General features: G+C 56.0%; 41 protein-coding genes, 1 tRNA gene and 6 pseudogenes. 35 read left to right on the top strand and 13 right to left on the bottom strand.

The annotated features are described in order from the left end of the window. Positions 1-80: 80 nt before the first annotated feature. Positions 81-257, bottom strand: coding sequence for a hypothetical protein (locus AO064_RS30700; RefSeq protein WP_156521568.1), 177 nt, complete (start codon positions 255-257; stop codon positions 81-83). A 1,092-nt stretch (positions 258-1,349) separates the two neighbouring features. Between AO064_RS30700 and AO064_RS14610 the strand changes: the two genes are divergently transcribed. The 3 genes from AO064_RS14610 to AO064_RS31065 all read left to right on the top strand — a co-directional run bounded on the left by AO064_RS14610 (position 1,350) and on the right by AO064_RS31065 (position 5,672). Further along, on the top strand, positions 1,350-3,065 hold the full coding sequence (locus tag AO064_RS14610) for a hypothetical protein (protein ID WP_147469636.1): 1,716 nt from the start codon (positions 1,350-1,352) through the stop codon (positions 3,063-3,065). Continuing rightward, positions 3,062-4,774: a hypothetical protein gene (locus AO064_RS14605; RefSeq protein ID WP_064053778.1), complete on the top strand. Its 1,713-nt coding sequence runs from the start codon at positions 3,062-3,064 to the stop codon at positions 4,772-4,774. Before AO064_RS14610 ends, AO064_RS14605 begins: the two co-directional genes overlap by 4 nt. A 679-nt stretch (positions 4,775-5,453) precedes the next feature. Then, positions 5,454-5,672 carry a hypothetical protein gene (locus AO064_RS31065; RefSeq protein ID WP_208602908.1) on the top strand — a complete coding sequence of 73 codons (219 nt, stop codon included), beginning with the start codon at positions 5,454-5,456 and terminating at the stop codon, positions 5,670-5,672. Positions 5,673-6,158: 486 nt separating this feature from the next. Here AO064_RS31065 and AO064_RS14595 read toward each other — a convergent pair whose 3' ends face one another. Continuing rightward, positions 6,159-7,055: a phage exclusion protein Lit family protein gene (locus AO064_RS14595; RefSeq protein WP_064053777.1), complete on the bottom strand. Its 897-nt coding sequence runs from the start codon at positions 7,053-7,055 to the stop codon at positions 6,159-6,161. A gap of 559 nt (positions 7,056-7,614) precedes the next feature. Here AO064_RS14595 and AO064_RS30695 point away from each other — a divergent pair. Further along, a complete protein-coding gene (locus AO064_RS30695; protein WP_147469637.1) occupies positions 7,615-8,088 on the top strand; it encodes a hypothetical protein in 474 nt (157 codons plus the stop codon). A gap of 462 nt (positions 8,089-8,550) precedes the next feature. Here AO064_RS30695 and AO064_RS14590 read toward each other — a convergent pair whose 3' ends face one another. The 5 genes and pseudogenes from AO064_RS14590 to tnpA form a co-directional block, all read right to left on the bottom strand. Then, entirely contained in the window at positions 8,551-8,913 is a 363-nt protein-coding gene (locus AO064_RS14590) for a histone-like nucleoid-structuring protein, MvaT/MvaU family (protein ID WP_064053776.1), read from the bottom strand. A gap of 64 nt (positions 8,914-8,977) precedes the next feature. Continuing rightward, positions 8,978-9,166 (bottom strand): hypothetical protein, encoded by a 189-nt coding sequence (locus tag AO064_RS14585; protein WP_064053775.1) that lies wholly within the window; start codon positions 9,164-9,166, stop codon positions 8,978-8,980. Between the two features lie 80 nt (positions 9,167-9,246). Further along, a pseudogene (tnpC, locus tag AO064_RS30275) lies at positions 9,247-10,773 on the bottom strand (IS66 family transposase). Between the two features lie 49 nt (positions 10,774-10,822). After that, entirely contained in the window at positions 10,823-11,158 is a 336-nt protein-coding gene (tnpB, locus tag AO064_RS31285) for an IS66 family insertion sequence element accessory protein TnpB (protein ID WP_064053773.1), read from the bottom strand. After that, a complete protein-coding gene (tnpA, locus tag AO064_RS14565) occupies positions 11,155-11,472 on the bottom strand; it encodes an IS66-like element accessory protein TnpA (protein WP_064053772.1) in 318 nt (105 codons plus the stop codon). The genes tnpB and tnpA overlap by 4 nt, the downstream gene beginning before the upstream one ends. A gap of 99 nt (positions 11,473-11,571) precedes the next feature. Between tnpA and AO064_RS14560 the strand changes: the two are divergent. Continuing rightward, positions 11,572-12,788 (top strand): annotated as a pseudogene (locus AO064_RS14560) (transposase); the annotation flags it as partial. A gap of 956 nt (positions 12,789-13,744) precedes the next feature. Here AO064_RS14560 and AO064_RS30270 read toward each other — a convergent pair. Then, positions 13,745-13,957 (bottom strand): annotated as a pseudogene (locus tag AO064_RS30270) (site-specific integrase); the annotation flags it as partial. A gap of 195 nt (positions 13,958-14,152) precedes the next feature. Here AO064_RS30270 and AO064_RS14555 point away from each other — a divergent pair. Both AO064_RS14555 and AO064_RS14550 read left to right on the top strand, forming a co-directional pair. Next, a complete protein-coding gene (locus AO064_RS14555; protein WP_064053771.1) occupies positions 14,153-14,404 on the top strand; it encodes a hypothetical protein in 252 nt (83 codons plus the stop codon). A 655-nt stretch (positions 14,405-15,059) separates the two neighbouring features. Beyond that, a complete protein-coding gene (locus AO064_RS14550; protein WP_082893939.1) occupies positions 15,060-18,410 on the top strand; it encodes a VPA1262 family protein in 3,351 nt (1,116 codons plus the stop codon). Between the two features lie 157 nt (positions 18,411-18,567). On the opposite strand, the gene AO064_RS31500 is transcribed toward AO064_RS14550, so the two are convergent. The 3 genes and pseudogenes from AO064_RS31500 to AO064_RS14535 form a co-directional block, all read right to left on the bottom strand. Continuing rightward, positions 18,568-18,693 (bottom strand): hypothetical protein, encoded by a 126-nt coding sequence (locus tag AO064_RS31500; RefSeq protein WP_279615283.1) that lies wholly within the window; start codon positions 18,691-18,693, stop codon positions 18,568-18,570. A 152-nt stretch (positions 18,694-18,845) separates the two neighbouring features. Then, positions 18,846-19,688 (bottom strand): annotated as a pseudogene (locus tag AO064_RS14540) (chromosome segregation protein SMC). Between the two features lie 98 nt (positions 19,689-19,786). Next, a pseudogene (locus AO064_RS14535) lies at positions 19,787-20,133 on the bottom strand (DUF927 domain-containing protein); the annotation flags it as partial. Position 20,134: 1 nt separating this feature from the next. On the opposite strand from AO064_RS14535, the pseudogene AO064_RS14530 reads away from it, so the two are divergent. Then, positions 20,135-20,332 (top strand): annotated as a pseudogene (locus AO064_RS14530) (DUF3077 domain-containing protein); the annotation flags it as partial. Between the two features lie 152 nt (positions 20,333-20,484). On the opposite strand, the gene AO064_RS14525 reads toward AO064_RS14530, so the two are convergent. Beyond that, a tRNA-Leu gene (locus AO064_RS14525) sits at positions 20,485-20,569 on the bottom strand. A 108-nt stretch (positions 20,570-20,677) separates the two neighbouring features. Between AO064_RS14525 and queA the strand changes: the two genes are divergently transcribed. The 6 genes from queA to AO064_RS14495 all read left to right on the top strand — a co-directional run bounded on the left by queA (position 20,678) and on the right by AO064_RS14495 (position 26,752). Further along, positions 20,678-21,727: a tRNA preQ1(34) S-adenosylmethionine ribosyltransferase-isomerase QueA gene (queA, locus tag AO064_RS14520; RefSeq protein WP_064053768.1), complete on the top strand. Its 1,050-nt coding sequence runs from the start codon at positions 20,678-20,680 to the stop codon at positions 21,725-21,727. Between the two features lie 5 nt (positions 21,728-21,732). Next, positions 21,733-22,848 carry a tRNA guanosine(34) transglycosylase Tgt gene (gene tgt / locus AO064_RS14515; RefSeq protein WP_003175976.1) on the top strand — a complete coding sequence of 372 codons (1,116 nt, stop codon included), beginning with the start codon at positions 21,733-21,735 and terminating at the stop codon, positions 22,846-22,848. Positions 22,849-22,891: 43 nt separating this feature from the next. After that, positions 22,892-23,230 carry a preprotein translocase subunit YajC gene (gene yajC, locus AO064_RS14510; RefSeq protein ID WP_003175975.1) on the top strand — a complete coding sequence of 113 codons (339 nt, stop codon included), beginning with the start codon at positions 22,892-22,894 and terminating at the stop codon, positions 23,228-23,230. A 62-nt stretch (positions 23,231-23,292) separates the two neighbouring features. Next, a complete protein-coding gene (gene secD / locus AO064_RS14505; protein WP_043205853.1) occupies positions 23,293-25,161 on the top strand; it encodes a protein translocase subunit SecD in 1,869 nt (622 codons plus the stop codon). Positions 25,162-25,170: 9 nt separating this feature from the next. After that, positions 25,171-26,085 carry a protein translocase subunit SecF gene (gene secF, locus AO064_RS14500; RefSeq protein WP_064053767.1) on the top strand — a complete coding sequence of 305 codons (915 nt, stop codon included), beginning with the start codon at positions 25,171-25,173 and terminating at the stop codon, positions 26,083-26,085. A gap of 124 nt (positions 26,086-26,209) precedes the next feature. Beyond that, a complete protein-coding gene (locus AO064_RS14495) occupies positions 26,210-26,752 on the top strand; it encodes a glycine zipper 2TM domain-containing protein (protein WP_064053766.1) in 543 nt (180 codons plus the stop codon). Between the two features lie 161 nt (positions 26,753-26,913). On the opposite strand, the gene suhB is transcribed toward AO064_RS14495, so the two are convergent. Beyond that, complete coding sequence (suhB, locus tag AO064_RS14490; RefSeq protein ID WP_015885749.1) at positions 26,914-27,729, bottom strand: type III secretion system regulator SuhB; 816 nt, start codon at positions 27,727-27,729, stop codon at positions 26,914-26,916. Between the two features lie 145 nt (positions 27,730-27,874). On the opposite strand from suhB, the gene trmJ reads away from it, so the two are divergent. From trmJ to AO064_RS14385, 21 genes are all read left to right on the top strand, one after another. Continuing rightward, complete coding sequence (gene trmJ / locus AO064_RS14485; RefSeq protein WP_064053765.1) at positions 27,875-28,645, top strand: tRNA (cytosine(32)/uridine(32)-2'-O)-methyltransferase TrmJ; 771 nt, start codon at positions 27,875-27,877, stop codon at positions 28,643-28,645. A gap of 2 nt (positions 28,646-28,647) precedes the next feature. Further along, entirely contained in the window at positions 28,648-29,430 is a 783-nt protein-coding gene (gene cysE / locus AO064_RS14480) for a serine O-acetyltransferase (protein ID WP_064053764.1), read from the top strand. Positions 29,431-29,731: 301 nt separating this feature from the next. Then, positions 29,732-30,223, top strand: coding sequence for a Fe-S cluster assembly transcriptional regulator IscR (iscR, locus tag AO064_RS14475; protein WP_003194020.1), 492 nt, complete (start codon positions 29,732-29,734; stop codon positions 30,221-30,223). A gap of 50 nt (positions 30,224-30,273) precedes the next feature. Then, positions 30,274-31,488, top strand: coding sequence for an IscS subfamily cysteine desulfurase (locus tag AO064_RS14470; RefSeq protein WP_010207898.1), 1,215 nt, complete (start codon positions 30,274-30,276; stop codon positions 31,486-31,488). A 99-nt stretch (positions 31,489-31,587) separates the two neighbouring features. Beyond that, positions 31,588-31,974 carry a Fe-S cluster assembly scaffold IscU gene (gene iscU / locus AO064_RS14465; RefSeq protein WP_003175965.1) on the top strand — a complete coding sequence of 129 codons (387 nt, stop codon included), beginning with the start codon at positions 31,588-31,590 and terminating at the stop codon, positions 31,972-31,974. 28 nt (positions 31,975-32,002) lie between these two features. Continuing rightward, positions 32,003-32,326, top strand: coding sequence for an iron-sulfur cluster assembly protein IscA (gene iscA, locus AO064_RS14460; RefSeq protein WP_003209680.1), 324 nt, complete (start codon positions 32,003-32,005; stop codon positions 32,324-32,326). An 8-nt stretch (positions 32,327-32,334) separates the two neighbouring features. Continuing rightward, the gene (gene hscB / locus AO064_RS14455; protein WP_046035232.1) at positions 32,335-32,856 is read left to right on the top strand and encodes a co-chaperone HscB; all 522 of its coding nucleotides are present in this window, start codon (positions 32,335-32,337) and stop codon (positions 32,854-32,856) included. 53 nt (positions 32,857-32,909) lie between these two features. Beyond that, positions 32,910-34,772, top strand: coding sequence for a Fe-S protein assembly chaperone HscA (gene hscA, locus AO064_RS14450; protein ID WP_046035233.1), 1,863 nt, complete (start codon positions 32,910-32,912; stop codon positions 34,770-34,772). Between the two features lie 3 nt (positions 34,773-34,775). Beyond that, entirely contained in the window at positions 34,776-35,117 is a 342-nt protein-coding gene (fdx, locus tag AO064_RS14445) for an ISC system 2Fe-2S type ferredoxin (protein WP_015885743.1), read from the top strand. 14 nt (positions 35,118-35,131) lie between these two features. Beyond that, positions 35,132-35,332, top strand: a complete 201-nt coding sequence (iscX, locus tag AO064_RS14440; protein ID WP_043205852.1) for a Fe-S cluster assembly protein IscX — start codon at positions 35,132-35,134, stop codon at positions 35,330-35,332. 91 nt (positions 35,333-35,423) lie between these two features. After that, positions 35,424-35,849: a nucleoside-diphosphate kinase gene (gene ndk, locus AO064_RS14435; RefSeq protein WP_003175956.1), complete on the top strand. Its 426-nt coding sequence runs from the start codon at positions 35,424-35,426 to the stop codon at positions 35,847-35,849. 29 nt (positions 35,850-35,878) lie between these two features. Beyond that, positions 35,879-37,027: a dual-specificity RNA methyltransferase RlmN gene (gene rlmN, locus AO064_RS14430; protein WP_003238464.1), complete on the top strand. Its 1,149-nt coding sequence runs from the start codon at positions 35,879-35,881 to the stop codon at positions 37,025-37,027. 12 nt (positions 37,028-37,039) lie between these two features. Next, on the top strand, positions 37,040-37,798 hold the full coding sequence (gene pilW, locus AO064_RS14425) for a type IV pilus biogenesis/stability protein PilW (protein ID WP_064053763.1): 759 nt from the start codon (positions 37,040-37,042) through the stop codon (positions 37,796-37,798). Then, on the top strand, positions 37,798-38,784 hold the full coding sequence (locus AO064_RS14420; protein ID WP_064053762.1) for a RodZ domain-containing protein: 987 nt from the start codon (positions 37,798-37,800) through the stop codon (positions 38,782-38,784). Before pilW ends, AO064_RS14420 begins: the two co-directional genes overlap by 1 nt. Before the next feature lie 2 nt (positions 38,785-38,786). After that, positions 38,787-39,896, top strand: coding sequence for a flavodoxin-dependent (E)-4-hydroxy-3-methylbut-2-enyl-diphosphate synthase (gene ispG / locus AO064_RS14415; RefSeq protein WP_015885739.1), 1,110 nt, complete (start codon positions 38,787-38,789; stop codon positions 39,894-39,896). A 21-nt stretch (positions 39,897-39,917) separates the two neighbouring features. Continuing rightward, a complete protein-coding gene (hisS, locus tag AO064_RS14410; protein ID WP_064053761.1) occupies positions 39,918-41,207 on the top strand; it encodes a histidine--tRNA ligase in 1,290 nt (429 codons plus the stop codon). A gap of 41 nt (positions 41,208-41,248) precedes the next feature. Beyond that, entirely contained in the window at positions 41,249-41,890 is a 642-nt protein-coding gene (locus AO064_RS14405) for a YfgM family protein (protein WP_015885737.1), read from the top strand. Beyond that, a complete protein-coding gene (bamB, locus tag AO064_RS14400) occupies positions 41,883-43,034 on the top strand; it encodes an outer membrane protein assembly factor BamB (RefSeq protein WP_064053760.1) in 1,152 nt (383 codons plus the stop codon). Before AO064_RS14405 ends, bamB begins: the two co-directional genes overlap by 8 nt. Positions 43,035-43,168: 134 nt before the next feature. Next, positions 43,169-44,638 carry a ribosome biogenesis GTPase Der gene (gene der / locus AO064_RS14395; RefSeq protein ID WP_043205850.1) on the top strand — a complete coding sequence of 490 codons (1,470 nt, stop codon included), beginning with the start codon at positions 43,169-43,171 and terminating at the stop codon, positions 44,636-44,638. 114 nt (positions 44,639-44,752) lie between these two features. Continuing rightward, the gene (locus AO064_RS14390) at positions 44,753-45,901 is read left to right on the top strand and encodes a pyridoxal phosphate-dependent aminotransferase (protein WP_064053759.1); all 1,149 of its coding nucleotides are present in this window, start codon (positions 44,753-44,755) and stop codon (positions 45,899-45,901) included. Continuing rightward, positions 45,889-46,680, top strand: coding sequence for an amidohydrolase (locus AO064_RS14385; RefSeq protein WP_064053758.1), 792 nt, complete (start codon positions 45,889-45,891; stop codon positions 46,678-46,680). The genes AO064_RS14390 and AO064_RS14385 overlap by 13 nt, the downstream gene beginning before the upstream one ends. Positions 46,681-47,009 lie beyond the last annotated feature (329 nt).

The raw sequence follows: 47,009 nt of genomic DNA, 5'->3' as shown, positions 1-47,009 counted from the left end.
AGATTTACGCATATCCAAACACCTCAGATTTGAGCGCTATCATAGCGCCCGATTGAAGTGTCCAAAATCATTAGGCCAGTTCACAGCGCCGCGTAGTTGATTAGCTTGAACGCCAGATCGACGTTGGTTTCGAGCTTTTTAACGTTAGGTATTTGCTCGGATACTGCTGGGCTCTGTGTGCCTACGGGAGGAGCGGTGACGAGCGTGATGGGTGTGATCAGTTCGACACGGATTGATTTGTCTTTCTTCCAGAACATCGATGCTTCCCTGCAGATTTTGACGGGATGGCACCATACCCAGATCAGAGCATTCGTCGCTAGCCTGACTCGGTCTCCTGACTGAAAAAACGCCGGGGGCCCCTGACGAATTTGGAAAGACACGGGGTCGGAAACCCGCGGGACTTTGGTAGCGGAAGGTGCTCCAGCTTACTGAAATTCAAACGTTGAAATTGAAAGGATCTTGAAGAAAAAGAGGCATCGTTACCGGAACGGTAACGGTGATCTCTGAGCGGTCATTTCGTAGGGCAAATGCACAGGTGAACAGGCTGTTCACTAAGCTGGGAGTTCTCCCGTTAACAAGGTTCCGCTGGTTTCCGACCCCGTATCTCAAAGATAACCTCAGGGACCCCGGCACACTTCGGGACATGCACCTGACGTTCGCTGGTGGAATTGATGCTTTCGGGGAGCGGGGGTTATATATCCCTACAAATGTGGTGTAACTCATGTGACAGGTGTAACGATGCTTTCTAAATCACTGTATTTATTGAATGTTCTGTTGATACACCGCTTGGGGACACTAATTTTTAGGCGTGTAACTCAGCTAAGTGGTGTAACGCTTCTGGTGCGTGAAATAGGGACGGACGAGGTCATGCCTATTCACAGGAAGGCAGAGTGCTCGCCACTCCCTTTCTGCCCAATGGGTGCGATTAATCACCTGCAATCATCAGTACGCCAACTGCGTCAGCGATTAGCCGGCAGCGTAACGGGCCGCTTTCGGCCGATTGTGTTGAAAAAGTCGGTTTTCACAAAACACTCGAATATTGATGGATGAAAACACCCCTGTTGCCCGCTGCTACGTGAAATCCGAGTACTGAACCTTCCGCCAAAAATTCAGATTTCAATCTCAGGTGCGTACTTTTCTGGCGTGGAATTCGAAGCCGACTTTTTCAACAGAATCGGCCAAAAGCAGACATACGCGACTGTTTCTTTACGAACAATCATAGTCTTTCAGCGCGGGCGAAATTTCTACGGAACTGGCGTCTAGCGCACGGATGATAGAGAGTATCTCTAACGTGAGAAATGAAATGAAGCACCAGTCTATTAGTCATAAATGACATGAGGGGCAGGGACGTGTCACCGACATTCACAGAATTAGTTACATTATTCGAGCGCGGAGAACTAGCCAATCAAATGGCCCAACGTTTCGGAATGGGGGCGAGTGAAGAAATTCGTTGGATGGAGGAGTGCTGCATCACATTGCACAACTCCGGAGCTATTGACTTGTTAGTTCTTATTGAAGAAGGTGCTCTGCTGGAATTGCCAGGAACCGATTTTTTTATGGCATCACACTTTTTTTGCCGCCTTTTGCCCGAGTTAGATGCGTCCCCTGACCGGATGATGCGTTGTGTTGATGGATTGGTAACTCGCGGGGGGCAAGACGGAGCAGCCCATGAACCAAACTCAGCATTCCGCAAATGGTGTGCGAACGTTCCAATGCGTGCCCATGAGGTTATTACTGCGGCGCATGGAGGTAATGAGCTTGCCTCTCAACATCTTGTCTTCGCATTAGAGGCTATTAAAAACCTCAGCGAGGCGCGTTTAATGGCAATCGAATATGAGGGTGTACGTCGCCAGGCTGCAATCGCCGCCCTAGGGCGCATTGAACATCCAAATTCAGAGGGTTGTGCCGAGACCTTTACACTTTTCCACAGACTGTTAAATAGCAATACTGAGGATGCCGTAAGCGCAAGTATTCTACATGCGACAATGGAAATTCTGACTCAAGGTCACCAAATTTCTTCTACGGAGGCGAACTCACTCGTAAGTCGACTGGTGATTGAACCTGGTCCGTTCACAGTACATCAGTGTGCACGTTCACTCTGGTCGTGCCGACAGGCGCTCACCAACGATATCGTTTGTTTCTTGATGAATGCACTGGAACAACTGGACACGGACAATAAGGGAACGATTGAAGAGCTAGATCTAGGCCTTCGGGTGCTGTTGGAGCTCGGTTACGATGAATCGGCTGTTTCTCTCGTTACCACGCTTCTTTCGCGCCAAGATAATGATCTACAACTTGAGGCGTTTGATAGCTTCACGCACAGTCTGATATCCGGCACTCCGGATCTTCTTAGTCGAGTTGTGGTACGGTGGCTGGAGCTTGGACTACCAAAACTTTGTAGAGGGCTTGCCGAAGCTATAAAGGGGCCCGGGCTGGATGGTGTGCCATTGACCCTTAAAGGCGAAGACCTGGATCTCACTCCCGCCACACAGCTATTCATTTGTCGAAAAGCAGTGGGTTGGTTCTTCCTTAAGCCGACTACAGCAGCATCCATTCTAGTGTCGATATTGCGGTATTGCGATGCACATACTGCCCAAGAGGTACAACGCCTGCTGGTTGATACATTGCTCCGAAACTATGGCGGGGTGCGAGATTATCTTGAGAGTCTCACTCCGGAGGATGCTGCGGGAAAATTTGTCTCCGCGGCTCTTGCCCAGAATTTGGCGTATATCGACGCACAGCGATCAGTTCCACTTCTTGTTGAGCTTCAACCATCGGAGCATCATCGCCGAATTGAACGTTTACGCATCTCAGATCAGATGCGAGAGGGTTACAAGCAGGCCGAGAGAGGTTCTATCTTTTTTGGATTAGTGAATCGCTCAGTGTTGTTATATGGAAATCGATCACTGAGTTTCATTGACGATGGTCAAGATGGACTTAGACACGTAGAGGTCGACCTTCAGTCTCATGGTTTTTCTTATGAGATGCCGCGCATGGAAGTCGTTGATCCGATTGGTCTCGATTACATTCTCCGTGTTTTCCGAAATGAGAGGATGAAAAAGTGAAGCTGTTGATTCGTGACTATTTGGCCTCGCTCAGAGAAAGGGACGAGCTAGATGCTGTACTTCCAAATTTGTTGAGTGAGCTTGGCTTCAATGTCTATTCACGCCCTCAAAGAGGAACAAGCCAACTTGGTGTCGATATCGCGGCCGTTGGGAAAGATGACGATGGAGAGAAAAAAATCTTCCTGTTTTCAGTTAAACAAGGTGATTTGACCCGTCAAGACTGGGACGGTAATCCGCAAGCACTACGATCATCGCTGGATGAAATTATAGATGCTTATATTCCTCACAGAATCCCGTCGAGATACAAGGATCTGAAGATTGTTATCTGTCTTGCTTTTGGGGGTGATGTAAATGAGCAGGTTCGGGAAAAGTTAACCGGTTTCATCGATAGGAATACTTCGGCTAAGGTCACCTTTGATGAGTGGAACGGCGACAAGATTGCAGGAATGATTTTGAACGGAATTCTTCGGGAGGAGATTCTTCCAAAACCCTTGCGCAGCAGCTTCCAGAAAGCTGTAGCTATGGTTGATGAACCAGACGTCTCTTATGAGCACTTTAGTCGCCTTGCAGAAAGCTTAAGGAAGGCTGGCATAGGCTCGGGGAAAGCCCGGGTCCGATCTGCTCGGCAGCTAAATATCTGTCTATGGATCCTGTTTGTTTGGGCCCGTAGTACTGGCAATATCGAGTCGCCATATCGCGCGAGTGAGTTGGCGCTACTGATGGCTTGGGAGCTACTACGGCCTACCCTCGGGAGCAATAGGCGGGAATTGAAGGCACTCAGTATTGTCGTTCGCCAGATGATCGAACTTCACCTCACCATCTCTATGGAATTCATTGACCATCGCGTGTTGCCTTATGCAGATAAATTGCATGGAATATCTATGGCTACGGGCTCCCGAAGCTCATTGGATGTGAACTTAGCCCTATTTGAGGTATTGGCTCGAATTAGTTTGGCAGGCCTATGGCTCTACTGGATAGGCGAGAGGGGCGGTGAGACACACGTAGAACAAATTAGGCAACGTGTCGCACAACTCGCGCAAACGGGTCTAACGATCATTAGAAACAACCCTATATTATTTCTACCGATAACCGATGGGCAAGGAACCAGCATTGCTCTTTTCCTTCAGCTTTGGCTGGTCAGTGGAATTGATGCAGAAGGTGTAACTTCTTGGCTCCAGGAAATGGCAAAGCGCTTGGAGTTTACTATTCTCACTAGGGGGCGTTACACTACTTCCCTCTCAGACTATCGTGATCTCGCAGAACATCCTCGTGACAGATCCGACGATTATTTCAAAGAGGCAACAGCAGGTAGTACCGTGGTCCCCCTTATTGCTGTGTGGCTGCATGCTCTTGGTGCAACCAAAGATGTCGAGGCGCTAAGTCGTCTTGCACAAAATGAGTTAGAGCACTGTACGTTGCAGCTTTGGTTACCTGATGCTACTTCGGAAGAGAAATTCTATATAGGTGACAGATCTCATGGACGAGCACTTTGTGGACTACCTTTGAATAAAGGGGGAGATAAATTACTCGCAACCATTGCAGAAGCCTGCAGTATGAATTCAGACTTGAAGAATCTGTCGCCCGTCAAGACAGGTTTTTGGCCGGTGATAATGGTTGCCTGCCACCATTATAAACTACCAATCCCCCCAGGATTCTGGGTCAATTCATTAATGGATCCAGATCCGGAACCAAAGGAAGGCCCAATTTGATTTCCTTCGGTTCCAAATCTAATCTATTGACATTTCTGCGTTTCATTTCTGGCCGACTGCTGATGTCCACTAGTGACGCCCCTCCTGGAGCGGACATTTACAAGGATTTGAATCAATAGGCTACAAGATTTTCGAGTGGATAGGGAAGGCTTTGTGGTCAATACATTTCGTCTGCTTTTAGCTATATATATCTATCCAGTAAAATCGCTTAAGCTTTTGTTATAACTAATAAATAAAGGTTATGCTAACAATGAAAGAAACCCTTGGTAGGTTATATCTGTGGCAAGTGCCCTTAGTAGGATGATTGATCTTCTGGCACTTGGCTGCGAGTTGATCGCTTCTGCAACACTGGAAGACCGCTTCTTATTACCGAGCTGTACGACAACGAGCGCAGAAGATTGAAAACGGGTTTGCGACTTGATGGAGAGGCACTGACTAACTTTGAAGAAAAACATGGCTCTTTATTTTCCGATATACATGATGTGCAGCTTATCCATGAACTAATAGCTGAAGAGATAATTATTAAGTTTTGCACCATCTTCAATGGCGGTCATGGAAAAGTAAGTGTTATCGCCTCAAACAATAAGCTATTTTTGAACCTGTACTTAACGAGATAGTTTCAGAGGCTTTCTCTGGTGATGCAAAAGTCAAATTCGAGAAGCTTATAGAGGATGCTAAGATGTACCGCAATAAGCACGGTGCTCAATTTGATCAAGAAAGTTTCTCCATGATGCACGGTAACAAAAAGGCTGGCGAAGACGGGATTGTTTATAGAGTGGGCTGGAGTACCGCTTTGTTGAGCTTTGATTGGGGATTTGTAAGTGATGCAATCCCTGTTTTTAATAAATCCTTAAGTAGTCACATTGGAAAGCTTCAAAAAGATGCTGGCATCATTTAGAAAGTGGCTTTGATATATAACAATTTTGTTCAGATGATTCTTTTTGTTCACCGGGTCGGGCTAAAGCCCGTCCATTAGCTCAATAATTAAGTGCTGATGAAAGTTTTTCTCGGACCGGTTCCGCTGCACGTCAATCAAGCCACAAATGCGGGCGTTAGAGTCCGCTATTGGCCGATTCTGTTGAAAAAGTCGGCTTCGAATTCCACGCCAGAAAAGTACGCACCTGAGATTGAAATCTGAATTTTTGGCTGAAGGTTCAGTGCTCGGATTTCACGTAGCGGCGGGCAACAGGGGTGTTTTCATCCATCAATATTCGAGTGTTTTGTGAAAACCGACTTTTTCAACACAATCGGCCGAATGCGGACGGTCGGGAGCGACAGCTATTAGCCAAAATCTGCCTCTCAGCTACTCTCGATGTCGGCCAAGAGTGAAGTGCTAAAGACCGAATGCACAGAACCTGGACCCGGTGCCGGCTTGAATGAACGGTTAATTGTCGCTTTTTGTACGCGATATGTCATAGAGCAGATCTCCAAGAATTTCTGAGAAAGTCGCACCGTCGATATTTGCTTTGACCCCAGCTTCATGAAAAAGGTACTGAAGAACAACCGTGCAGATTGCGTCTATGACTTCATCATTTCCTACTTGGTAGATCGCGATGTTATTGAATATTCGGTCATGTGCTGCTGGGTGCGTATTTCGTAAACACGAAACAATGCCAACCTCTAAGCTCTGTAGACATAGAACAGCGACGGCGAGGCCAAGTGCGCGCTTCTTCAGTTTAGGGTCGCATTGGGGCAGGCCGTCCAGTAGCCATTTGGTCGCATATTTGTCTGCCTCGCGCTCCTCTTGCTCCGAAAAAGCGGTATCTATCAAAGGGTGCTGCAATACAACGTGCGCAATTTCATGATGTAAAATCCACGCGACTGCACAAAGGAAGAGCTCTGTTGCGACAGCCGAATCATCGCAGTTGTGTGAATCCTCTCTCGGACGAGGGCCTGACTCAGGCCATGGCTCTGTGCCAGTTCCAGTTAAATTGGCTTTTGCCCATTCGAGAATGTCTGCTGACTCCCTGAGTCGCTGGTTGCCAACGCAGTCAAACTGCTCCGCGCCAGCTCGTTGAGATTCTGCGTATTCTTGCGTTAGTACCCAGCAGTGGTGTGAAAAAGCCCATAGGTATTCTAGCGATGCAATGGGCAGAACAATCTCTGGTGTTTGGCTATTTGATTCTTTCCGAACTCTAAAACCAAATTTGGGCTCGTCCACCATAACAAAGTCAATTTTGTCATCGTCACGTTGCTGTGCGCATAGATCAGCTTTCTCCGGCGCGACTTTGAATGGGGCGCCGGTAATTTGACACTTAAGAAGACAGATGGGAGAACGCATATATTTTTATCAGTCAACTCACTTAGAGACACCGAGGCACGTTTGAACGCACCTTGTGCTGGGTGTGCAAGACTAACCTCCTGGCCTGCCACTCACAATCCCTACCCACAGCTCTAGATCAACTGGCCGACTTTGGTCATTCGAAGCTCTCGGTGAAGGCTGCAATGGGTCGGAAGCGGCCGTCATGAACGTTCACTATTGGCCGTCTGCGGCCCTTCACTAAAGTGTGGTATGTGCCGACGTTCATCAGCATCTGCAACGCTCCCTGCTTGTAAACTTCTCATCCGATGAGGATTCTACGATTAGGCTTCCTTGATCTAGTACAGCGACAAGTGATGACAAATTACTTTTGCAGACTCTAGAGCCTTGCTTAGAGAAGCCCTATGGCTTACCTAGAATAATGCGCATCCACACTTGTAGAGGCGTCATGAGTGAATGCGTCACGGGAACTTGAAAAATATGCGAAGCTAAAAATAATTTGTAAGCAAATTGATTTGGCGATACCTTAAGCTGGGTGACATAAAGTAGAATCTCAAAAAAACATCGTAAGGACATTTAATTGGATACAAATCTTTACTATACAGCTGCCGTAACTGTTGCTTCGGCTGCTGCTCTCTTCAGTCTTTTTTCTGCAATAAACTCATCGAAGTCTGCTAAAGCCGCAATGCTCGGCCTTACTAGAAAATACGACATAATCGTTGAGCATAAGGTCGAACCAGCACAGAGCTATAATGCGTCAGCACAAGCCTTTTTTGTTCACGTCAGCTTTTTTAATATTGGTGAAGTTCCAGTTTTTTTAGAGGCTTGGCTTGCAGGCGATATCGACTGCGGTGGAAATCAACAACTTAATTTTTCTATCTTGACACCCACTAAGTTTGTCATAATTAAACCTGGTGAACATCAGGTCATAACCTTTCAGATGCTGACCAGTAACACGCGAGGGACAGCTCGTATTGTCCTCAACTACGAAAAGAGAAATAGCAGATGCGAAGCTGTCACGGTTAAATACCCAGTTTCCCATTTTGCAGTGTAGGGTAATATTTGAAATTCGAGCCTGTGTCTTTCTACCAGTGCTAGGTTGTCATAATTAGATTAGGTAAACACAGTTTGGAGTGAGCCAGCGAGACAGCGTGACATTTTACTTGCTATTCGGAGCGCTTACCGCTCGGTCACGCGAATCCATAGGACATTCGGCGAACGTTTGCAATCGCTTGTTTGTAGCTGGACGCTGACATTGGTAGGCCAAAAAATACATCCTGCTGGCCATTGCTGAAACTCAGTCTAGGCGAAGGGGCTCGAACCGTTCTGTTTATCAAGAAGCATCCGACCTTTCAGGTGAAGTTTTAAAAAACCACGCCAATGAAGTGAAGATTCGTCAAATCGAACGACTCACGGAGCAGGAGTGTAAGTGGATCATTGATTACTGCATGTTGGAAAAAATAGCTGATTAGGATAAAGAAAAAAGGCCTCAATCGAGGCCTTTTCTCATCGGGTGTTATTTTGCCTGCCAGCTCTCTACCTCGTCGGCGCCGTGCTTGATTTTCCACTCCTTCAGCGTCCTGTGATTGCCGCCTTTGGTTTCAACCACTTCACCGGTGTGCGGGTTCTTGTAGACCTTCGTTTGACGAGGTTTACGTTTGCCTGGTGCCGCCGGCATTGAAGCGCGCTTCGTGCTTTGCGGATCCAGCAGGTTGATGATGTGCTTGAGGCTAAAGCCGTAATGGTCGAGCAATTCGCGCAGCTTGGTCTCGAACTCGATCTCTTTTTTCAACGCGCCATCGCTCTTCAGTGCTTCCAAAGCCTGGAGCTGTTCGGCGAGATGTTTTTCAAGCTGGCGGTATTCGGCAAGTTTGGACATGTGCATTCCTTTTGTTGTGTTTTAGCGATATCTATCTGAAGTGTATTACAGCACGAAGTTCAGCTCACTTTCGCCCCTTCAACTGGTCTTCGATGTAGCTCATTTCGTTCTTGATCAAGTTGACCGTCAGTGTCTGAACATTCGAAATCTTGCCGATTTTTATGTCCACAATTTTCATCAGCGCGGCCAAGTGGCTTTTGCGCGCCTTCAAGGTGTCTGTCCAGTTGGCACTGCTATGTGTTGGAGTGATCATGATCTTTGTCCTGATGGGGTTTTAAACAGCCTACGTCGGTAGGCTGTTTGTAAGCGTACGGGGAATACGCCTTGCCTAGATCAGCCAGGCATCCACTGATGCGGCAGTAGATGCTCGATCTCACTAGCTTTCTGCGTCGGCAATCGCGCCAGTACATCCTTGAGATACGCGTACGGATCATGCCCGTTCATGCGTGCCGACTGGATTGGACTCATGATCGCTGCCGCTCGTTTGCCACTGCACAGAGACCCGGCGAACAACCAATTGGAGCGCCCAAGCGCCCATGGCCTGATCGTGTTCTCTACCGGATTGTTGTCGATGGGTACGGCACCGTCATCCAACTAGCGCGTCAGCGCTACCCAGCGTTTCAAGCTATAATCCAGAGCCTTGGCCGTGGCCGAGCCTTTGGGCACGAGGTCGCGCTGAGCCAGCATCCACTCATGTAACTTCTGTGCTATGGGCACCGCTATTTCTTGGCGTAATCGCCATCGTTCTTCATCGCTCATGTCTTTGACCTGCCGTTCGACTTCGTACAGCCCGCCGATTGAGTGCAACGCTTGCTCGGCCAACTGGCTTTTATTCGCCACATGCAGATCGAAGAACTTACGGCGGGCATGCGCCATGCAGCCGATTTCGGTGATGCCCAGGTCGAAGCTGGCCTTGTAACCCGCGAAGTCATCACAGACCAGCTTGCCGTTCCAAGTGCCCAAGAAGTTGCGCGCATGTTCGCCGGCGCGGCTGGGGCTGAAGTCGTAGACCACCGCCTTGAGGGCCGAGAACGGCGTCGTACAATAAGCCCAGACATAAGCTCGATGCGTTTTCTTCTCTCCGGGCGCCAGCATCTGCACCGGCGTTTCATCGGCATGCACGACTCGCTGAGCCAGCACCGCTTCGCGCAGTGCATCCACCAGCGGTTGTAGCTGTACGCCAGTTTGGCCCACCCACTGAGCCAGCGTTGAACGCGGGATCGCCAGGCCTGCACGGCCAAAGATCTTTTCTTGCCGGTACAGCGGCAGATGATCAGCGAATTTGGCTACCATCACATGCGCCAGCAGGCCTGCGGTCGGGATACCCTTGTCGATCACCTGGGTTGGCACCGGTGCTTGGATCAGTGTTTCGCACTGGCGGCAGGCCCACTTTCCACGTACGTGCTGCTCAACGGTAAACACGCCAGGTGTGTAATCCAGCTTCTCGCTGACGTCTTCGCCGATGCGCTGAAGCTAGCACCCGCAGTCACACTGGGTGTTCTCTGGCTCGTGACAAATGACGGTACGTGGGAACTGCGGCGGCAGCGGCGTGCGCTTGGGCTTTTGGCGGGTTTCGTCCGATGCTGAGGCGGGACGAAGCGTGTTCAGTTCTGCCTCGATAGCTTCAAGGTCGGTGTTGAGCAAGTCATCCAGCAAGCTGCCTTGCGCTGGGCTGATCTGCTCGCTGCGCTTGGTGAACTTGTGGCGCTTGAGGATGGCAATCTCGTGAGAGAGCTGCTCGATGATCGTCTCGTCACGATGGATTTTTCGGCCCATGGTGTCGACCTTCGACAGCAACTGCGCAGCGAGTGCGCGCAGTTGTTCGGGTGTCATTTGGTCGAGATTGGGCGAGGAAGTCATGCCGTGGATTTTACCAAAGCGATCCACCTGCCACAGCTGAAAAGCAAGGCTAAATCACTGTAATTACGCCGTTAGCGCCAACTCTCTGCCATGGCAAACCGAGCACCAGCGCTTGAAAATGTTCAGCGTCGAGCCCGACTTCCAAGCCGCGATGAGTGCCAGGCCAGTGAAACTTGCCTTGGTTCAAACGCCTCGCGGCAAGCCAGATGCCCACGCCATCGTGCACCAGCACCTTCATCCGGCTGGCCCGGCGGTTGGCGAACAGATAAGCGCAGTGCGGCTTCGCCGCACCGAACACAGCGACCACGCGGGCCAACGCAGTTTCGGTGCCGGCGCGCATGTCCATGGGCTCGGTGGCTAGCCAGATGGCGTCGATGCGTATCATTGCGAGAGGCTGCGGATAAAACGTGCGCAGCCGTCCGGGTCGGAGATGGGCCATTTGACCGTGATGGATTTGTCGGCCAGCGGCAGTGCGATGACCACAGCTTCATCAGCGTGCCGTTTAGGCATCGGTTGCAGCGGTACAAACGCGGGAAGTGGCGCGACGGGTTTATCACGGTAAATCGGCAGCCACTTGCGAATCACGTTGGCATTGATGCCGTGGCTGATGGCGACGCTGGAAACTGAGGCACCGGGTTTCAGGCATTCCTGTACGACCTGGGCCTTGAAGGGTTTGGGATAGGAGCTTCGTTGGCGCATGGAAATCCTGGCGATAAGGGTGATCGCGTCCGCTTAAAAATAGGCGGACACCATCGCCCTTAATTCCGGATTTCTGAAGGTGTGTTCGCTGGCCGCTTACGTCCTTCGATTGATCCTGAGTTGATGATCCGCATGCTAGTCGTGGGCTATTGCTATGGCATTCGCTCCGAACGGCGCTTGTGTGAAGAGGCTTATTTGAACTTGGCGTATCGCTGGTTCTGCCGGTTGAGCCTTGAGGATGAAGTACCTAATCACTCTACGTTTTCCAAGAATCGACACGGCCGTTTCCGGGACAGCGATCTGTTTCGCTGGTTTTTTAATGAAGTGCTGCATCGCTGCATGGACGCGGGTCTGGTCAAGGGCGAAGGCTTTGCCGTGGACGCCAGCATCATCAAGGCGGACGCGAGTCGGCAACATGGAGCGCCTAGCGATGAAGAGATCAACTGGCGCGACCCGTCTCTGAGCACTCGTGCTGTCCGTGAATACCTCGAAGCACTCGATGAGGAGGCGCTCGCTGAAGCTCTTCCCAAGCGCTTATCGCTGACTGATCCTTTAGCCCGTTGGACGGCCGCCCCGGGTGGCCCAGCGTTTTTCGCCTATTCCACGAACTACCTGATTGATGTCGAGCATGGCGTGATCATGGATGTAGAACCGACACCGGCTCATCGAACGGCCGAGGTCGAGAGCACCAAAACCATGATTGATCGAGTCGAAGAGTTGTTCGACATCAAACCGGATCGCTTAATCGGTGACACCGCATATGGCACAGCACCGATGTTGGCCTGGATGGTGGAAGAGAAAGATATCGAACCGCATGTGCCGGTGTGGGACAAAACCGAGCGCAAGAACGACAGTTATTCGAGCAACGATTTCCACTGGAATGACGAGGCTGAGGAGTACTCCTGCCCGGCCGGCAACCCATTGCGCAGCGAATGGCGAGCCTTCAAAAATGAGCGCTCACACGTCACCAAAGCCAACACCATCATCTTCCGATCCAGACAGACCGACTGCGCGACGTGTCCGATGAAAACCAAGTGCTGCCCGAACACTGCGTTTCGTAAGATCGCCCGCAGCGTCCATGAAGCTGCTCGGGATACGGCCCGGCGCATTGCAGCAACTCCGGCGTATCAGCGCTCTCGCCACGAACGTAAAAGGTCGAAATGTTGTTTGCCCACCTCAAACGCATCCTGAAATTGGATCGCTTGCGACTTCGTGGCATGAGTGGCGCGACGGATGAATTCACGCTGGCCGCTGCGGTGCAGAACCTACGACGGCTGGCCAAATTTTCATCTCAAGGGCCACCAGTCACGGGATAGGTGCGCCTGCACCAAGCAAAAAACCTCAAATTAACCAAATAACAGAGCAGCAACGGTCAACGAAGGGCCGAAAAACCACTCAATGTGGTGAGTAGGCTCTCCAGTGGTGGTCGTGCCTGAGTTTAGGCGATCTGAAAATCCGACTTTTTCAACAGAATCGGCCAGAAGCAGTCATTCAATACTCTACAAAATCAGGGGCGATTCAGAATTTTCTCTCCTCCATTTTCGGATCACCGGTAGGGCATTGCACGGGCTCGCCTTCCTGTGCATTCGACTTAACCATTCATGCGCACCATTTTTGACCAGCAAGATTAGCGGAAAACAGCAAGACATAAAAATGCGCTAAAATCGTTGGCCATGCTCACTGGGACGGATTAAAGCCCGCCCATTAGCCGAATGGTAAATGGAAAATCAAAGTCGGCAACATGGTCCAAAATAAATGAAGTTTAAAGATGGTGATAGAATAAAAATTAAGCCGCACTTGTGGTGGCCGAATGGTGGAGTTGGAGTGGTTTCGTTACCACCAGAATTTGTAAAAGGAGCTTTTGGAAAGCGAGGTTGCATTCACTAGTGCTCAGCGAACTATTGCTGGCAAAGAAAGAGTTATCACGAGTGCCTGGGTTAATTTTGACGAGCCGGCAATGGATTGTAGTGGTGACGGCCCTTACATCGGCGGAGAGGTCTCCATAGAATATTTGGAGCATATATAGTGGAGCAACCGCTGGAGGTCGCATTGCGTCAGTGCGCCATCCAATGGCAGCAGACATCATTGATCTCGCGCAATAATATTTATGGCGGTCAAGAAACGGATAATTAGAACAAAGCATTACCGTAAAGGCTTGGACGTTCGCGTCGGAAATTAATAGAACTCTCCTGGAGGCCGTTTTTTTGCCCTCCCAGAAGGGCTGCTCTGGGTCGGTTAGCGACGGCCTGACCTCGACCGTCGCTATTCATGGTCAAACCTCAGTCTGTTCCTCCATTTCCACGGCGTCATCGACCTCAATCCCCAGGTATCGAACAGTGCTCTCCAGTTTCGTATGGCCGAGCAGCAACTGAACCGCCCGCAGGTTCTTTGTCTTGCGATAAATCAATGATGTCTTGGTACGTCTCATTGTGTGGGTGCCATACATGGCGGGATCGGGGCCCACGGTTTTCACCCAACCTTTAACCGGCCAAAAGCGGACGCTTATCGGCGCATGATCGAACTAAGTGCCGCCGGCGCCATAAAATTAATTTTGGTCTGACTAGTATTTTGCGCACCTAGACGAAGCACGCGGAAGGTGTTCAACCTGAGGCACGCTTTTAATGATATTTTTAATACTCGGCCAATTTGAACCCCAAAACAATTAACCGCAGGAAAGAGTATGTCCGACATACCCATGATTAAATCGACGGAAGTGTTCTCTCGCCTTAGCGCATTTCATCCCAGTATCGAAGTTTGGCCAGATATCGAGTTTTCAAATGATGGTTATGCTTACTACTGGTTGGTGGCGCACAGCGATGGCGCGATCCGTATTCTTTCCTATGTCCGCTGCAAAGGCGGTGGCTGCGAGCAGCGCACCTATGATGTTGAGGGCGATGATCTTTGGATCCCAGCTGGAACGGCCGTGGGCTGACAATTCATTCAAGCCGACACAGCTCCGCGGCTTGGCTTAATTCTCAGGTGTTAGTGACTGCTTTTGGCCGATTGTGTTGAAAAAGTCGGTCCTTCCAGGCTGCGCATGTACTGACTGATGAAAATGTCTTTTTTGCGCGCAGCTACGCGAAATCTGAGCCCTGAACCCTCTGCTCAAAGTAGAGATTTCAATCTTAAACGCATATTTTTCTGCCGTGGAAACCATGGCCGACTGTTTTCAACAGAATCGGCCGATTACTGCCTGTCGCGACCGGCTGAAAACGGCCGAGGCTGTGTAAAAACGTTTTCGAGCGCGACGGGTACTCAAAATCGGAATGGAAATCGCGCATTTGCGTGAAATGCATATCTGCTGACGTGCAGATAAATGTCAGATTCAACGTAGACGCGCGCATTTCAATTTTTACGAAGCGTTTTTACACCCTCTGGGCCAGAAGTGGACATCTGCTTATAGCCGGTGCCGACCTGAGGTGAACAGGATACTGTTGGCACCGACTCAGACTTTGAGTCTCCGCGCCGACAATCTAGTGAGTCATCTGATATGTGCGCGGTCCCTACAAACATGGGGGATTGAGCTCGATGTTCGCGGACGTCGATAAATCTCCCTCAAGGTGGCTAATTCCAGCGTTGGAGTTCACATGAGAATACGGAAAGATACTCGAAAGGAATCAATGGCTCCTACGCTAGATGACCTGCTCAACGATGATCGGCTGGCGCGGCTGTTTTCAACGGATGCTCGCCACTGTGCATTGCAGCTTTGGATCCTGCAGATCAGGTCCGAGCAACAGATCGAAAATCGCATCGTCTATGGCCGCTTGCTCCCCTACAGTTACTCCAGTGATAGCTGGTCATACAGCGACGACAATAAACTTCAGGACTTCGGGTTGTTCCAGGCTCAGGTGGTCCGGCTCAACCTGTACGTAAGCAGCGTCCACTGTGCGGAGCTTCTACGACAATTAAGCGTCGGCCACTCCATCTCAACAGTCAGCGAAAACCTGAATATTGGGCTAGCGGACCAATTAAAAGCGCGGTTCGGCACGACCGCACTCGCTGCAGATGATCTGGTTTATCGACCCGTAGCCTATCTGCTCAATAGAGATGCGCATGACCGCCATTCACTCTCCAGCCCTCACGGTGGCTCTGGTGCTTTCAGTGCATCGATCTCTCAGAGAGACAAGGGGGCGCTGTTGCATCTGGGGCAGGGCTACGATGTCGCCTTGACCGAATCAGTATTGAAACACCTGAGCGCAGATACAGGCCTCGACTTTGGAGGGCCTGATACCGTCAGGTTTGGCGATCTTGAGCTGCTTGTGTTTCCTGCGCTGGACGACCTAGAGCGGTGCTTACTGAGCGTTACCTGGGTTGATACACCTCGTGCCTTGATTGCCCGCTTCAACCCGGCTCAGATACCGCACTTCAAAGGCTTCCAACTCCACCTGAAAGTCACGAACGGCGACCAAATCGTCTACTCAAATATCATCACTGCGGAACGTGATGCAGAAGGAATATTTGAGTGCAAGTTCGTTCTGGGCGACCAGTTGCACGCCAGGGTCGACGGCACAGAACTAGAGGTTTTCGGCATTCATGATGACCCTCCTCGCGGGAGCACGCTGTGTTGCCGATGGGGAGTCGGATACGTTAGAGAGATTCATTTTCAGGGGCATGCGGTGGGTCAAGGAGCCAACCCAGTCAAGTTCGATTGGCTAGAAAGAACTACTCGCCCCGCCACGTCCCCCCGGGTGAAAGCTGCCCTGACGATCAGTCGCGGAAATAAGGATCTCGCCAGCCGTGTAGGCGGGCGTGAGGCGGATCCTTGGGTCCCGGCTAACCGCTACCTCGCAGCTTTGTTTACGCGGCTCCATCCACCTAAATCAGAGGGGCGTTTTTTCCAACGTGTTAGCCAAGGCAGTGGTGAGGGACGGCTGCAGTTTGTGGAGTGGTTCAAGACGCTGCTAACCAAATACCAGCAGCATCAGGTGATTATCTTCGATCCGTATTTCGACTCCGCCGGTTTGGGATTGGTATTGATCTGTGCAGCACAGCAGACTGACTACATCGTTTTCAGATCCCTTCCAAAGCCCATCAAGGAAGATAAACCCCTACGTCGCAAGTCCGATAAGACAGGCCAGGAAGGTGTTAATAACTTGCTGGCAAATTGCGAACAGAACCGCCATCTCATGGCGCGGGTCAAGCTACGTATCTACGGGCTTAAGGAAGGCCGGCTGCATGACCGCTACATTTTAATCATGGGATCAGATGGGCTACCGGTCGCGGGCTTCAATCTATCCAACTCGTTTCAGAAAGCCGCCGAAAACTACCCCTTACTGGTTACTCCAATTCCATCGGATGTACTGCTGCAGGTTGAACAATACAAGTCCGTGCTGTTACGGGAAGCGGAGGCCGTACTGTCTGAGGGCGAAACCGGGAATCCTTCCATGCGGATTCTATTCGACTCCTCGGCGTTGCCAGTGGCACCGCGCCGTTATGAACCAATGCGCTTCTTAGAAAAGCCCCAGGCAGGTGACGTACTAAGCGTATGGGCCGGAGAACCATCACTACAAGGGTTGAGTGGCGATCCGTTGAGGGAACGGATGGTGACACTGAACATACTCAAGGGGGACTCGCTCGCCCTGCCTGAGACGGAAAGCCTGCGCAATTGCCTAGAGCGGCAGACTGGCAATTTAGAAGGCTTCACAGCAACTTGGGAGGTGGTCGGCGAGTTGCTAGCACATTCACGCACTGAGGACGGCCACTTTCATGAACTCGAATCCGAGCGCGGCATTCTGGAGCGCTTGGTACAGTTCCTTAATTCATCGTTCAACCGAACGTATGAGCGGGTGGATGAGGAATTGGCTGTGGCAGACACTCGGTTCTTTCATGAGCCGGTTGAGACCTTGCTACGCAGCTCTTATCAACCACACCACTTTTTTCATGCAACAAAGTATGCAGCTCTAACCTGGGCGGAGTATTTCACCATTAAATTTCTTTGGTGGTATGCCTCAGACGCTCTGCTGGAAATTGCTGAGACGCAGATGGTCGACGTACCGATGGAGCCGCAAGATTCTGATGCATTGAGGCTGTCGCTCTTAAGCCAGGTCATCAACGAAATTGCACTGTCACTGCAGTTCCAAATCAGTGAGGTGCAACAGCGTCGGCTCGTCCATAGCAGTAGCGGTCTGCTGCAATGGATGGGACTTAACGCAATTGAGATGAAGTTGGAAAACTCTGGGGGGCTCGACAGCGTACTGCAGTTGGTGTCCGATTTTTCGTACGACGAACGGGTGCGAGCTCTAGGCTGGATGATTTGCCACGCAGCCGGGAGACCAGATAAAGGTGAGATATACAAAGGCCTAATCGAGGCACTCGATGGAGTACTGGCAGCGAACATCTCTGGCAAAGAACTAAGGCATATAGTCGACTCCATGCGCGGACATATGCGGCGCCTAACTTGGGCCGAGCCGTGGCTCCCTCAGGATGTGATTTTCCCCTTGCTGCAAAATGATCGCGCAAATACCGACGATGCCTGCGGTATCTGGGTTCAGGAACTGACGAGTTTACTGGAGCCAAAGCTTAAAAATCAGTCAAGGCTGTTTGAGCTTTCACGTGAGGGGCAGATGACCAACACAGCTGCTTTTCTCTTTGCCTATAGCGGCCACGAGAGGCAGCAGGGCTGTCTGAAAGAGATGTGGAAGATCTTGAGGCGGCAGCAACGGATCGTGCGGCAGCCTCTCGCTAGCACTTCCGATTGGACAAGATGGCACGATGCTTTAGTGGTATCGATGTGGATACTGACCTTTGCCCGTTGGAGTGAGTACTACTTGCGTGAGCGCGGTATTACTGACAACGAACTTGAGCGACTGTCGTTGGGCACCCGCGAGTTAGCGATGGTTAGACCGATGGACGAATGGCGGTCGGGGAGGGGCGGCGACGGCAATCTGGCTGTGTTCCTTGATCAAGTGGAGGAGCTCTTAGCCTCAAGTGCCGAGTAAGAAACGGGTGGATTACCTGTAATCAGGTTATCCGCTTTTGGCCGGACGTGGTCATAAGCTCTCAGGCGCCACAGGCCGAAAGCCGAACAAATCTGAACCCTTGCTTGTGAAGAAGGGATTTAGCTATGCGGAAGCTGCTTAGGCTTCCGCTTCTCAATTACCCGTCCTTTCTTTTGAGTTGAAGGTCAATGAAATCAAGCTCTGCCTTGATTGCATCAATCGTGAGCGTTTCAACCTTGGTGTCTTTGTTTGCTCTTGCGTAGAGCTTTTTCACTCCAGCCATACCGGCAATTGTTCCGTTCAAATGCAGCTTTCGGGCCTTTAGGTAATCAGTAATCAGGCATCTGAGCGCTGTTTTGTGGTGGTTTATTCATGGTTAGACCGAGGTGGGCCCAAAGCAACCGCCTTTGCTGGTTGCTTCGGGGAGGTTTTAGGTTACGCCGCCAGTAGGTCAAGCAGGCTGTGCTGAAGTGAGCGATCCACGAGTTCTCGCCAGGTCCAGCTTCCGAAGTGCTCGCCCTGTTCAGGGATATCCAGCTTCATCAGTGCAATCGGGTCTTGACTAATCAGTTGTCGTGCAGCCCACAGCTTGCCGCCGCTCTCCAGCAGTGCTTTCGCTGCCTCGTTCCATTGTTCTTCCAGCACAGTGTTCGCCAGGTGAGCCGCTTTGCTCTCGATCTTGGCGCGTTCTTTTTGTGCATCCGCGATGTGCAGATCAATCGTCACAAGCTCCTGCTCCAGTGCGCTGATGAGCAACTGTTGGCGGCGGTGATGCTCAACCGCCGCCGTAAGGTTTTTTGCTGCCTTTTGAGCTTCGGCGTTTGCCGCTTTCTCGCCTTCCACATCGCCCCAGGCGACAGCCTGCGCATAAGCGGTGGCTTCGTCCGTTTCAGTTTGTCGAGCCTTTGCCATGTCTTCCTGATCGCTCTGGCGGACTTGCTGCAACCTAGTCTCGATGCTGCTGCGCTTTTCGTTAAGCTCCATCAGTCGGCTTTCCAGTTCGCAATGCCGCTGAGGTAACCCGCAGCCAAGCTCTCACGGTTCGCCAGAGCGTCGAGGCGATCGATTTTTTTAATTCAGGCGATAGATCTCATGATCTCGTGAGTCAATGCGTCTTTTGCGATCGTTGATCTCATTTTGCACTGCCCGTTGACGGCCTTGCTGGATAACCTCCGGGCTTTCCAGCGCTTCCTCGAAGGGCGCCAGGTCCCGCTGACTGCTCTCCATTTCGAGGGGCAGTGTGTCGCGGCAGTCTTTCAGTTCTTGGATAGCGTTCATCTGTATTGTCTCTAGGTACTGCGGTTGATAGGGATGGTTGTCGAACGGCTGGCGAGGCCGGTAATGAGCCGGCACTACCTCTATCAGCAGGCATGCCGTCAAGCGGGGTTGGCCTCGTCTTCATCCGTTCCTGGAGCCGTCTTCACCGCGCTGATATTCATGCCCTTGAAGATCTCGGCCCTCAGACTTCAGGCAGCACGTAGCAGGTGTTGGTGGTGTGCAGGGCATCGCCCATGCCGTGTTCCATCGTCATGCCAAAGCCCAACCGATCAATCGTGCGTGGACCGTGTTCATCAATCTTGGCGGCGGCAGATTCCCTGCGGGTAAAGCGGCTTTCCCAAAAACGCTCGATGACCTGGCGCAACCGCGCCAAAATCGCATCGCCCTCGAAGTTACCGGCGCCGCCGCGTTCGGCCAGCCACGCATGCAGACGCACCGATGCGGCGGCCTCCGAACTTCTCCACCGCTCAGAAATGCTGGCATTGCATGCAGCAATGGACACAAGCGCAGATCGCTATGCCTGGGCGGCGCATTATTTGGGGGAGATGGCGAAGGCGGTGGTGGATGATGTGGCGAATGGGATGTTGCCGAATGGGGTGTTGGCAGAGGGTGACGCGGGGGAGGGGGGGAGGCACGTAGTTTGAGGGTGTTTGGGCTTGCGTCTTCGCAGGCAAGCCAGCTCCCACAGGGGATTGTGTTTGAGCTTGATAGTGGGCGCTAAGCAGTGAGTCCTCTGACCACCCACTTTTTGACAGACGAAAAAAAAGACCTTGAATTTCAAGGTCTTTTTTTAAGATGGTGCCCCGAGGGAGACTCGAACTCCCACTCCTTTCGAAAACGGATTTTGAATCCGCCGCGTCTACCAATTCCGCCATCAGGGCTCAATGGCGGCGAAGTATAGAGATGAGATTACCGTTGGTCAATCACGTTTCATGGTCAATTTTGACTATTTCCGCTAGACTTCCCGGCCCTGCTAGACGAACCCCATCATGCGCGTTGCTGACTTTACTTTTGAGCTCCCTGATTCGCTGATCGCTCGCCACCCTTTGGCCGAGCGTCGCGCCAGTCGACTGCTGACCCTGGACGGGGTGAGCGGTGCCCTCGCACACCGTCAATTCACTGATTTGCTTGAGCATTTGCGCCCAGGCGACTTGATGGTGTTCAACAATACCCGGGTGATTCCGGCGCGGCTGTTTGGCCAGAAAGCTTCCGGCGGCAAGCTGGAAATTCTGGTGGAACGGGTGCTGGACAGCCATCGTGTGCTGGCCCATGTGCGCTCCAGCAAGTCGCCGAAACCGGGCTCTTCGATCTTGATCGATGGCGGTGGCGAAGCCGAGATGGTGGCGCGGCATGATGCGCTGTTCGAGCTCAAGTTCGCCGAAGAGGTGTTGCCGTTGCTGGAGCGCGTCGGCCATATGCCGTTGCCTCCTTATATAGACCGCCCCGACGAAGACTCGGACCGCGAGCGCTATCAGACGGTGTACTCCCAGCGTCTGGGTGCCGTCGCCGCACCGACTGCCGGGCTGCATTTCGACCAGCCGCTGCTGGATGCGATTGCAGCCAAGGGCGTCGAGACCGCCTATGTGACCCTGCACGTGGGGGCCGGCACGTTTCAGCCGGTGCGTGTGGATAACATCGAAGACCACCATATGCACAGCGAGTGGCTGGAAGTCAGCCAGGACGTCGTGGATGCGGTTGAGGCGTGCAAGGCGCGCGGCGGGCGGGTGGTTGCGGTGGGTACCACCAGCGTGCGCTCGCTGGAGAGTGCGGCGCGTGATGGCGTGCTCAAGCCGTTCAGTGGCGACACCGATATCTTTATCTACCCAGGCCGGCCGTTCCATGTGGTCGATTGCCTGGTCACCAACTTCCATTTGCCGGAATCCACGCTGTTGATGCTGGTGTCGGCATTTGCCGGTTATCCCGAGACCATGGCCGCTTATCAAGCCGCCATCGACAATGGGTACCGTTTTTTCAGCTACGGTGATGCGATGTTTATCACCCGTAATCCGGCGCCACGCGGCCCAGAGGAACAACTATGAGTCGTATGTCGTTTGAATTGCTCGCCACTGACGGCAAAGCCCGTCGTGGTCGCCTGACGTTCCCGCGCGGCACCGTCGAGACCCCGGCGTTCATGCCCGTGGGCACTTACGGCACTGTCAAAGGCATGCTGCCACGTGACATCGTCGCCACCGGCGCCGAGATCATCCTCGGCAACACCTTCCACCTGTGGCTGCGCCCGGGCACGGAAGTGATCAAGAAGCATGGCGACCTGCATGACTTCATGAAGTGGCAAGGCCCGATCCTGACCGACTCGGGTGGTTTCCAGGTGTTCAGCCTGGGCGCCATGCGCAAGATCAAGGAGGAGGGCGTGACCTTCGCCTCGCCGGTGGACGGTTCCAAGGTGTTCATGGGCCCGGAAGAGTCGATGCAGGTGCAGCGCGACCTGGGCTCCGACATCGTGATGATTTTCGACGAGTGCACGCCGTATCCGGCTGACGAAGACGTCGCGCGGATTTCCATGGAGTTGTCCCTGCGTTGGGCTCAGCGTTCGAAGAATGCCCATGGCGACAACACGGCGGCGCTGTTCGGCATCGTCCAGGGCGGCATGCACGAAAGCTTGCGTAAACGCTCGTTGGAAGGCCTCGACAAAATCGGTTTTGACGGCCTGGCCATCGGCGGTCTGTCGGTGGGCGAGCCCAAGCACGAGATGATCAAGGTGCTGGATTACCTGCCGGGCCTGATGCCTGCAGACAAACCTCGTTACCTTATGGGCGTTGGCAAACCGGAAGATCTCGTAGAGGGTGTGCGCCGCGGTGTGGACATGTTCGATTGCGTGATGCCAACCCGTAATGCCCGCAATGGGCATCTGTTCATCGATACAGGCGTGCTGAAGATCCGTAACGCGTTCCATCGCCATGATGATTCGCCGCTGGATCCCACCTGTGACTGCTACACCTGCCAGAACTTCTCCCGTGCTTATCTGCACCATCTGGACAAGTGCGGGGAAATGCTGGGTAGCATGTTGAATACCATCCACAATTTGCGTCACTACCAAGTCCTGATGGCTGGTTTGCGCGAGGCTATTCAACAGGGTACATTGGCCGCCTTCGTCGATGCCTTCTATGCCAAGCGCGGGCTCCCTGTGCCGCCCTTGGACTGAGTTTTCCGACCCTAAGATTCACTATTTGCAACTGGAGTGCTAAATGAGCTTTTTTATCTCTAACGCCATGGCTGATGCCGCTGCGCCTGCTGCTGCCGGCCCTATGGGCGGTGGTTTCGAGTGGATTTTCCTGGTCGGTTTCCTGGTTATCTTCTACCTGATGATCTGGCGTCCACAGGCCAAGCGCGCCAAAGAGCAGAAAAACCTGCTGGGCAGCCTGCAGAAAGGTGACGAAGTTGTGACCACCGGCGGCATCGCCGGCAAGATCACCAAGGTTTCCGATGCTTTCGTGGTGCTGGAAGTCTCTGACACCGTCGAAATGAAGTTCCAGAAAGGCGCCATCGCCGCCACGCTGCCTAAAGGCACGCTGAAAGCGATCTAAGTAACAACCTTTACCAATCGACGGGGCGCGCAAGGCGCCCCGCGTTATAAGCGGGCGGCGTGATGCTGAACAAATACCCTCTGTGGAAATACGTACTGATCCTGGCGGTGCTGGCGATCGGTTTTATTTATTCCGCTCCCAATCTCTATCCTGATGACCCTGCGATCCAGATCACGGGCGCCAGCACTTCGCTGCAAGTCAATCAGGCTGACCTGGAACGCGCGAGCAAAGCGCTGACCGATGCCGGTATCCAGGTTAAAGCGGCAACATTGGCAGCTGATGCGAAGGGCGGCTTGTTGCGCCTGACCAAGCAAGAAGACCAATTGCCGGCCAAAGATGTCGTGCGCAAGGCCATGGGCGACGACTACGTGGTCGCGCTCAACCTGGCACAGACCACACCCGCCTGGCTGCGCAGCATTGGCGCGCACCCGATGAAGCTGGGTCTGGACTTGTCCGGTGGTGTGCACTTCCTGCTGGAAGTCGACATGGACAAAGCCCTCGACGCGCGCCTGAAAGTCTACGAAGGCGACGTGAAGAGCCTGCTGCGTAAAGAAAAGCTGCGTTATCGCAGCCTGCCGCAGCTCAACGGTGCCATCCAGTTGGGCTTCGCTGACGAAGCTTCCCGCGAACAGGCCCGTGCGCTGATCCGCAAGAACTTCAACGATTTCGACATCGTACCGGCTGACCTCAATGGCCAGGCTGTACTGCGTCTGGCGATGAGCCCGGCGAAGATCGCGGAAATCCGTGAATACTCGATCAAGCAGAACTTGACCACGGTCCGTAACCGCGTCAACGAGCTGGGTGTGGCCGAGCCGATCGTTCAGCGCCAGGGCGCCAACCGCATCGTGGTTGAGCTGCCGGGCGTACAGGACACCGCTGAAGCCAAGCGTATCCTCGGTAAAACCGCCAACCTGGAATTCCGCTTGGCGGCTGAGCCGGGTGCTACCCGCGCCACTTCCGAAGAGTTTGAGTTCCGTGAAGGCAACCGTCCTCCTGCGTTGATCGAGCGTGGCTTGATCATCACCGGTGACCAGGTAACTGACGCCAAGGCCGGTTTCGGCGAGCACGGTACACCTGAAGTGAACATCCGCCTGGATGGCCATGGCGGCGAACTGATGAGCCGCGCCACGCGCAGCAACGTCGGTCGTAGCATGGCGGTGATCTTCATCGAGCAACGCCCGGTGACCACCTACACCAAGCAGATGGTCAACGGCGTCGAGAAAGACGTGCCGGTACAGACCTTCAAGGAAGAGAAGAAGATCATCAGCCTGGCGACCATCCAGTCGCCGCTGGGTGCTCAATTCCGTATCACTGGCCTGAACGGCCAGGGCGAGTCCTCGGAACTGGCCTTGCTGCTGCGTGCTGGCGGCCTGGCTGCGCCGATGTACTTCGCTGAAGAACGTACCATCGGCCCGAGCCTGGGTGCGGACAACATCACCAAGGGTGTTGATGCAGCCTTGTGGGGCATGCTGTTTGTGTCGCTGTTCATCATCGCCATCTACCGCTTCTTCGGCATCATCGCCACCGTGGCCCTGGCGGGCAACATGGTGATGCTGCTGGCCTTGATGTCGCTGCTGGGTGCTACGCTGACCCTGCCAGGCATCGCCGGTATCGTACTCACCATGGGTATGGCGGTGGACGCCAACGTACTGATCTTCTCGCGGATCCGTGAAGAGATCGCCGCGGGCATGACCGTACAGCGCGCAATCAACGAAGGCTTCGGCCGGGCATTTACCGCGATTCTCGACTCCAACCTGACCACATTGCTGGTCGGCGGGATTCTCTTTGCCATGGGCACCGGCCCGGTCAAAGGTTTTGCGGTAACCATGTCCCTCGGTATCTTTACCTCGATGTTCACGGCCATCATGGTGACCCGCGCAATGGTCAACCTGATCTTTGGCGGGCGTGACTTCAAGAAGTTGTGGATTTAAGGGGCTGCCATGTTACGTACAATCAACTTCATGGGCGTTCGCAACATTGCGTTCGGCGTCACCGTGCTCCTTACCGTTCTGGCGTTGTTCAGCTGGTTCCATAAGGGCCTGAACTACGGGCTGGACTTCACCGGCGGTACGCTCATCGAGCTGACCTACGAGAAGCCGGCCGACGTTACCCTGGTGCGCAGCGAGCTGGTCAAGGCCGGCTACCACGAGGCCGTGGTGCAGAGCTTCGGTGCCACCACCGACCTGCTGGTGCGTATGCCTGGCGAAGACCCGCAACTGGGGCACCAGGTTGCCGAGGCCTTGCAGAAGGTCGGCGGCGACAATCCGGCGTCGGTCAAGCGCGTCGAGTTCGTGGGCCCGCAAGTCGGTGAAGAGCTGCGCGACCAGGGCGGCCTCGGCATGCTGATGGCGCTGGTCGGCATCATGATCTACCTGGCGTTCCGCTTTCAGTGGAAGTTCGGTGTCGGCGCCATTGTGTCGCTGATCCACGACGTGATCGTGACCGTGGGTATCCTGGCGTATTTCCAGATTACCTTCGACCTGACTGTACTGGCGGCGGTGCTGGCGATCATTGGTTACTCCCTCAACGACACCATCGTGGTATTCGACCGGGTTCGTGAGAACTTCCGGGTACTGCGCAAGGCAACGTTGGTCGAGAACATCAACATCTCCACCACCCAGACCCTGCTGCGGACCATGGCGACGTCGATCTCCACCTTGCTGGCGATTGCGGCACTGATGATCTTCGGTGGCGACAACCTGTGGGGCTTCTCCCTGGCGCTGTTTATCGGCGTGCTGGCGGGTACCTACTCGTCGATCTACATCGCCAACGTGGTGCTGATCTGGCTGAACCTCAGCAGCGAAGACTTGATCCCTCCTGCCGCTACCGGCAAGGAGGTCGACGACCGCCCTTGATGGGGTGTCGTTGACTTGCTGTTACAAAGAAGGCACGAGGATTGAACTCGTGCCTTTTTTTTTGCTCCAAGGCTGGGTATAGCGCGGATCGTTCGGTCCGTTTGTGATGGTCAGGAGGTTCAACGTGAACAAGTCGTTACTGGTTGGTGCGGTATTGGGTGCTGTCGGTGTGACTGCCGGGGGTGCTGTTGCCACCTACAGCCTGGTAAAAAGCGGCCCTGAGTATGCGCAAGTGCTGGCGGTGCAGCCGGTGAAAACCCAGATTAAAACGCCGCGTGAGGTCTGCAAGGACGTCGCCGTGACTCGGCAGAAGCCCGTGCAGGATCAGCACCAGATCGTCGGTACGGTGGTCGGTGCACTGGCCGGTGGCCTATTGGGTAACCAGGTCGGTGGCGGTAATGGTAAGAAGCTGGCTACCGTAGCTGGTGCGGTCGGTGGCGGTTATGCCGGTAACAAGGTTCAGGAAGGTATGCAGAACCGCGATACCTACACCACCACGCAAACCCGTTGTAACACCGTCAACGACATCAGCGACAAGGTTGTCGGTTATGACGTGCGTTACACCTTGGATGGCAAGGAAGGTTCGGTGCGTATGGATCGTGATCCAGGCGGCCAGATTCCGATCGACAAGGAAGGCCGCTTGGTGCTGGGCCAGAACCAGCAGTAATCCCACGCCTGGTACAGATGCAAAAAATTGTGTGAGTTCAAAATGTGGGAGGGGCTTGCCTCCTCCCACAGTTGATTTGTGTTGTTGCTGGAGTCGCGGCAAACCTCAAATCCCAGGCATAAAAAAAGCACCCCTTGGGGTGCTTTTTTGTGCCTGCTCGCTTAACGCTTCAGCGAAGCCGGCAGGTGCGGCTGGATCGCCGTCAGTACTGCCTTGAAGCATTTGGTGTTGCCGGCAACCACGTGGCCTTTTTCAAGGAAGTCGTGACCGCCGGTGAAGTCGCTCACCAAGCCGCCTGCTTCCTGGATCAGCAGCGCGCCTGCAGCCATGTCCCACTCGGACAGGCCCGACTCCCAGAACGCATCAAAACGACCGGCAGCCACGTACGCCAGGTCCAGGCTTGCCGCGCCAGCGCGACGGATGCCGGCGGTCTGGCCAACCAGGGCGCGGAACATGCCCAGGTAGTTTTCCAGGTTGTCCATCTGGTCGTCACGGAACGGGAAACCGGTACCCAGCAGGGCGCCGTCCAGGCTGGTACGACCGCTGACGCGCAGGCGGCGACCATTGAGTTGGGCGCCACGGCCACGGCTGGCGGTGAATTCTTCCTGGCGGACGGGGTCCAGCACAACGGCGTGTTCCAGGCGGCCACGGTATTTGCACGCGATGCTCACGGCAAAGTGCGGGATGCCGCGCAGGAAGTTGGTGGTGCCATCCAGTGGGTCGATGATCCACAGGTAGTCTTCGCCTTCGCCGCTGCCTTTGTGCATACCGGTTTCTTCGCCGAGGATGCCGTGGGTAGGGTAGGCCTTGCGCAGAGCGTCGATGATTTTCTGTTCGGCGGCGCGATCCACCTCGGATACGTAATCCTTGGCGTCTTTTTCGTCGACCTTGATGGTATCCAGGCGCTCGATGGAGCGGAAGATCAATTCACTGGCGCTGCGGGCGGCGCGCAGCGCGATATTCAGCATGGGCTGCATGGATGTGTCACCTAAGGTTGTTAAAGAAAGCCGAGCATTCTAGCAGAAACTTTCTTCAGGTGAAGGACGACGTTAGCTTTCATGGCATAACCTTAGGCTGTTCTGTAAGATTTGCTCCCCTTTCCCGTGTCCGAGAGCGCCTCCCTTGCTGCAAAACATTCGTGTCGTCTTGGTCAATACCAGTCATCCCGGCAACATCGGCGGGGTGGCGCGAGCCATGAAGAACATGGGGCTGACGCGCCTGGTGCTGGTCGAACCGCGTCTGTTCCCGCACCACGAGGCTGACGCCCGTGCGTCCGGCGCCAATGACATCCTGGAAAAAGCCCAGGTCGTCGCCACCCTGGAAGACGCCCTGGTCGGCTGCAACCTGGTACTCGGCACCAGTGCGCGCGACCGCCGCATCCCCTGGCCGCTGCTGGATCCGCGCGAATGCGGCACCAAAGTGGTGGAAGAGGCGGCCGGCGGCGCTGAAATCGCCCTGGTGTTTGGCCGTGAAGACTCCGGCCTCACCAATGAAGAGCTGCAGCGATGTCATTATCACGTGCACATTCCATCAGACCCTGACTTCAGTTCACTGAACCTCGGGGCAGCGGTGCAGGTGTTGAGTTACGAAGTGCGCATGGCCTGGCTGGCCGCTGAAGGGCAGCCAAGCAAGGTCGAGAAGGATGAAGTGGCGTCGACCAAAAGTGGCGAATTGGCCACGATGGACGAGCTGGAGCGGTTTTATGAGCACCTGGAACAAACCCTGGTGGCCATCGAATTCCTCGATCCGGAAAAACCACGGCACTTGATGGCGCGCCTGCGCCGCCTGTACGGGCGTAGCTCGGTCAGCCGGGCAGAAATGAATATATTGCGTGGCATCCTCACGGAAACCCAGAAAGCGGCCCGTGGCGAGCTTCTTAAGCGGAAGGATTAAAAATGTTCGAGCGTTTGCGAGAAGATATCCAAAGTGTTTTCCACCGTGACCCGGCGGCGCGCAATGCCTTTGAAGTGCTGACCTGCTACCCGGGCATGCATGCGATCTGGATCCATCGCCTGTCCGGCGCCCTGTGGGGCATGGGTTGGAAGTGGCTGGCGCGCGTGGTGTCGAACTTTGGTCGCTGGTTGACCGGGATCGAGATTCACCCAGGGGCCAAGGTCGGTCGTCGCTTTTTTATCGACCATGGCATGGGCATCGTGATCGGCGAGACTGCCGAGATTGGCGATGACGTGACGCTTTATCAGGGTGTGACCCTGGGCGGCACCAGCTGGAACAAAGGCAAGCGTCACCCAACGCTGGAAAATGGCGTAGTGGTAGGGGCGGGCGCCAAGGTGCTCGGCCCCTTCACCGTCGGCGCCGGTGCCAAGGTGGGCTCGAATGCGGTGGTGACCAAGGCTGTGCCGCCTGGCGCAACCGTGGTGGGTATTCCGGGTCGCATCATCGTCAAGCCGGAGGTCGGCGACGAGCAAGAAGCCAAGCGCAAGGCCATGGCCGAGAAAATCGGTTTCGATGCCTATGGTGTCAGCGAAGACATGCCCGACCCGGTGGCCCGCGCCATCGGCCAGTTGCTCGACCATCTGCAGGCGGTGGACGGCAAGTTGGACGGCATGTGCGGCGCGCTGAAGGATCTGGGCAGTTCGTACTGTGCGAAAGATCTGCCTGAGTTGCGCGAAGAAGACTTCGCCGAAATCAAGGACGACGCGGCTACCAAGGCAGGCTGAGGTCTCGTCACCACCACAGGACCCCTGTGGGAGGGGGCTGCCCCCGATAGCGGTGTGTCAGCCACAGATTTATTGGCTGCTGCACTGTCATCGGGGGCAAGCCCCCTCCCACATGACGATCTCCATAGGGGTTGAGATTCCTGCTTGGCCTTATCCCCGCTGTTCGTCCCCACCCCATCCTGCTATGATTCGCGCGCCCTTTTTACGGGTAATCCCGACTAAAGCACTAGGTCTTATAGTTGACTTAAATACTCGGGAATCGCATACTCGCTCCCATTCTGAAACACCTTGGTACTTGTCCATGAGACTGACTACAAAAGGCCGATACGCGGTGACCGCCATGCTTGACCTGGCTTTGCACGCGCAAACTGGGCCGGTGTCCCTGGCCGATATCTCCGAGCGCCAAGGCATTTCCCTGTCCTACCTTGAGCAGCTGTTCGCCAAGTTGCGCCGCAGCAACCTGGTTTCCAGCGTTCGTGGGCCAGGCGGCGGCTATCAACTGTCCCGCGACATGCAGGGCATCCAGGTAGCCCAGGTGATCGACGCAGTCAACGAATCCGTCGACGCGACCAAATGCCAGGGCCTGGGTGACTGCCACGCCGGCGACACCTGCCTGACGCACCATTTGTGGTGTGACCTGAGCCTGCAGATCCATGAGTTTTTGAGTGGTATCAGCTTGGCTGATCTTGTGACTCGCCGTGAGGTGCAAGAAGTAGCCCAGCGTCAGGACCAGCGCCGTTGCAACACTAAGGCGCCGCGTCTGGACAAGATCGAAGCGTCCGCCGTCGAGTGACAGCCGAAGAGCTAACGGCACGCCAGCCAGCCTGATTTAGGAGAAAGTCCATGAAATTGCCGATTTACCTTGATTACTCAGCGACCACCCCGGTTGATCCGCGTGTCGCGCAAAAGATGAGCGAATGCCTGCTGGTTGACGGAAACTTCGGCAACCCAGCCTCCCGTTCCCACGTATTCGGCTGGAAAGCCGAGGAAGCGGTCGAGAACGCTCGTCGCCAGGTCGCTGACCTGGTCAACGCCGATCCGCGTGAAATCGTCTGGACCTCCGGTGCCACCGAGTCCGACAACCTGGCTATCAAGGGCGCGGCGCATTTCTACGCGACCAAAGGCAAGCACCTGATCACCACCAAGATTGAGCACAAGGCTGTCCTCGACACCATGCGCCAACTGGAGCGTGAAGGTTTCGAGGTCACCTACCTCGAGCCGACCACCGACGGTATCGTCACTCCGGCCATGATCGAAGCCGCGCTGCGTGAAGACACCATCCTAGTGTCCGTGATCCACGTGAACAACGAAATCGGCACCATAAACGACATCGCAGCCATCGGCGAACTGACCCGTTCCAAGGGCATTCTGCTGCACGTCGACGCTGCTCAGTCCACCGGCAAGGTCGACATCGACCTGTCGAAACTGAAAGTCGACCTGATGTCGTTCTCCGCCCACAAGACCTACGGTCCTAAAGGCATCGGCGCCCTGTACGTGAGCCGCAAGCCACGCGTGCGCATCGAAGCCACCATGCACGGCGGCGGTCACGAGCGCGGCATGCGTTCGGGCACCCTGGCGACCCACCAGATCGTCGGCATGGGCGAAGCCTTCCGCGTAGCCAAAGAAGACATGGCTGCTGAAAACGTGCGCATCAAGGCCCTGAGCGACCGCTTCTACAAGCAGGTCGAAAACCTTGAAGAGCTGTACATCAACGGCAGCATGACTGCCCGCGTACCGCACAACCTGAATTTGAGCTTCAACTACGTCGAAGGCGAGTCGCTGATCATGGCGCTCAAGGACCTGGCGGTTTCGTCCGGTTCGGCCTGCACCTCGGCGTCCCTTGAGCCTTCGTATGTACTGCGTGCCCTGGGCCGCAACGACGAACTGGCACACAGCTCGATCCGCTTTACGTTCGGCCGCTTCACCACCGAAGAACAAGTCGACTACGCCGCGCAGAAAGTCTGCGAAGCCGTCAACAAGCTGCGTGTACTGTCGCCGCTGTGGGACATGTACAAAGACGGTGTCGACATTTCCAAGATCGAGTGGGCGGCACACTAACTATAGAAGCCGCCACCCCAGCTCTGTAGCAACGTGGCGGAAAACGCAGGCGTTTCTACAGGGTTCCAGAGCGGCCCTGATGAGTGAGGATTCAGTACCATGGCTTACAGCGAAAAGGTCATCGACCACTACGAAAACCCGCGCAACGTCGGCAAGATGAACGCGGAAGACCCTGATGTCGGCACCGGCATGGTCGGCGCTCCGGCGTGCGGCGATGTGATGCGCCTGCAGATCAAAGTCAACGACGCTGGCGTTATCGAAGACGCCAAGTTCAAGACCTACGGCTGCGGTTCGGCCATCGCCTCCAGCTCCCTGGCGACTGAATGGATGAAAGGCAAGACCCTGGATGAGGCTGTCACTATCAGCAACACCCAGCTGGCCGAAGAACTGGCCCTGCCGCCAGTGAAAATCCACTGCTCCGTACTCGCTGAAGACGCCATCAAGGCGGCCGTTCGCGACTACAAGCAGAAGAAAGGCTTGATCTAAGCATTTGGCGACGAGTAAGGAGTCAACGATGGCTATCAGCATGACAGAAGCGGCTGCGCAGCACATTCGCCGCTCCCTGAATGGGCGCGGTAAAGGTGAGGGGATTCGTCTGGGTGTTCGCACCACGGGCTGTTCCGGCCTTGCCTACGTGCTGGAGTTTGTCGACGAGGTGGTTGAAGAGGACCAGGTGTTCGAAAGTCACGGCGAGAAAGTGATCATCGACCCTAAAAGCCTGACCTACCTGGACGGCACCGAACTCGATTTCGTCAAGGAAGGGTTGAACGAAGGCTTCAAGTTCAACAACCCCAACGTACGCGGTGAATGTGGCTGCGGCGAAAGCTTCAACATCTGAGGCTATACGTGGGTACTCCTTGTCATTTCGCTTTATTCGAGCTGCAGCCGAGCTTTCGGCTGGACCTCGAGCAGCTTGCCACGCGCTACCGAGAACTGGCGCGTGGGGTGCATCCGGACCGCTTCGCTGACGCTTCCGAGCGTGAGCAACGCCTGGCGCTGGAGAAATCGGCCAGCCTCAATGAGGCCTATCAGACGCTGAAAAACCCGCCCAAACGTGCGCGCTATCTGCTCGCAATGAATGGTGGCGAGGTGCCGATTGAAGTCACGGTGCACGACCCGGACTTCCTGATGCAGCAGATGCAGTGGCGCGAAGAACTCGAAGACTTGCAGGACGAAGCCGATGTGGCGGGTGTCGCAGTCTTCAAGCGTCGTCTGAAAACGGCCCAGGATGAGCTCAACGAAAGCTTCGCAGCTTGTTGGAATGATGCAGCGCAACGCGAACAGGCCGAACGCCTGATGCGGCGCATGCAGTTCCTCGACAAGCTCACCTACGAAGTGCGCCAGCTAGAAGAGCGCCTCGACGATTAACCCAGTGTGCTGCCCGTGATGCACGCCTGATAGACAGATAAGACCTGATTACCATGGCATTACTGCAAATCGCCGAACCCGGCCAAAGCCCTCAACCGCACCAGCGTCGCCTGGCGGTGGGGATTGACCTGGGCACCACCAATTCCCTGGTTGCTGCCTTGCGCAGCGGCCTGTCCGAGCCGCTGCCCGACGCTGATGGCCAAGTGATTCTGCCGTCTGCCGTGCGTTATCACGCTGATCGCACCGAAGTGGGCGAGTCGGCCAAGTTGGCGGCCTCTGCCGATCCTTTGAACACCGTGCTGTCGGTCAAGCGCTTGATGGGTCGTGGTCTGTCCGACGTCAAGCAACTGGGCGACCAGCTGCCGTACCGCTTTGTCGGCGGTGAATCCCATATGCCGTTTATCGACACCGTCCAGGGCCCGAAAAGCCCGGTGGAAGTGTCGGCCGATATCCTCAAGGTGCTGCGCCAGCGTGCAGAAACCACCCTGGGCGGCGAATTGGTGGGGGCGGTGATCACCGTTCCGGCGTATTTCGATGACGCCCAGCGCCAGGCGACCAAGGACGCGGCGAAACTCGCCGGCCTGAACGTGTTGCGCCTGCTCAACGAGCCGACCGCTGCTGCGGTGGCTTATGGCCTGGACCAGCACGCCGAAGGCCTGGTCGCGATTTACGATCTGGGCGGCGGTACCTTTGATATTTCGATCCTGCGCCTGACCGGCGGTGTCTTTGAAGTGCTGGCCACCGGTGGTGACAGCGCCTTGGGTGGCGATGACTTCGATCACGCCATCGCGGGCTGGATCATCAGCAGTGCCGGCTTGTCGGCCGACCTGGACCCAGGCGCGCAGCGTAATCTGCTGCAAACCGCCTGTGCCGCCAAAGAAGCGCTGACGGATGCTGCAACTGTTGAAGTGTCCTATGGCACCTGGTCGGCCCAGCTGACTCGCGAAGCCTTCGATGCATTGATCGAACCGATGGTCGCTCGCAGCCTGAAAGCTTGCCGCCGTGCCGTGCGTGATTCCGGTGTTGAGCTGGAAGACGTCGGTGCCGTGGTCATGGTCGGCGGTTCCACCCGCGTTCCACGCGTTCGTGATGCCGTGGCTGAGGCCTTTGGTCGCCAGCCGCTGACTGAAATCGACCCGGATCAAGTGGTCGCCATTGGTGCCGCCATCCAGGCCGATACCTTGGCCGGTAACAAACGTGATGGTGGCGAACTGCTGTTGCTCGACGTGATTCCGCTGTCTCTGGGGCTGGAAACCATGGGTGGCTTGATGGAGAAGGTGATTCCACGCAACACCACCATCCCCGTCGCCCGCGCCCAGGATTTCACCACGTACAAAGATGGCCAGACGGCCATGATGATTCATGTGCTGCAAGGCGAGCGCGAGCTGATCAGTGACTGCCGCTCCCTGGCGCGCTTTGAATTGCGCGGCATTCCGGCGATGGTGGCCGGTGCGGCGAAGATCCGCGTGACCTACCAGGTCGACGCCGATGGCCTGCTCAGTGTCGCTGCGCGCGAATTGGCCTCGGGCGTTGAAGCCAGCATCCAGGTCAAGCCGTCCTACGGCCTCACCGACGGCGAAATCGCCAAGATGCTCAAGGATTCGTTCCAATACGCCGGTGACGACAAGGTCGCTCGCGTACTGCGTGAGCAGCAAGTCGACGCCCAGCGCCTGCTCGAAGCCGTGCAGGGTGCCCTGGATGCTGATGGCGAGCGCCTGCTGGACGCCGAAGAGCGCATGGTTATCGACCTGCAGATGCAGGAACTGGCCGAACTGATAAAAGGCACCGATGGCTACGCCATCGAGCAACAGACCAAGCGTCTGTCGCAAGTGACCGATGCCTTTGCCGCCCGCCGTATGGACCAGTCGGTAAAAGCCGCCCTGGCGGGACGCAACCTGAATGAACTCGAGGAATAATTAATGCCGCAGGTCATTTTTCTGCCACACGCCGAGCATTGCCCGGACGGTATGGTCGTGGAGGCTGAGACCGGCAAGTCCATCCTCGAAGTTGCCCATGACAACCACATCGAAATCGAAAGCGCCTGCGGCGGTGTGTGCGCCTGCACCACCTGTCATTGCGTTATTCGCGAGGGCTTCAACAGCCTCGAAGAGGCCGATGAGCTGGAAGAGGACTTTCTTGACCGTGCGTGGGGCTTGGAAGCAACTTCGCGTCTAAGCTGTCAGGCAAAGGTCGGCACTGAAGACATCACCGTCGAAATCCCGAAATATTCCCTCAACCATGCAGCCGAAGCGCCGCATTGATTCAAGGAAGTGTCATGAGTCTTAAATGGGTTGATGTGCAAGAGATCGCTATCCTGTTGGCCGACGGCAACCCGGGTCTGGATCCTTATTCCCTGAACTTTGTAGCTTTGCGTGACATGGTCATGGCGTTGCCAGGGTTTGAAGATGAGCGGGATCGTGGCGGTGAAAAGGTCCTGGAGGCCATCCAGACTGCCTGGAAAGAAGAGCAGGACTGACGCCTCCCTTACGCAGTTAGGCAATACCCAATAACCCGCGTATAATTCGCGGGTTTAATTTTTCGTAAATTACCGTTTCTGGAGTTACACCATGGCTGTTCAACGTACTTTCTCCATCATCAAGCCTGACGCTGTTGCAAAAAACGTCATCGGCGAGATCACCACTCGTTTCGAAAAAGCCGGCCTGAAGGTTGTAGCTTCGAAACTCAAGCAACTGTCCAAGGCTGAAGCTGAAGGCTTCTACGCTGAGCACAGCGCTCGTGGCTTCTTCGGCGACCTGGTTGCCTTCATGATCTCCGGTCCTGTTGTTGTTCAGGTTCTGGAAGGCGAAAACGCTATCGCTTTGAACCGCGAACTGATGGGCGCTACCAACCCTAAAGAAGCCGCTGCCGGCACCATCCGTGCTGACTTCGCTGAGTCCATCGACGCCAACGCTGTACACGGTTCGGACTCCGAAGCTGCTGCTGCTCGCGAAATCTCGTACTTCTTCGCCGCTACTGAAGTAACCGCTCGCTAAGCATCGGCTTAAAGAGTGAGGGTGAATCCATGACTACATCGACTGTTAAAACCAACCTGCTGGGTCTGACCCAGCCGGAAATGGAGAAATTCTTCGACTCAATCGGGGAGAAGCGTTTCCGTGCCGGTCAGGTAATGAAGTGGATTCACCACTTTGGCGTCGACGATTTCGACGCCATGACGAACGTCAGCAAGGCCCTGCGCGACAAGCTCAAGGCCATTGCTGAGGTCCGTGGTCCTGAAGTGGTCAGCGAGGACATCTCCAGCGATGGCACCCGTAAGTGGGTGGTGCGCGTGGCGTCCGGCAGCTGCGTCGAGACCGTCTACATTCCTCAGGGCAAGCGCGGTACTTTGTGCGTTTCGTCCCAGGCAGGCTGTGCCCTGGACTGCAGTTTCTGCTCCACCGGCAAGCAAGGCTTCAATAGCAACCTCACCGCCGCCGAAGTCATCGGCCAAGTGTGGATTGCCAACAAATCCTTTGGCAGCGTCCCGGCGACCGTCGACCGTGCCATCACCAACGTGGTGATGATGGGCATGGGTGAGCCGCTGCTGAACTTCGACAACGTGATTGCGGCCATGCACCTGATGATGGACGACCTGGGCTACGGCATCTCCAAGCGCCGTGTGACCCTGTCGACCTCCGGCGTGGTACCGATGATCGATGAGCTGGCCAAGCACATCGACGTCTCCCTGGCGTTGTCGCTGCACGCACCCAATGACGCATTGCGTAACCAATTGGTGCCGATTAACAAGAAGTATCCGCTTAAGATGCTGCTCGAATCTTGCCAGCGTTATATGGCGACCTTGGGTGAGAAACGCGTGCTGACCATTGAGTACACCATGCTCAAGGACATCAACGACAAGGTCGAACACGCGGTCGAGATGATCGAGTTGCTCAAGAACACCCCGTGCAAGATCAACCTGATTCCGTTTAACCCGTTTCCACATTCTGGCTACGAGCGGCCGAGCAACAACGCTATCCGCCGTTTCCAGGATCAACTGCACCAGGCCGGCTACAACGTCACCGTACGCACCACCCGTGGTGAAGACATCGACGCGGCCTGTGGCCAATTGGTAGGGCAGGTGATGGACCGCACCCGCCGCAGCGAGCGTTATATCGCCGTGCGTGAATTGAACGCCGCCGACGATCTGCCGCAAATTGCTGTGAATCGAATCTGAGAGAGGATCTCTATGCCCTTGCGCCTTGCGCTGCTGTTGCTTGTTACCGGCCTTGCGGCCGGTTGTGTTTCATCGGGTCATGACAGCCCTTTGCAAACCGGTAAAGGCCGTGATGAGGCGCGAGTTGCCTATGTGCAACTGGGCTTGGGTTACCTTCGGCAAGGCATGAGCGAGCAGGCCAAGGTACCGCTGAAAAAGGCCCTTGAGCTGGACAGCAACGATGCCGACGCCAATGCCGCATTGGCCCTGGTGTTCCAGGCCCAGGCCGAGCCTGAGCTGGCCGAACAGTATTTTCACAAGGCCCTGGCCTCCCGTCCTGCCGACCCGCGGCTGCTGAACAATTACGGCAGCTTCCTGTTCGAGCAAAAACGGTATGACCAGGCCGCCCTTTATTTCCAGCAAGCCAGCGCCGATACCCTCTATCCTGAGCGCTCTCGGGTGTTCGAGAACCTTGGGGTGACCTCGATGCGCCTCGGCCAGCGCGACAGCGCCCGCCGACAGCTGGAAAAAGCCCTGCACTTGAACGGTCGCCAGCCTCGCGCATTGCTCGAAATGGCTGAGTTGTCCTACGAAGACAGGCATTATGTGCCGGCACGTGACTATTACGAGCGTTTTAGCCTGCTCAGTGGGCAAAATGCACGTAGTCTATTGCTCGGTGTGCGCCTGGCGACGGTTCATGAAGAACGCGACACGGCCGCACGTTTTGGCCAGCAACTCGAACGACTCTATCCCGGTACGCCGGAATATCAGCAATACCTGTCGGAGCAATGATGAAAGCGGCGCACCCGGAAGTTGTAGCAGCTAATCGCGTAAACCCAGGCGACACCTTGCGTCAGGCCCGCGAAAGCAATGGTTGGTCGCTGGCGGAAGTGGCCCTCAAGCTCAATTTGACCACCACGTCCCTTGGCAACCTGGAAGCCGGCGCGTTCGATAAGCTGCCTGGGCATACCTTCGCCCGCGGCTATATCCGCGCCTACGCCAAGTTGCTGGGCATTGACCAGACCGTGCTGGTCCAGGAGTTCGACCAGTTCACCGGTACCGACTCCCAGGGCAGTAATGTCCATGGCCTGGGTCGTATTGAAGAACCAGTACGGGTTTCCCACACGATTTTGCGAATTGTCAGCCTGTTGCTGCTGATCGCGGTCATTGGCGGTGGCTTTGTCTGGTGGCAAGACCAGGCCTCCCAGCGCACCAAGGACCTGACCAGTAACGCCATGGAGCACGTCGAAGTCGAAAGCGCCGACGGCACCACGCAGATTCATCCGCTGGACGAGCCGGAAGACCAGGCGGTTGTCGAAGGTCAGGCCGCACCTGAAGCGCCGCTTGCTACCGAGCAGCCAGCGCCGGAAACAGCCGCTTCCGCCAGCGCCCCTACGACCCCGGCTGCACCCGCACAAACACCGGCTGCCCCGGTTGCCCAAGCGCATACACCGGCCGCTCCCGTGCAGGCGCCTGCGACTGCCGCGCCAAGCGCGCCGGCCATTTCGCCACCCACCACCCCTGCGTTGATCGCCGGTGATGGGCGCGTGCAGATTACCTTCGTCGCTGACTGCTGGACGCAAGTCACCGATGGCAACGGCAAAGTGCTGGCCAGTGGCCTTAAGCGTAAGGGAGATACGCTCGACCTGGGCGGCAAGCCTCCTTTGACGCTGCGTCTGGGCTTTGCCCGTGGTGCGCAAGTGGCCTACAACGGCCAGCCTGTGGACGTGGCGCCGTTCACCACCGGCGAGACCGCTCGCCTGAAGTTGGGACAATAGTCATGCACGGCGAATCTCCAATCAAACGTCGCGTATCGCGCAAGATCTGGGTCGGCTCGGTGCCGGTGGGTGGCGATGCCCCCATCGCGGTACAGAGCATGACCAACAGCGACACCAATGACGTCGCCGCTACGGTCGCCCAGATCAACCGTCTGGAAGCCGCCGGCGTAGACATCGTGCGGGTGTCTGTACCGGACATGGACGCTGCCGAAGCCTTCGGTCGCATCAAGCAACTGGTCAAGGTGCCGTTGGTGGCCGACATTCACTTCGACTACAAGATCGCTCTGCGCGTAGCCGAACTGGGTGTGGACTGCCTGCGTATCAACCCGGGCAACATCGGTCGCGAAGACCGTGTGCGCGCCGTGGTGGATGCAGCCCGTGATCGCGGCATTCCAATCCGTATCGGCGTCAACGCCGGTTCGCTGGAAAAAGACCTGCAAAAGAAATACGGCGAGCCTACCCCGGCGGCGCTGGTTGAATCGGCATTGCGCCACGTTGAACACCTTGAACGCCTGAATTTCCAGGACTTCAAGGTCAGCGTAAAGGCCTCCGATGTGTTCATGGCGGTAGAAGCCTACCGCCTGCTGGCCAAGGAAATCGTGCAGCCGTTGCACCTGGGTATCACTGAAGCGGGTGGTTTACGCTCAGGCACAGTGAAATCTGCGGTGGGTCTCGGTATGCTGCTCGCCGAAGGGATTGGCGATACTATCCGCATCTCCCTGGCGGCAGACCCGGTAGAGGAAGTGAAGGTCGGTTACGACATTCTCAAATCCCTGCATTTGCGTTCCCGTGGCATCAACTTCATTGCCTGCCCGAGCTGCTCGCGGCAGAACTTCGACGTGGTGAAAACCATGAACGAACTGGAAGTCCGCCTCGAAGACCTGCTGGTGCCGTTGGATGTTGCAGTGATCGGTTGCGTGGTCAACGGGCCGGGCGAAGCCAAAGAGGCTCACGTAGGCCTGACCGGCGGCACACCGAACCTGATTTACATCGACGGCAAGCCGTCGCAGAAGTTGACGAATGACAATCTGGTGGATGAGCTCGAAAGGCTGATCCGCGAGAAAGCGGCCCAGAAGGTCGCGGCTGACGCAGCGCTGATCGCGCGCGGCTAAGAACGAATTTAAGGATTTGATGTGAGCAAGTCTCTGCAAGCCATTCGTGGCATGAACGACATCCTGCCGGAGCAGACGCCCCTGTGGCGCTACTTCGAGAGCACGGTCGCGCGCCTGCTGGATAACTACGGTTACAAGCAGATCCGCATGCCGATCGTCGAGTTCACCGAGCTGTTCAAACGCTCCATCGGTGAAGTGACCGACATCGTCGAAAAAGAGATGTACACCTTTGAAGACCGTAACGGCGACTCCCTGACCCTGCGTCCGGAAGGTACTGCCGCGTGCGTGCGCGCCGTGCTCGAGCATGGCCTCACCGGTGGCGGCCAGCCGCAGAAACTGTGGTACATCGGCCCGATGTTCCGCCACGAGCGCCCGCAGAAAGGTCGTTATCGCCAGTTTCACCAGATCGGCCTGGAGGTGTTCAACCTCGACGGTCCGGACATCGATGCCGAGCTGATCGTGCTGACCTGGCGCCTGTGGGGCCTGTTGGGCATCCGCGACGCGGTCAAGCTTGAACTCAACAGCCTGGGCACCAGCGAATCCCGGGGCCGCTACCGCGTTGCCCTGGTTGAGTACCTGTCCGCCCACCTGGACAAGTTGGACGAGGACAGCCAGCGCCGTCTGAAGACCAACCCGTTGCGCGTCCTCGATACCAAGAACGCCGACACCCAGGCTGTGCTGGTCAACGCGCCAAAAATGGCTGATTACCTGGACGACGAATCCCGTACGCACTTCGAGGGCCTCAAGGCTCGCCTGGATGCGGCTGGTATCCCGTACGTGATCAACCCGAAACTGGTGCGTGGCCTCGACTACTACAGCAAGACCGTGTTCGAGTGGGTCACCGACAAACTCGGCGCCCAGGGCACCGTGTGTGCCGGTGGCCGCTACGACGGCCTGGTCGAGCAGATGGGCGGCAAGCCGACCACGGGCGTAGGTTTTGCCATGGGCATCGAGCGGCTGATCCTGCTGCTCGAAACCCTGGAGCAGGTCCCGGAAGAGATCTCCCGGCAGGTGGACGTGTACCTGTGCGCCTTTGGCGAGGCGGCCGAACTGGCGGCCCTGGCCCTGAGCGAAAAAGTCCGCGACCAACTGCCGAACCTGCGCCTGCAGATCAATGCCGGCGCCGGCAGCTTCAAGAGCCAATTCAAGAAGGCCGACAAGAGCGGTGCGCTGTATGCACTGATCCTCGGCGAAGACGAACTGGCCCAGCAAGTGATAGGTTTCAAACCCCTGCGTGGCCAGGGCGAGCAACAGAACATTGCCTTTGATGCGCTCGCCGCGCACTTGGCCACCTGCGTCGTGCAGGGTTGAAGCTGTCGAACAGCCGAATTTAGCGATTAAGGAGTATTGGGGTGTCGAGTACTGATGATGAGCAACTGGCCGAGTTCAAGGACTGGTGGCAGCGTAACGGCAAGCCCCTGGTCACTGGCGGCCTGCTGGCTTTAGTGGTGGTGTTCGGCTGGCAAGCCTGGACCAAGTATCAGGCCAACCAGTCCCAAGGCGCCTCGATCCTCTATCAGCAATTGCTGGAAACCACCCTGACGCCGGACGGCAAGCCTGATCCTGCGCAGGTCGCAGACCTGGCCGGCAAGCTGAAGAACGAATTCGGCGGTAGCACCTACGCCCAATACGGCAGCCTGTTCGTCGCGAAAGTCGCGGTCGACACCGGTAAGCTGGATGACGCAGCTGCTGAACTGAAGGCCATCGCCGACAAGCCGACCAACCCGACCCTGGGTGAAATCGCACGTCAGCGCCTGGCTCAGGTACTGGCGGCACAGAACAAGGCTGACGAAGCACTCAAACTGCTCGACGGCGATGCTGACAAGGCATTTGTAGCCACTCGCGAAGAGCTCAAGGGCGACCTGTTGGTCCAATTGGGTCGTACCGACGAAGCCAATGCTGCGTACCAAAAAGCCAAGGCGGCGCTGTCTGATGAAGCGGCGGTCGGTGGCTTACAAATCAAGCTGGACGACTTGGCCAAAGGGGATGCGTGACGTGATCCGTTGGAAACATGCAGCATTGCTGGCTCTGGCCGTTCTGGCCGCGGGTTGCAGCAGCAACAGTAAAAAAGAACTGCCTCCGGCCGAGCTGACCAGCTTCAAGGAAGAAGTGATCCTGCAAAAGCAGTGGAGCCGCTCCATCGGTGACGGCCAAGGCGACACCTACAACATGTTGGTACCGGCAATCGACGGTGAAAACATTGTGGCCGCTGACGTCACCGGCGTAGTGATCTCCATGGATCGCATGAACGGCGATGTGAAGTGGAAGAAAGACCTCGAATTGCCAGTCTCCGGCGCCGTAGGCGTGGGTTACGGCATGGTCATGCTTGGCACGCTGAAAGGCGAAGTCGTGGCCCTGGATTCCAGTACCGGTGAAGAGAAATGGCGCGCTCGCGTGACCAGTGAAGTCCTCGCACCGCCTGCCACCAACGGCGATATCGTCGTGGTGCAGACCCAGGATGACCGTGTGATCGGCCTCGACGCCAGCACTGGCGAACAGCGTTGGTTGTACGACAGCACCCCGGCGGTACTGACGCTGCGCGGTACCAGTGGTCCGATTGTGACCAATAATCTGGCCGTTGCAGGCCTGTCGACCGGTAAAGTGGTCGCCCTGGATACCCAGAACGGCGTGCCGGCCTGGGAAACCCGTGTGGCCATTCCCCAAGGTCGTTCCGAGCTGGACCGCGTAGTGGACATCGACGGCGGCTTGCTGCTGTCCGGTGAAACCCTCTACGTCGCGACTTACCAGGGCCGTGTTGCGGCGCTGGACCTGCAGAGCGGCCGCGTCAACTGGCAGCGTGATGCTTCCAGCTACGCCGGTGTCGCCCAAGGCTTTGGCAGCGTCTACGTAAGCCTGGCGTCCGGCACCGTTGAAAGTGTCGACGAGCGTTCCACCACTGCACTGTGGAGCAACGATTCCCTAGCTCGCCGTCAACTGTCGGCACCGGAAGTATTCTCCAGCTATGTAGCGGTAGGTGACTTCGAAGGCTACCTGCACCTGCTGAGCCAGGTGGACGGTCGCTTCGTCGGTCGCGAGCGTATCGACAGCGACGGCCTGCGTGCCCGTCCGCTGGTGGTGGGTAACATGCTTTATGTGTTTGGCAACAGCGGCAAGCTGGAAGCCCTGACCATCAAGTAAGAACTATGCTTGGGGTAACACCCAGGCGGCCCCGCTTCGGCGGGGCATGCGGCATTTGATTATGCTGCCCCGAGCACCAGCCGCTGCCTTGCAGCGGCTTTTGTATTTTCTGAAATAACGAAGTGGAGAGCCGCATGGTTCCCGTAATCGCCCTGGTGGGCCGACCTAACGTCGGCAAGTCCACCTTGTTCAACCGCCTGACCAGGACTCGCGACGCCATCGTCGGCGACTTGTCCGGTCTGACCCGTGATCGCCAATACGGTGAGGCAAAGTGGCAAGGGCGCTCCTACATTATTGTCGACACCGGTGGTATCTCCGGTGACGAGCATGGCATGGATGAAAAGATGGCCGAGCAGTCGCTGCTGGCCATTGAAGAAGCCGATGTCGTGTTGTTCCTGGTGGACGCCCGTGCGGGCTACACCGCTGCCGACCAGATGATCGGCGAGCACCTGCGCAAGCGCAACAAGCGTTCCTATCTGGTCGCCAACAAGATCGACAACATCGATCCTGAGCAGGCCCGTGCCGAATTCAGCCCGATGGGCCTGGGCGACGCGATCCCGGTCGCCGGTGCCCACGGTCGCGGCATCACCCAGATGCTGGAAATTGCCCTCAGCACCTTCCCGAAGGATGACGATGAGGAAGAAGAGGGTGAAGAAGAGATCGTCGCTGAAGGTGAGGAAGCCAAGCGCATTCCTGGCCCGAGTGAAAAAGACGGTATCAAGATCGCCATCATCGGTCGCCCTAACGTCGGCAAGTCGACCCTGGTCAACCGCATGCTCGGTGAAGACCGGGTCATCGTCTACGACGAACCCGGCACCACCCGCGACAGTATCTACATCCCGTTCGAGCGTAACGACGAGAAGTACACGCTGATTGACACCGCCGGTGTGCGCAAGCGCGGCAAGATCCACGAGGAAGTTGAAAAGTTCTCGGTGGTCAAAACCCTGCAGGCGATCAAAGACGCCAACGTGGTGATCTTCGTGATGGACGCCCGCGAAGGCGTGGTCGACCACGACCTCAACCTGCTGGGCTTTGCCCTGGAAGCCGGTCGAGCCTTGGTCATCGCGATCAACAAGTGGGACGGCATGACGCCGAGCGAGCGCGATTTCGTCAAGATCGAGCTGCAGCGCCGACTGTTCTTTGTCGAGTTCGCCGATATTCACTTTATCTCGGCACTGCATGGTACCGGCGTGGGCAACCTCTACGCGTCCGTGCAGAATTCGTTCAAGTCCGCGGTTACCCGCTGGCCGACCAACCGCCTCACCCAGATCCTGGAAGACGCCGTTGGCGAGCACGCGCCGCCGATGGTCAACAACCGCCGGATCAAACTGCGTTACGCCCACTTGGGCGGTGCCAACCCGCCGATTATCGTGATCCACGGTAACCAGATCGAGAAGGTGCCGAAGTCCTACGTGCGTTACCTGGAAAACACCTACCGCCGTGTCTTGAAACTGGTCGGTACGCCGATCCGTATCGAGTTCAAGGGTGGCGAGAACCCGTACGAAGGCAACAAGAACACACTGACGGACCGTCAGGTGAACAAGAAGCGTCGTTTGATGACTCACCACAAGAAGGCCGACAAGAAGCGCCGCGACAAGCGCTGATTCCGACCTCGCAAAAAGGGCTCTTGATGAGCCCTTTTTTGTGCCCGCAGGTTTGTGCCTTGACCCGATGCGGCTGGCAGCTTAAAACTTGGGGCTCACCTGCAGGGGCCTCCGATGATCACCAGCAAGCTGCCGAATGTCGGCACGACGATTTTCACCACGATGTCGCAACTCGCCGCCGAAATCGGTGCGCTCAACTTGTCCCAAGGCTTCCCGGACTTCAATGGCCCTCAGGGTTTGCTGGACGCGGTCGGCAAGCATATCGCCCTCGGTCACAACCAATATGCGCCCATGACCGGCCTGCCGGTGCTGCGTCAGCAGGTGGCCGCCAAGATCGCCCGCAGTTATGGCGCCACGGTCAATGCCGACAGTGAAGTGACCATCACCCCTGGGGCCACGGAGGCGATCTTCTGCGCAATTCAAGCGGTGATTCGTCATGGCGATGAGGTCATCGTGTTCGACCCGTGCTACGACAGCTACGAGCCCTCGGTCGAGCTGGCCGGTGGCCGTTGCGTGCACGTGCAACTGAGCCTGGATGGCTTTGCCCTCGACTTCGAGAAGATCCAGGCGGCGCTGTCGCCGCGTACGCGCATGATCATCCTCAACACACCGCACAACCCCACTGGCGCGCTGATCAGTCGCGCCGAGCTTGATCTGTTAGCGGCATTGATCCGCGAGCGCGATATCTACCTGGTCAGCGACGAGGTTTACGAGCACTTGGTATTCGACGGCGTGCCCCACGTCAGCGTACTGGCCCACGAGGAGCTTTATCAGCGTGCCTTCGTGGTCAGTTCCTTCGGCAAGACCTACCACGTCACCGGCTGGAAAACCGGCTACGTCGTCGCGCCACCGGCCCTGACAGCCGAACTGCGTAAGGTGCACCAATACGTCAACTTTTGCGGCGTCACCCCGTTGCAGTACGCGTTGGCCGACTTCATGGCCGCACATCCGGAGCATGTCGAGGAGCTGCCGGCTTTTTACCAAGCCAAGCGCGACCTGTTCTGCGACTTGCTGGCGCCATCGCGTTTCAGCTTTACCCGCGTCACCGGCACCTACTTCCAACTGGTGGATTACTCACAGATCCGTCCGGACTTGGACGACGTCGCCATGTCGCTGTGGATGACACGTGAACACGGCGTGGCCACCATCCCGGTCTCGGTGTTCTACCAGAACCCACCCCAAGGCCAGCGTCTGGTGCGTCTGTGCTTTGCCAAACGCGAGGAAACGCTGCAACAAGCAGCCGAAAAACTATGCGTGATCTGAATGCGTTGCCGAACCTGAACATCGCCCTGGTCCAGACCACTCTGGCCTGGCACGACCGCCAGGCTAACCTTGAGCACTTCGAATTGTTGCTGGAGCAAGCCAAAGGCGCTGACCTGATCGTGCTGCCAGAGATGTTCACCACCGGTTTTTCCATGGAATCCGAGGCCCTCGCCGAGCCTGAAAACGGTCCGACCCATCGCTGGTTAAAAGCCCAAGCAGCCAAGTACAACGCGGTCATCACCGGCAGTGTGATAATCCAGGCCGCCGACGGCAGCCACCGCAACCGCCTGCTGTGGGCGCGGCCGGATGGCGAGGTGCTGCATTACGACAAGCGCCACCTGTTCCGCATGGCCGGCGAGCACGACCATTACACCCCCGGCGAGCGCCAGGTGCAGTTCGAATTGAAGGGCTGGCGCATTCGGCCGTTGATTTGCTACGACCTGCGTTTCCCGGTGTGGAGCCGCGATGCCCAGGACACTGACTTGCTGCTGTACACCGCCAACTGGCCCGGAGCGCGGCGCTCGCACTGGAACCGCCTGCTGCCGGCGCGGGCCATCGAGAACCTGTGCTACGTGGCGGCGGTGAATCGGGTGGGGACGGACGGGAAGGGGTTTGCCTACACCGGGGACAGTCAGGTGTTGGACTTCCAGGGTGAGACCTTGCTGAGTGCGGGGGAGGCGGATGGGGTGTTCCAGGTGAACCTGGATGCGGCGGAATTGGCGGCGTATCGCACGCGGTTTCCGGCGAACCTGGATGCCGATACTTTCCAGTTTGTCTGACAGACCGCTATCGGGGGCAAGCCCTAATGCCAGTCAGTTAAGAAGCAGCAAGAGCGAACAGTAACCTGTGGCGAGGGAGCTTGCTCCCGCTGGACTGCGCAGCAGTCCCAGTCTTTTGAAACAAAGAGCTGGGGCCGCTTCGCGACTCAGCGGGAGCAAGCTCCCTCGCCACAGGTACGGTGCTCACCCTTAACTGACGGGCATTAGGGCAAGCCCCCTTCCACACGTTGATCTGTGAATACATTCAAAATGTGGGAGGGGGCTTGAACTGGCCTAATGATTTTGGACACTTCAATCGGGCGCTATGATAGCGCTCAAATCTGAGGTGT

The sequence above is a fragment of the Pseudomonas marginalis genome (assembly GCF_001645105.1).
Lineage (GTDB): Bacteria > Pseudomonadota > Gammaproteobacteria > Pseudomonadales > Pseudomonadaceae > Aquipseudomonas > Aquipseudomonas petroselini.
This window is presented reverse-complemented; position numbering and strand designations above follow the sequence as displayed.

What these genes read in the sequence shown, in the direction of transcription:
- AO064_RS31065 (WP_208602908.1), top strand. Translation starts at nt 5,454, where the DNA reads ATGTACCGCAATAAGCACGGTGCTCAATTTGATCAAGAAAGTTTCTCC.
- suhB (WP_015885749.1), bottom strand. Translation starts at nt 27,729, where the DNA reads ATGCAGCCCATGCTGAATATCGCGCTGCGCGCCGCCCGCAGCGCCAGT.
- AO064_RS14470 (WP_010207898.1), top strand. Translation starts at nt 30,274, where the DNA reads ATGAAATTGCCGATTTACCTTGATTACTCAGCGACCACCCCGGTTGAT.
- der (WP_043205850.1), top strand. Translation starts at nt 43,169, where the DNA reads ATGGTTCCCGTAATCGCCCTGGTGGGCCGACCTAACGTCGGCAAGTCC.
- rlmN (WP_003238464.1), top strand. Translation starts at nt 35,879, where the DNA reads ATGACTACATCGACTGTTAAAACCAACCTGCTGGGTCTGACCCAGCCG.
- AO064_RS14390 (WP_064053759.1), top strand. Translation starts at nt 44,753, where the DNA reads ATGATCACCAGCAAGCTGCCGAATGTCGGCACGACGATTTTCACCACG.
- queA (WP_064053768.1), top strand. Translation starts at nt 20,678, where the DNA reads ATGCGCGTTGCTGACTTTACTTTTGAGCTCCCTGATTCGCTGATCGCT.
- AO064_RS14420 (WP_064053762.1), top strand. Translation starts at nt 37,798, where the DNA reads ATGAAAGCGGCGCACCCGGAAGTTGTAGCAGCTAATCGCGTAAACCCA.
- iscA (WP_003209680.1), top strand. Translation starts at nt 32,003, where the DNA reads ATGGCTATCAGCATGACAGAAGCGGCTGCGCAGCACATTCGCCGCTCC.
- tnpB (WP_064053773.1), bottom strand. Translation starts at nt 11,158, where the DNA reads ATGATACGCATCGACGCCATCTGGCTAGCCACCGAGCCCATGGACATG.
- pilW (WP_064053763.1), top strand. Translation starts at nt 37,040, where the DNA reads ATGCCCTTGCGCCTTGCGCTGCTGTTGCTTGTTACCGGCCTTGCGGCC.
- tgt (WP_003175976.1), top strand. Translation starts at nt 21,733, where the DNA reads ATGTCGTTTGAATTGCTCGCCACTGACGGCAAAGCCCGTCGTGGTCGC.
- secF (WP_064053767.1), top strand. Translation starts at nt 25,171, where the DNA reads ATGTTACGTACAATCAACTTCATGGGCGTTCGCAACATTGCGTTCGGC.
- yajC (WP_003175975.1), top strand. Translation starts at nt 22,892, where the DNA reads ATGAGCTTTTTTATCTCTAACGCCATGGCTGATGCCGCTGCGCCTGCT.
- AO064_RS14555 (WP_064053771.1), top strand. Translation starts at nt 14,153, where the DNA reads ATGTCCGACATACCCATGATTAAATCGACGGAAGTGTTCTCTCGCCTT.
- fdx (WP_015885743.1), top strand. Translation starts at nt 34,776, where the DNA reads ATGCCGCAGGTCATTTTTCTGCCACACGCCGAGCATTGCCCGGACGGT.
- AO064_RS14385 (WP_064053758.1), top strand. Translation starts at nt 45,889, where the DNA reads ATGCGTGATCTGAATGCGTTGCCGAACCTGAACATCGCCCTGGTCCAG.
- iscX (WP_043205852.1), top strand. Translation starts at nt 35,132, where the DNA reads ATGAGTCTTAAATGGGTTGATGTGCAAGAGATCGCTATCCTGTTGGCC.
- AO064_RS30700 (WP_156521568.1), bottom strand. Translation starts at nt 257, where the DNA reads ATGTTCTGGAAGAAAGACAAATCAATCCGTGTCGAACTGATCACACCC.
- AO064_RS31500 (WP_279615283.1), bottom strand. Translation starts at nt 18,693, where the DNA reads ATGGCTGGAGTGAAAAAGCTCTACGCAAGAGCAAACAAAGACACCAAG.
- tnpA (WP_064053772.1), bottom strand. Translation starts at nt 11,472, where the DNA reads ATGCGCCAACGAAGCTCCTATCCCAAACCCTTCAAGGCCCAGGTCGTA.
- AO064_RS14550 (WP_082893939.1), top strand. Translation starts at nt 15,060, where the DNA reads ATGAGAATACGGAAAGATACTCGAAAGGAATCAATGGCTCCTACGCTA.
- ndk (WP_003175956.1), top strand. Translation starts at nt 35,424, where the DNA reads ATGGCTGTTCAACGTACTTTCTCCATCATCAAGCCTGACGCTGTTGCA.
- AO064_RS14595 (WP_064053777.1), bottom strand. Translation starts at nt 7,055, where the DNA reads ATGCGTTCTCCCATCTGTCTTCTTAAGTGTCAAATTACCGGCGCCCCA.
- cysE (WP_064053764.1), top strand. Translation starts at nt 28,648, where the DNA reads ATGTTCGAGCGTTTGCGAGAAGATATCCAAAGTGTTTTCCACCGTGAC.
- secD (WP_043205853.1), top strand. Translation starts at nt 23,293, where the DNA reads ATGCTGAACAAATACCCTCTGTGGAAATACGTACTGATCCTGGCGGTG.
- bamB (WP_064053760.1), top strand. Translation starts at nt 41,883, where the DNA reads ATGCGTGACGTGATCCGTTGGAAACATGCAGCATTGCTGGCTCTGGCC.
- ispG (WP_015885739.1), top strand. Translation starts at nt 38,787, where the DNA reads ATGCACGGCGAATCTCCAATCAAACGTCGCGTATCGCGCAAGATCTGG.
- AO064_RS14590 (WP_064053776.1), bottom strand. Translation starts at nt 8,913, where the DNA reads ATGTCCAAACTTGCCGAATACCGCCAGCTTGAAAAACATCTCGCCGAA.
- iscU (WP_003175965.1), top strand. Translation starts at nt 31,588, where the DNA reads ATGGCTTACAGCGAAAAGGTCATCGACCACTACGAAAACCCGCGCAAC.
- hscA (WP_046035233.1), top strand. Translation starts at nt 32,910, where the DNA reads ATGGCATTACTGCAAATCGCCGAACCCGGCCAAAGCCCTCAACCGCAC.
- AO064_RS14585 (WP_064053775.1), bottom strand. Translation starts at nt 9,166, where the DNA reads ATGATCACTCCAACACATAGCAGTGCCAACTGGACAGACACCTTGAAG.
- iscR (WP_003194020.1), top strand. Translation starts at nt 29,732, where the DNA reads ATGAGACTGACTACAAAAGGCCGATACGCGGTGACCGCCATGCTTGAC.